This window comes from Kribbella orskensis, from assembly GCF_004342085.1.
In the GTDB taxonomy this organism is placed as follows: domain Bacteria; phylum Actinomycetota; class Actinomycetes; order Propionibacteriales; family Kribbellaceae; genus Kribbella; species Kribbella orskensis.
In genome coordinates this window covers 1-56,294 of record NZ_SLWM01000016.1, presented here as the reverse complement: position 1 = coordinate 56,294, position 56,294 = coordinate 1, and the positions used below count along the sequence as shown (strand labels likewise).

General features: G+C 67.2%; 55 protein-coding genes, 2 tRNA genes and 4 pseudogenes (1 of these 61 running past the window's edge). 33 read left to right on the top strand and 28 right to left on the bottom strand.

What is annotated here, in order from left to right:
* Positions 1 to 354, bottom strand: the beginning of a protein-coding gene (locus EV644_RS31490; RefSeq protein ID WP_132192819.1) for a DinB family protein. 405 nt of this gene lie to the left of the window's left edge; only the first 354 of its 759 coding nucleotides appear in the window; the start codon lies at positions 352 to 354; the stop codon falls past the left edge of the window.
* Positions 355 to 863: 509 nt separating this feature from the next.
* Here EV644_RS31490 and EV644_RS31485 point away from each other — a divergent pair.
* The 5 genes and pseudogenes from EV644_RS31485 (at position 864) to EV644_RS31470 (ending at position 4,051) form a co-directional block, all read left to right on the top strand.
* Positions 864 to 1,193 (top strand): nucleoside triphosphate pyrophosphohydrolase family protein, encoded by a 330-nt coding sequence (locus EV644_RS31485; RefSeq protein ID WP_132192817.1) that lies wholly within the window; start codon positions 864 to 866, stop codon positions 1,191 to 1,193.
* A gap of 137 nt (positions 1,194 to 1,330) precedes the next feature.
* Positions 1,331 to 1,522, top strand: a pseudogene (locus tag EV644_RS47920) (hypothetical protein); the annotation flags it as partial.
* 335 nt (positions 1,523 to 1,857) lie between these two features.
* Positions 1,858 to 2,022 (top strand): TPR end-of-group domain-containing protein, encoded by a 165-nt coding sequence (locus tag EV644_RS48200; protein WP_439649186.1) that lies wholly within the window; start codon positions 1,858 to 1,860, stop codon positions 2,020 to 2,022.
* A gap of 737 nt (positions 2,023 to 2,759) precedes the next feature.
* On the top strand, positions 2,760 to 3,290 hold the full coding sequence (locus tag EV644_RS31475; RefSeq protein ID WP_132192813.1) for a SigE family RNA polymerase sigma factor: 531 nt from the start codon (positions 2,760 to 2,762) through the stop codon (positions 3,288 to 3,290).
* Between the two features lie 17 nt (positions 3,291 to 3,307).
* A complete protein-coding gene (locus EV644_RS31470; RefSeq protein WP_132192811.1) occupies positions 3,308 to 4,051 on the top strand; it encodes a flagellar basal body-associated FliL family protein in 744 nt (247 codons plus the stop codon).
* A gap of 326 nt (positions 4,052 to 4,377) precedes the next feature.
* On the opposite strand, the gene EV644_RS31465 is transcribed toward EV644_RS31470, so the two are convergent.
* Entirely contained in the window at positions 4,378 to 5,208 is an 831-nt protein-coding gene (locus EV644_RS31465; protein WP_132192809.1) for a GAF and ANTAR domain-containing protein, read from the bottom strand.
* Between the two features lie 1,333 nt (positions 5,209 to 6,541).
* Between EV644_RS31465 and EV644_RS48195 the strand changes: the two genes are divergently transcribed.
* The 4 genes from EV644_RS48195 to EV644_RS31445 all read left to right on the top strand — a co-directional run bounded on the left by EV644_RS48195 (position 6,542) and on the right by EV644_RS31445 (position 9,442).
* Entirely contained in the window at positions 6,542 to 7,015 is a 474-nt protein-coding gene (locus EV644_RS48195) for a scabin-related ADP-ribosyltransferase (protein ID WP_439649185.1), read from the top strand.
* A complete protein-coding gene (locus EV644_RS31455; RefSeq protein ID WP_132192807.1) occupies positions 7,012 to 7,464 on the top strand; it encodes a hypothetical protein in 453 nt (150 codons plus the stop codon). The genes EV644_RS48195 and EV644_RS31455 overlap by 4 nt, the downstream gene beginning before the upstream one ends.
* 13 nt (positions 7,465 to 7,477) lie before the next feature.
* A complete protein-coding gene (locus EV644_RS31450; RefSeq protein WP_132192805.1) occupies positions 7,478 to 7,921 on the top strand; it encodes a hypothetical protein in 444 nt (147 codons plus the stop codon).
* A gap of 825 nt (positions 7,922 to 8,746) precedes the next feature.
* Positions 8,747 to 9,442, top strand: coding sequence for a hypothetical protein (locus EV644_RS31445; protein WP_132192803.1), 696 nt, complete (start codon positions 8,747 to 8,749; stop codon positions 9,440 to 9,442).
* 288 nt (positions 9,443 to 9,730) lie between these two features.
* Here EV644_RS31445 and EV644_RS31440 read toward each other — a convergent pair.
* From EV644_RS31440 to EV644_RS31405, 8 genes are all read right to left on the bottom strand, one after another.
* Positions 9,731 to 9,803, bottom strand: a tRNA-Ala gene (locus tag EV644_RS31440).
* 69 nt (positions 9,804 to 9,872) lie between these two features.
* On the bottom strand, positions 9,873 to 10,694 hold the full coding sequence (gene sepX / locus EV644_RS31435) for a divisome protein SepX/GlpR (protein ID WP_132192801.1): 822 nt from the start codon (positions 10,692 to 10,694) through the stop codon (positions 9,873 to 9,875).
* A 98-nt stretch (positions 10,695 to 10,792) separates the two neighbouring features.
* Positions 10,793 to 11,410 (bottom strand): GNAT family N-acetyltransferase, encoded by a 618-nt coding sequence (locus tag EV644_RS31430; protein ID WP_132192799.1) that lies wholly within the window; start codon positions 11,408 to 11,410, stop codon positions 10,793 to 10,795.
* Positions 11,410 to 11,898, bottom strand: a complete 489-nt coding sequence (locus tag EV644_RS31425; protein WP_132192797.1) for a MogA/MoaB family molybdenum cofactor biosynthesis protein — start codon at positions 11,896 to 11,898, stop codon at positions 11,410 to 11,412. The genes EV644_RS31430 and EV644_RS31425 overlap by 1 nt, the downstream gene beginning before the upstream one ends.
* Positions 11,895 to 12,377, bottom strand: coding sequence for a cyclic pyranopterin monophosphate synthase MoaC (gene moaC, locus EV644_RS31420; RefSeq protein ID WP_132192795.1), 483 nt, complete (start codon positions 12,375 to 12,377; stop codon positions 11,895 to 11,897). Before moaC ends, EV644_RS31425 begins: the two co-directional genes overlap by 4 nt.
* Positions 12,374 to 13,600, bottom strand: a complete 1,227-nt coding sequence (glp, locus tag EV644_RS31415) for a molybdotransferase-like divisome protein Glp (protein ID WP_132192793.1) — start codon at positions 13,598 to 13,600, stop codon at positions 12,374 to 12,376. Before glp ends, moaC begins: the two co-directional genes overlap by 4 nt.
* A complete protein-coding gene (locus tag EV644_RS31410; RefSeq protein ID WP_132192791.1) occupies positions 13,597 to 14,076 on the bottom strand; it encodes a GNAT family N-acetyltransferase in 480 nt (159 codons plus the stop codon). Before EV644_RS31410 ends, glp begins: the two co-directional genes overlap by 4 nt.
* Positions 14,069 to 15,457, bottom strand: coding sequence for a UTP--glucose-1-phosphate uridylyltransferase (locus tag EV644_RS31405; RefSeq protein WP_132192789.1), 1,389 nt, complete (start codon positions 15,455 to 15,457; stop codon positions 14,069 to 14,071). The genes EV644_RS31410 and EV644_RS31405 overlap by 8 nt, the downstream gene beginning before the upstream one ends.
* Before the next feature lie 70 nt (positions 15,458 to 15,527).
* Here EV644_RS31405 and EV644_RS31400 point away from each other — a divergent pair, with 70 nt between their 5' ends.
* A complete protein-coding gene (locus EV644_RS31400) occupies positions 15,528 to 16,088 on the top strand; it encodes a 5-formyltetrahydrofolate cyclo-ligase (RefSeq protein WP_132192787.1) in 561 nt (186 codons plus the stop codon).
* Here EV644_RS31400 and EV644_RS31395 read toward each other — a convergent pair.
* Positions 16,085 to 18,613, bottom strand: a complete 2,529-nt coding sequence (locus EV644_RS31395) for a penicillin acylase family protein (RefSeq protein WP_132192785.1) — start codon at positions 18,611 to 18,613, stop codon at positions 16,085 to 16,087. The two genes, EV644_RS31400 and EV644_RS31395, sit on opposite strands and share 4 nt — an antisense overlap.
* An 89-nt stretch (positions 18,614 to 18,702) precedes the next feature.
* Here EV644_RS31395 and EV644_RS31390 point away from each other — a divergent pair, with 89 nt between their 5' ends.
* From EV644_RS31390 to mscL, 4 genes and pseudogenes are all read left to right on the top strand, one after another.
* A complete protein-coding gene (locus tag EV644_RS31390; protein ID WP_158292975.1) occupies positions 18,703 to 19,167 on the top strand; it encodes a DUF1203 domain-containing protein in 465 nt (154 codons plus the stop codon).
* Between the two features lie 97 nt (positions 19,168 to 19,264).
* Positions 19,265 to 19,543: pseudogene (locus tag EV644_RS47915) on the top strand (FmdB family zinc ribbon protein); the annotation flags it as partial.
* A 171-nt stretch (positions 19,544 to 19,714) separates the two neighbouring features.
* Entirely contained in the window at positions 19,715 to 20,338 is a 624-nt protein-coding gene (locus tag EV644_RS31380) for an SAF domain-containing protein (RefSeq protein WP_241999043.1), read from the top strand.
* 161 nt (positions 20,339 to 20,499) lie between these two features.
* The gene (gene mscL / locus EV644_RS31375) at positions 20,500 to 20,886 is read left to right on the top strand and encodes a large conductance mechanosensitive channel protein MscL (protein ID WP_132192779.1); all 387 of its coding nucleotides are present in this window, start codon (positions 20,500 to 20,502) and stop codon (positions 20,884 to 20,886) included.
* A 63-nt stretch (positions 20,887 to 20,949) separates the two neighbouring features.
* Here the strand turns inward: mscL and EV644_RS31370 are convergent, their stop codons facing one another.
* From EV644_RS31370 to EV644_RS31360, 4 genes are read right to left on the bottom strand one after another with little or no spacing between them, the layout of a single operon-like run.
* Entirely contained in the window at positions 20,950 to 21,453 is a 504-nt protein-coding gene (locus tag EV644_RS31370; protein WP_241999041.1) for a GNAT family N-acetyltransferase, read from the bottom strand.
* Positions 21,454 to 21,484: 31 nt separating this feature from the next.
* On the bottom strand, positions 21,485 to 22,096 hold the full coding sequence (locus EV644_RS31365) for an alpha/beta fold hydrolase (protein WP_132192777.1): 612 nt from the start codon (positions 22,094 to 22,096) through the stop codon (positions 21,485 to 21,487).
* Complete coding sequence (locus tag EV644_RS45590) at positions 22,096 to 22,236, bottom strand: hypothetical protein (RefSeq protein ID WP_199234547.1); 141 nt, start codon at positions 22,234 to 22,236, stop codon at positions 22,096 to 22,098. Before EV644_RS45590 ends, EV644_RS31365 begins: the two co-directional genes overlap by 1 nt.
* A gap of 55 nt (positions 22,237 to 22,291) precedes the next feature.
* Positions 22,292 to 22,975 carry a hypothetical protein gene (locus EV644_RS31360; protein WP_132192775.1) on the bottom strand — a complete coding sequence of 228 codons (684 nt, stop codon included), beginning with the start codon at positions 22,973 to 22,975 and terminating at the stop codon, positions 22,292 to 22,294.
* Positions 22,976 to 23,173: 198 nt separating this feature from the next.
* Between EV644_RS31360 and EV644_RS31355 the strand changes: the two genes are divergently transcribed.
* From EV644_RS31355 to EV644_RS31320, 8 genes are all read left to right on the top strand, one after another.
* The gene (locus EV644_RS31355) at positions 23,174 to 23,782 is read left to right on the top strand and encodes a hypothetical protein (RefSeq protein WP_241999039.1); all 609 of its coding nucleotides are present in this window, start codon (positions 23,174 to 23,176) and stop codon (positions 23,780 to 23,782) included.
* 182 nt (positions 23,783 to 23,964) lie between these two features.
* Positions 23,965 to 25,323, top strand: a complete 1,359-nt coding sequence (locus EV644_RS31350) for an alpha/beta hydrolase (RefSeq protein ID WP_132192773.1) — start codon at positions 23,965 to 23,967, stop codon at positions 25,321 to 25,323.
* Between the two features lie 92 nt (positions 25,324 to 25,415).
* Positions 25,416 to 25,910, top strand: a complete 495-nt coding sequence (locus EV644_RS31345) for a SigE family RNA polymerase sigma factor (RefSeq protein WP_132192771.1) — start codon at positions 25,416 to 25,418, stop codon at positions 25,908 to 25,910.
* Positions 25,907 to 26,503 (top strand): META domain-containing protein, encoded by a 597-nt coding sequence (locus EV644_RS31340; RefSeq protein WP_132192769.1) that lies wholly within the window; start codon positions 25,907 to 25,909, stop codon positions 26,501 to 26,503. The genes EV644_RS31345 and EV644_RS31340 overlap by 4 nt, the downstream gene beginning before the upstream one ends.
* 133 nt (positions 26,504 to 26,636) lie before the next feature.
* Positions 26,637 to 27,902, top strand: a complete 1,266-nt coding sequence (locus tag EV644_RS31335; RefSeq protein WP_241999037.1) for a S1 family peptidase — start codon at positions 26,637 to 26,639, stop codon at positions 27,900 to 27,902.
* A 144-nt stretch (positions 27,903 to 28,046) separates the two neighbouring features.
* Positions 28,047 to 28,119: transfer RNA gene (locus tag EV644_RS31330), tRNA-Arg, on the top strand.
* A 106-nt stretch (positions 28,120 to 28,225) separates the two neighbouring features.
* Positions 28,226 to 29,674, top strand: coding sequence for a tyrosine-type recombinase/integrase (locus EV644_RS31325; protein WP_132192767.1), 1,449 nt, complete (start codon positions 28,226 to 28,228; stop codon positions 29,672 to 29,674).
* A gap of 385 nt (positions 29,675 to 30,059) precedes the next feature.
* Positions 30,060 to 30,413, top strand: coding sequence for a hypothetical protein (locus EV644_RS31320; protein WP_132192765.1), 354 nt, complete (start codon positions 30,060 to 30,062; stop codon positions 30,411 to 30,413).
* 332 nt (positions 30,414 to 30,745) lie between these two features.
* On the opposite strand, the gene EV644_RS46685 is transcribed toward EV644_RS31320, so the two are convergent.
* The 4 genes and pseudogenes from EV644_RS46685 to EV644_RS31305 all read right to left on the bottom strand — a co-directional run bounded on the left by EV644_RS46685 (position 30,746) and on the right by EV644_RS31305 (position 33,210).
* On the bottom strand, positions 30,746 to 31,111 hold the full coding sequence (locus EV644_RS46685; RefSeq protein ID WP_241999035.1) for a hypothetical protein: 366 nt from the start codon (positions 31,109 to 31,111) through the stop codon (positions 30,746 to 30,748).
* A gap of 79 nt (positions 31,112 to 31,190) precedes the next feature.
* A pseudogene (locus EV644_RS47910) lies at positions 31,191 to 31,610 on the bottom strand (ATP-dependent DNA ligase); the annotation flags it as partial.
* A 301-nt stretch (positions 31,611 to 31,911) separates the two neighbouring features.
* The gene (locus EV644_RS31310) at positions 31,912 to 32,322 is read right to left on the bottom strand and encodes a (R)-mandelonitrile lyase (protein ID WP_132192761.1); all 411 of its coding nucleotides are present in this window, start codon (positions 32,320 to 32,322) and stop codon (positions 31,912 to 31,914) included.
* Between the two features lie 12 nt (positions 32,323 to 32,334).
* Entirely contained in the window at positions 32,335 to 33,210 is an 876-nt protein-coding gene (locus EV644_RS31305) for a helix-turn-helix transcriptional regulator (protein WP_132192759.1), read from the bottom strand.
* Between the two features lie 160 nt (positions 33,211 to 33,370).
* On the opposite strand from EV644_RS31305, the gene EV644_RS31300 reads away from it, so the two are divergent.
* The 5 genes and pseudogenes from EV644_RS31300 (at position 33,371) to EV644_RS47575 (ending at position 37,384) form a co-directional block, all read left to right on the top strand.
* Positions 33,371 to 34,390, top strand: coding sequence for a zinc-dependent alcohol dehydrogenase family protein (locus EV644_RS31300; protein ID WP_132192757.1), 1,020 nt, complete (start codon positions 33,371 to 33,373; stop codon positions 34,388 to 34,390).
* A gap of 248 nt (positions 34,391 to 34,638) precedes the next feature.
* Positions 34,639 to 34,989 carry a cyclophilin-like fold protein gene (locus tag EV644_RS46680; RefSeq protein WP_241999033.1) on the top strand — a complete coding sequence of 117 codons (351 nt, stop codon included), beginning with the start codon at positions 34,639 to 34,641 and terminating at the stop codon, positions 34,987 to 34,989.
* A 26-nt stretch (positions 34,990 to 35,015) separates the two neighbouring features.
* Positions 35,016 to 36,332 carry a multidrug effflux MFS transporter gene (locus tag EV644_RS31290; RefSeq protein WP_132192753.1) on the top strand — a complete coding sequence of 439 codons (1,317 nt, stop codon included), beginning with the start codon at positions 35,016 to 35,018 and terminating at the stop codon, positions 36,330 to 36,332.
* Positions 36,333 to 36,423: 91 nt separating this feature from the next.
* Positions 36,424 to 37,053 (top strand): annotated as a pseudogene (locus tag EV644_RS47580) (aldo/keto reductase); the annotation flags it as partial.
* Between the two features lie 151 nt (positions 37,054 to 37,204).
* The gene (locus EV644_RS47575; RefSeq protein ID WP_305000090.1) at positions 37,205 to 37,384 is read left to right on the top strand and encodes an aldo/keto reductase; all 180 of its coding nucleotides are present in this window, start codon (positions 37,205 to 37,207) and stop codon (positions 37,382 to 37,384) included.
* A 120-nt stretch (positions 37,385 to 37,504) separates the two neighbouring features.
* Here EV644_RS47575 and EV644_RS47285 read toward each other — a convergent pair whose 3' ends face one another.
* Entirely contained in the window at positions 37,505 to 37,639 is a 135-nt protein-coding gene (locus EV644_RS47285) for a hypothetical protein (protein WP_255511372.1), read from the bottom strand.
* A 313-nt stretch (positions 37,640 to 37,952) separates the two neighbouring features.
* Between EV644_RS47285 and EV644_RS31275 the strand changes: the two genes are divergently transcribed.
* Positions 37,953 to 38,417, top strand: coding sequence for a GNAT family N-acetyltransferase (locus EV644_RS31275; protein ID WP_132192751.1), 465 nt, complete (start codon positions 37,953 to 37,955; stop codon positions 38,415 to 38,417).
* A 557-nt stretch (positions 38,418 to 38,974) separates the two neighbouring features.
* Here EV644_RS31275 and EV644_RS44780 read toward each other — a convergent pair.
* Entirely contained in the window at positions 38,975 to 39,124 is a 150-nt protein-coding gene (locus tag EV644_RS44780; protein ID WP_158292974.1) for a hypothetical protein, read from the bottom strand.
* A gap of 441 nt (positions 39,125 to 39,565) precedes the next feature.
* Here EV644_RS44780 and EV644_RS31270 point away from each other — a divergent pair, with 441 nt between their 5' ends.
* Complete coding sequence (locus tag EV644_RS31270; RefSeq protein WP_132192749.1) at positions 39,566 to 43,456, top strand: S8 family serine peptidase; 3,891 nt, start codon at positions 39,566 to 39,568, stop codon at positions 43,454 to 43,456.
* A gap of 392 nt (positions 43,457 to 43,848) precedes the next feature.
* Here the strand turns inward: EV644_RS31270 and EV644_RS31265 are convergent, their stop codons facing one another.
* The 3 genes from EV644_RS31265 to EV644_RS31255 all read right to left on the bottom strand — a co-directional run bounded on the left by EV644_RS31265 (position 43,849) and on the right by EV644_RS31255 (position 47,801).
* Positions 43,849 to 44,508 (bottom strand): GAP family protein, encoded by a 660-nt coding sequence (locus EV644_RS31265; RefSeq protein WP_132192747.1) that lies wholly within the window; start codon positions 44,506 to 44,508, stop codon positions 43,849 to 43,851.
* Positions 44,509 to 45,324: 816 nt separating this feature from the next.
* The gene (locus EV644_RS31260; RefSeq protein WP_132192745.1) at positions 45,325 to 46,884 is read right to left on the bottom strand and encodes an ABC transporter permease; all 1,560 of its coding nucleotides are present in this window, start codon (positions 46,882 to 46,884) and stop codon (positions 45,325 to 45,327) included.
* Positions 46,881 to 47,801 (bottom strand): ABC transporter ATP-binding protein, encoded by a 921-nt coding sequence (locus tag EV644_RS31255; RefSeq protein ID WP_132192743.1) that lies wholly within the window; start codon positions 47,799 to 47,801, stop codon positions 46,881 to 46,883. Before EV644_RS31255 ends, EV644_RS31260 begins: the two co-directional genes overlap by 4 nt.
* 90 nt (positions 47,802 to 47,891) lie before the next feature.
* On the opposite strand from EV644_RS31255, the gene EV644_RS31250 reads away from it, so the two are divergent.
* A complete protein-coding gene (locus EV644_RS31250) occupies positions 47,892 to 48,449 on the top strand; it encodes a TetR/AcrR family transcriptional regulator (RefSeq protein ID WP_158292973.1) in 558 nt (185 codons plus the stop codon).
* Here the strand turns inward: EV644_RS31250 and EV644_RS31245 are convergent.
* Both EV644_RS31245 and EV644_RS31240 read right to left on the bottom strand, forming a co-directional pair.
* Positions 48,401 to 48,682, bottom strand: a complete 282-nt coding sequence (locus EV644_RS31245; protein ID WP_132333416.1) for a hypothetical protein — start codon at positions 48,680 to 48,682, stop codon at positions 48,401 to 48,403. The two genes, EV644_RS31250 and EV644_RS31245, sit on opposite strands and share 49 nt — an antisense overlap.
* 225 nt (positions 48,683 to 48,907) lie before the next feature.
* Complete coding sequence (locus EV644_RS31240) at positions 48,908 to 49,345, bottom strand: pyridoxamine 5'-phosphate oxidase family protein (protein ID WP_132192737.1); 438 nt, start codon at positions 49,343 to 49,345, stop codon at positions 48,908 to 48,910.
* 351 nt (positions 49,346 to 49,696) lie between these two features.
* Here EV644_RS31240 and EV644_RS31235 point away from each other — a divergent pair, with 351 nt between their 5' ends.
* From EV644_RS31235 to EV644_RS31225, 3 genes are all read left to right on the top strand, one after another.
* Entirely contained in the window at positions 49,697 to 50,272 is a 576-nt protein-coding gene (locus tag EV644_RS31235; protein ID WP_158292972.1) for a CBS domain-containing protein, read from the top strand.
* Positions 50,273 to 50,791: 519 nt separating this feature from the next.
* Positions 50,792 to 51,823 (top strand): potassium channel family protein, encoded by a 1,032-nt coding sequence (locus EV644_RS47905; protein WP_132192733.1) that lies wholly within the window; start codon positions 50,792 to 50,794, stop codon positions 51,821 to 51,823.
* 1,259 nt (positions 51,824 to 53,082) lie between these two features.
* Entirely contained in the window at positions 53,083 to 53,913 is an 831-nt protein-coding gene (locus tag EV644_RS31225; protein ID WP_132192731.1) for a S1 family peptidase, read from the top strand.
* Positions 53,914 to 54,539: 626 nt separating this feature from the next.
* Here EV644_RS31225 and EV644_RS31215 read toward each other — a convergent pair.
* Both EV644_RS31215 and EV644_RS31210 read right to left on the bottom strand, forming a co-directional pair.
* The gene (locus EV644_RS31215) at positions 54,540 to 55,427 is read right to left on the bottom strand and encodes an aldo/keto reductase (protein ID WP_132192729.1); all 888 of its coding nucleotides are present in this window, start codon (positions 55,425 to 55,427) and stop codon (positions 54,540 to 54,542) included.
* 345 nt (positions 55,428 to 55,772) lie between these two features.
* The coding region (locus EV644_RS31210) for an MFS transporter (RefSeq protein ID WP_369410558.1) at positions 55,773 to 56,294 on the bottom strand (522 nt) is incomplete at its 5' end.

The following is a 56,294-nucleotide window of genomic DNA, read 5'->3' as shown; positions in this document are numbered from 1 at the left end:
CACGTCGACCGTGCCGGCCGGCATCGCCGCGACCCGCTCGAGCGTGGCCGCCCAGGTGCGCTCGAGCGCAGCCCAGGCCGCGCGCAGACCATCCGGATCTTCGGCGCGCCGGTCGGCGCGGCCGGGAAAGCGGCGGTTCAACTCGGCCTCGACGAAGGGGATCACGTCGACGCCGTTGACGCGCAAGAAGTTCTCGCCCTCGGAGAGCCACGGCGCGTCGATCTCCGTCCCCTGCATATCGACGCCGCGCATCACGACGCCGGACAGGTCGGCCCCGACGAACCGGGCGCGACGCAGGTCCGCGTCGACGAACTCCGCTCCCTGCAGGTCGTCGGACCGGGTGAAAGTTGCCATGACTTCTCCTTGTCGAGCGCCCAGTTGCCGCTGCCGAAAGTTAAACATGACGCTCCGACAACCAACCGCGCATCGCTCAACGACCACGGGTCACCGCAACCCCCAGCCGCCGACATGCAGAAGCCCTTCCCGATGACTCGGAAGGGGCCTCCGACCCGGGCGAGAGCGCCACAATCCGGTAGCTACCGCCCAGCAAACAGATCAACGGTGGTGGTCGGCCCCAACCCACTTACCTCATGATCTCCGGCAGGAAGCACCGCGCCCGGGCACCCATCGCAACGGAGGAGCGGCACAACACGGGTAGGTGGGAGCGCAGTACAAGCAAAAGGCCGGTCTCGTCTGAGACCCGGCCTCACCGGCCTCAGCCTGGCAGGCATCGTGAGGGTCGAAGGCATGTCGTACCCACCGCTCGTTGACACGCAGGCCAACGCGTTCGGGCAAGGACCTGGACGCGCCGGTGGAGATCTTCGCGTCGGCCACTCGCACCGCAAGAACAGTACAATTGACCTGTGAATTTAGACGATTATCAGAAGGCTGCGCTCCGTACGGCCGCGCCCCGCGATAGAAAGAACGAATTTGTGCATCTTGTACTTGGTCTCGTGGGGGAATCTGGTGAAATCGCCGAAAAAGCGAAAAAGATAATCCGCGACCATGACAGCGACCTCTCTATGGTGGACGTCGAGGATCTGAAAAAAGAACTTGGCGATGTCCTGTGGTATGTAGCTGTGCTCGCCGACTACTTTGACATTCCACTTGGTGAAGTAGGCGAGACGAACATTGAAAAACTCGCCAGCCGTCAGAAGCGCAATGTGCTGCACGGCAGCGGCGACAACCGCTGAACAGCTAACTTTTCGTGCAGCCAACCATCTGTAGAGCCTGCGCCCATGGCAAGTACAAGCTGCGCACTGGCAGTCCTCCCGCATTGCCCCGATAGCTGGCAACCTCAGGTTCGGACCGGTAAGGGTCAACCGAGGTCGCCGAACGGTACGGCGTCTCGCGCCAGGCCGTGCACCGCTGGATCAACCGCTACCGCGACCAGGGCTGGACGGGTTGGACAACCGGTCGCACCGTCCGCATGCCCACCCCGGCCCAGACCAGTCCCGAGGTCGGGGCGGCCATCTGCGAGCTGCACGCAGTAGTCGAGCTTCTACGACCTAACCAGACGTAGAACGTCCGCAACTGCTCCTACGATTGCGGGCGACGAAATTCGGTACTGACGAGAGGGACGGACGAGCCCATGGCTCGCCTTGTCCGAGAGTTTGACGTAATCGGGTCGACGCGCCGGCCGGAACTCTCGTATTCGCCCCTCCCCGCACCAAGCGAACGGCCTCCGCCAAGCATGCAGCGACGACTATCATCGCGCTGGAAGGCACGCCTGGACGGGCGTACGAGGCCTGCGGCTGGGAACTGTGGGCTCCGCTCGCCCCGCTCTATGAGGCGGAAAGGTACGCCGAGGTCGCTGACCGCCTCGGCGGCCTTGTCGCAGTCACTCCGCAGTACCCCATGTTGTTCTTCAACCTTGCTTGCTGCGAGAGCCGCTGCGGCCGGACAAGTGACGCGCTCGATCACCTCCGGCACGCCATGGATATGTCAGCGGAGTTCCGCGCTTCCGCAAAGACCGACTCCGACTGGATCCGATCCGCTCTGAACCCGCGTTCAAGCAACTGATCAACGGATAAGCCTCTGCACGATCGAAATCGTCAACCGCCTTGCGAATAGCCCGAACGAGGTCAGCGTCGTCGTACCGGATGGCAGTTCACCGGGCCGGTTTGCCGAGCCCCGCCGGCGGATGCTGAAACAAACCACTAGACCGGCCCTGCTCGGGAAGCCGCTGAGCGCCCCGACTGCTTTGGACCGCAACGGAAGACTGACCGAACATGATCGAGACCTGATGCTCACCCGCCACAACTGATACGCACAAGATCGTCTGGCCGGGCGTGTCGCGGATCATCTGATACGGATCCGTACTGCGTCATGTGAAGCCGGACAACTCTGTGGCTCGGTCTTTTGTCTCGGCTCATGTTTGACGCCGTGCCAAGGGCGCTGGTCAAGGTCCCGAGGCAGGCTTGCTGGGCCGTATTGCCCTTGTTTCAAGGGCTTCCGAGCACTCTCGTTGGTGCGCGTACCGGTCGGTTCCAGGGCATTGGTGCGGGTGCACGGCTCCCAAACTTCTCCCATCGGCGCAACTCAGGGTCGCCCATGCCTGCCACGGCCGCTGCGCAGACACAAGCGCCGGAGAGCGAAGCCTGGAACGCCCAAGACGAGCAAGATGCCGGCGATGGCGAGCCAACGCACGAGGACGCTGGATGTGTCCCAGTTGGCGGCACCGCTCGACAGGCGTGCGTAAGCTCTGGGCGGGTTCGCTTCGTCTATGTATTAGAGGAAGCGGATGAGAGGCGGCGCCAGTGAAAGCAGCAGACGAACCGGGGTTCCGGGAGTTCGTGAGCTCCCGGAGGCCGGCGTTGCTGCGCACGGCGTACTTGCTGTGCGGTGACTGGCACCGGGCGGAGGACGTCGTGTCGACCGCGATCGTGAAGCTGTACGTGGCGTGGCGGCGAGTTGCCTGCGCGGACAACCCGGACGCGTATGCCCGACAGGTCGTCGTACGGACTTGGCTGGATGAGGCCAGGAGGCCGTGGCGCCGGGAACTTCCGGTCGAGATGTTGCCGGACAGGCCGTTGGACCACGCAGACACCGCGGCGGACGCGACCGTCCGCCGTGCCGATCTCCGTCTTCTCCTCGCCAAGATGCCCGCCCGGCAGCGTGCGGTGCTCGTGTTGCGCTTCTACGACGATCTGTCGGTCGAGCGCACCGCGGAGATACTCGGCTGCACGCGCGGCGCGGTCATGACCCTCACGTCACGGGCGCTCGAAACCATCCGCGGGCTTCTGCCCGACGGTGCGATGACCGTGACCGACCTCGAGGAGACACTGTGAAGGCCACTGTACGAAGCATGCTCGACGATCTGACAGCGGATCAGCCCGAGCCCACCGACGACCTGGACCGTCTGATCGCCCGCGGTCGCCGCCGCAGCCGAATCCGCACTGCAGCCCTCGGCGCGCTAGGCCTCACGCTCGCGGTCGGCCTCACCGGCGGCGTACTCGCGTTGCGCCCCAGCGTGAGCGATCCGCCGGGTGCGGGTCAACCGTCGTCGTCTGCGTCGGCAACTACCAGGACGCCGTCGGCTTCAATCGGGCCAGTGCCGCAGGCGTTTACGAGCGAGACGACGGAAAAGTCCAAGGAGCTCGCGAGCCTACTGCAACGCCTCGCACCGGAGATCGGCCAGATTCCCGGAGCCCAAGAGTCCGACGGTGAACTTCTCCGCCCGGACGGGTCTGCGGCCGGGCGCCTCAGCGCCGAAAGCGTGTGGACATACCGCGTTGGTGACGTGTGGAACATGGTGAACCTCTCCGTGGAGGTCGGCACAGTGCATCAGGTGCCACCCGTCTGCGACGGCATGAAGCCAGGCGTGAACAAGTGCACCGAGGTCCGTCGCCTTCCCAACGGGTCGACCGCCTACATCCACAACTACACCGCGGCGGGCGGGCATCAATACGAGGTCCGGCTGGTCCGCCACGACAACACCTGGGTCTACGTCGGCAGCGGCGCGCAAATGCCACCGGGATCGACCCACGACGCGCCCCTGTCGGCCGCACGCGTCCTCGAAGTCGCTCAGCAGATCACCACTCAGCCCTGACTGAGATCAGTCTTGCGCATCGCCCCGATAGCCGCCGACTTCAGGTCGGTTCGGTGCGGGTCAGGGGTCGAGCTTGCTCGATCGCGGAGCGAGCCGGAGGCACCCTTGCGGCGTGCCGGGCCGAACCGCACCTTCCATGATTGCTAGCGGGACGATGCGGAAGCCTACGGCTAGACGGCGGACTGGGCGAGCCGCGGGTTCGGGTAGCGCCCGTCGGAGCGAGCAACGACCCTACTGCTGTACTTCGCTGCTGTACGCCATGCAAGAGCCCTTCCCGGTGACTCGGAAGGGCCTCTGACCTGGGCGAGACCGCCACAGTCCGGCAGCTACCGCCCGGCAAACGGTGGGTTGGCGGGAGGGTCTGGGAGTTTGCGGGTGTCGATGAGTTGCTGGGCGACATCGCGGAGCTTGATGTTGCTGTCCTGGGAGTAGCGTCGCAGGACCGTGAAGGCGCGGTCGGCATCCAGGTCGAACCGTTCCATCAGAATCCCCATCGCCTGTCCCACCAGTTTCCGCGCGTCGACCGCCTCGGCCATGTTCTTGTCTCGCCGCGCGCTGGCCACCGCGACCGAGGCGTGCCGAGCCAGGATGTGCGCGACCGCCTCGTCATCGTCGGAGAAGGCGTCCAGCCTGGTGCTGTACAACCCGAGCACCCCGACTGTAGCGCTACCGTTGCCGACCGCGAGCGGAACGTCGAGCACGCTGCGCACGCCGAGCTCATTGACTTTCGCCACCCAATCCGGCCATCGGGTTTCGTTGGTGGTGTCGCGGATCAAGACCGTAGATCGGTTATGCAAAGCGGTGACCAGCGGGCCCTGTCGGGTGCTGATTTGTGTCTGGTAGATGGCCTCGACCACCGGGGCGGTCACCGCGGCAATCTCCGGCCGGCCTCTGGTGAGCAGTGCAACACCGGCGTAGCTGCAGTTCAGCGCCTGTAGTGCGAAGTGCACCACTGCATCTACGGTTTCGTCTACGGTCGGCAAGTCGTGCAGCGCGATCGCCAGCTCAGCGAACACGTCAGCTGGGGCCGCAGTCCCCGGCACCTCCACGGAGGAGTCTTCCTTCACGCGAAGGACTTCGAATGTGAGCAGGTTCCGCAGGGGGCGAACGGTGCTGCGCGCGTCGGTCAACGCATCGTGATTAAAGTTGGTAGCCATCGGTCGCTTGTCTCGGTCCTGGGCAACTGCCCGGTAAGTCGTGACCGAGGACGACAGGGCCAAATGGCGGTGATTGAAAGCCGACGGCACATGAAGGGTATCAGGCCAAGAGGCCGCCGGACGCACGTAGCGAGGACGCCCCTGTGTCAACGCGGCGGGCAGTCCTCCCCCGGCGAGCCTGGACGGGCTGAGCGGATGATCCGGGCCTACTGCTGTACTTCGCTGCTGTACGACATGCAAAAGGCCCCTTCCGATGCCTCGGAAAGGGCCTCTGACCTGAGTGGAGCTGAGGGGATTCGAACCCCTGGCATCCTCGTTGCGAACTCGGGGCGGCATGGTCAGGAGCGGCCATCCTGGGCGTGGCTCAAGTCGTGGCTGGCACACCATCGCTGGTACTGGTCGCTCCGGTTGCTGCACTTTACTACTGCCCCTCGAACCTCCAACCCGCCGATAATGGGGCTGATCTACTCGACGTTGTCCTACGTTGCTCGAAACCCCTTCATTTCAAGGGCTCTCGTCGCGCTGTGGTCGTTCGTCGCTACTGCGGGAATCCGAACGTTGCCCGTTGAATCCCGAACGTCAGGCATGCCGAACCGTCGCGCTGGTCGGGGCCCGGCGAGTGAAGCACCTCGGTTGTGAAGCTGCATCCGGGAAGGATGCCGCCGTCGTCCTACGGACGATAGAGGTTGCCCAGGCGGCGGCACATCGGCCTCATCGGAGTCGACGGGCTGGTCTCCAGCGCGGTCTTGCCGCACAAGGACAATCACCAGGCCACCCAGCGAGGCGATACCGACACCGAGGCATGCTGCGGCCCATCCTCGGTACTTGTCGCGGTTGGCGACGAGTCGTTGCGCGTCGGCGTCGGCGATTGCCGTGTGGGAGTCATCTGGAAGGTAGAGGATCCTGAGTGGGGGCGCGTACCGGGTTCCTGGGTGGGGGTTCTGGCGCTCCTCGTTTTGCGGGACCGGCGTGTCCGCATCGATCCACGAAAGCGCGGTTTGGATGCTTTGCTGATCGGCGGACTTGAACTTGACCTGGACGTCCCTGAGGAACGGGGCGCCCTTCCCGAGGCCAACATCGAGGGTCACAGGGTCCGCGACGGCGGGAACACCGGCGCTCAGAAAGTTCTGGCCGGTTTGGGCTCGAAGAGTCAGCTCCGTCACGGCGATTGCCCGTAGAAAGTGAGCACTGTGCCGACGATTCCGAGCCACGTCGCCGGCTGCCTGAGGAACTGTCTCCGTTGCACGGGCAATCATTGCATGCCGAGTTGACGCTTACGTGTCAAGCGGATGGCATTCCTCCGCATCGCCCCGATCGACCCCTGACTCATTCCATGCCATGGGCGAGGGTCATTGTCCCGCTCGTCGCCGTGAGCCTCGTATGCCCTGTAGCGCAACGGATTGCCGCTTCCCTGGTTGGCGCTAGTTGGGCCTCGTTGAGGACCGTTGTTGCGCGTGTTCGGCTCCCAACTCTCTCCCACTTGGCTGGACGGTCCGGTGGCCTGCCGACACCTTGCCTCCCATGGCTCGCTATGGCTCGGGGCAGGGTCCGGGCCGGTGGCCCCGCCGGACCTGTGAATGAGTCTGCCAAACGAGGCGGCGAGCGGTGGATCTACGAGATCGCCGACCCGGGCAACGGCATCGACGTACGAACGGCCCTTCCGCTGCACAAGATCACCCTGCGATCGGAGAAGGAGATCAGCTTCGTAGGAGAGATCGCACCTGAGTTCATCAAGTGCGCTAGATTCACCGCTAAGTGGGGATGGCAAGGCCCCAGGATCCAGAATCCGGGGTTCGCAGGACGATGAACGGCCGAATCGACTATCACGAGGTGGAGCCGCTCACGGTCTGGCTCGACGGCAAGGAACAGCAGTGCTCCGTCGACGAGACCTCCACCACCGACTCCCACTGGACGCTGGTCCTGACAACGCCGGACGGCAGGACCTGGACCGGCTCCGGCCAGGGTCTGTGGACAGCGTTCGTCGACCTGCGCCGCCAAGTGGAACCACTCGGCTACCGGCTGTGCTGCGCGGGCGCGAGGGCCGACGCGTTCATGCGCCGCGGCCGATCGTACGGCGGCTACATCGTCGACCTCTGGACCCGCCGAACCTTCTTCGGCATCAGACACCAGGCCTCGTTGTTCGACTACGCCCCCGCGGGCAAGGTCACCACCGTCGATCAACAACTGGCCCGCTACGACCGCTGGATAGACACGCCTTGGTGGCGAGCCCTCCTCCCCGGCGACCCTGTCCGCTGAGCCTCGGTGGCCGATGAGCGTCTATCACGTTGTGGAGCCGGCCACCTGCTCGATCGACGGAATCGGGCAGGTGTGCTCCCTGGAGCAGACCTCGACGCCGGACTCGCACTGGACGCTGGTTCTGATAACGCCTGACGGTGCAACCTGGACCGGAGCAGGGCGGGGCTTGTGGACCGCGTTCCTCGAGCTGCGGCGGCAACTCGAGTCGGCCGGCTACAAGTTGTGTTGCGCGGGGGCAAGACTCGACGCCAACATGCGCGGTGGCCGATGGTCAGACGGCGACATAGTGGACATTCTGAGCCGGCGGACCCTGCTCGGGGTCCAGCACAAGGCTTCGATCTTCGACTACGCGCCGCCCGCCAAGACCGCCACCGTCGACGAGCAGTCGGCCCGCTACGACCGATGGCTCGCCACCCCCTGGTGGCGAGCCCTCCTCCCCGGCGACCCTGTCCGCTGAGCCAAAGAACTTGCGGCATCAGCGGATGAAGACAGCGCCGAGAAGGCCGAATGGACCGATCAGGCGGAATTCTGGAGGCGCCACGTGCAAGGTTTTCGAGATGAAGTCCTGACAGCCTGATGACGATTGACGGTTACGTGTCAAGCGCGCGGGCAGTCCTCCGCGTCGCCCCGATAGCTGCCGGCCTCAGGTCCGGAGTGGTGCGGGTCAAGGGTCGGAGATCCCGGAGGGGCGCCCTTGAGGCGTGCCGGGCCGGACCGTCCCTTCCATGATTGCTAGCGGGGCGATGCGGGAGCTCACGGTTCGACGGAGGCAGCGTCGACCACCCGGGGCGAGATGCCGGCCGTTCCGGGGAGCACTACGACGACCGGGTGTCGATCGTTGATGGCGCGTTCTGCTGTCTTTGACCCGCACCCTGTTGGCACGTGCGCGCCAAGCCAGGGGACGCGCCCAGAACGCAGCGAAGCGGAGTGGCGGGCAGGCGTCCCGCCCTGTGGTGGCGGCGCGCTTTCGGGCCCTGGAGGGGTCCGTCTTGAAGACGTAGAGAAACCTGTCAGGCAGGCGTCGCTGGCTCAGTGTCCTCCGTCGGGTGATGCGCGACACTCTTTCGCCGGGTGATGTGCGACAGCCGACCACGCGGAACGCGGCATGACAGGAAGACCGGCCCCGTGCCGCCGATCCACCCCATCGCTGAGGGGACACGGGTCTCTCCTGCGCTGAGTCATACCCCACGGGTGATGGCGACGGACTCCGGTTCTGGCAACGTCGAAGTCATGTCCAGCCCCAGGTTTGCCGTGACGGTCGCCGTCAGCGTTTCGGGCGATCATGGCTGAGGGTTTGACGCCGTCCGAGTCGGCCAAAGAGCTCGAGCACCATCGGCATGCCGAGCAGGGCACGCACGGCGAGCACCGACGTGAGGTCATTGCCATATTGGAGGCCGTGCTCCTGTCGGTCGTCACAATCGTGACTGCCTGGGCGGGTTACTCCGCGGCCAAATGGGGCACCGAATCCCGCCTGGACCTCGCGCATGGATCCGCGCTGCGCATCGAGGCGAACCGGGCATTTGCTGTTGCCGAGGAGAACCGCAACTTCGACTCGAGCACGTTCAATGCCTGGTTCATCGCCTACACGCTGGGCAACACCGACAAGATGGAGATCGCCGAGCGCCGGTTCCGGCCGGAGTTCCGGGTCGCGTTCGACGCTTGGCGGGCGACGGACCCTGACCACAATCCGTCAGCCCCGCCGGGTCCGACATACATGCCGCAGTACCGGCAGCCGGAGAAGGCCCAAGCCAACCAGCTCGATGGACGCGCCGACGCGGCCACCGCCAGCGGCTATCACTCGGCAAGTGTTGCTGACAACTACGTCCGGATCACGGTGCTGCTGGCCACGGTGCTGTTCTTGGTGGGAATCGGGAGCACGTTCGCGGTCAAGAAGATCCGCGTTGCTCTGGCCTCGGTCGGTGCTGTGATGCTCGTGACGGCGGTGGCCCTCATCGCGCAGCAGCCGCGACCCCGCTGACGGCAATCACGGGCATTGCGGAGTGAAGACCCAGCGGCCCGGAACGGGCAAGCGGTACGAGAGCACGTATCGCTCTGACGATACAACGATGTCGGCTGTCTCAACCGGACGATCACGCTTCCAGTACGTGCGCTCGATGACGAGAACGGTTACACCTGGGAGGCACTACGAGGGTTTCAGCCTGATAGGGGCGCCCAGCCCGGACGGGCTGGGCTCATAGGAGGGACCTACTGCTGCACCTCATGCAAAAGCCCTTCCCGATGACTCGGAAAGGGCCTCTGACCTGGGTGGAGCTGAGGGGATTCGAACCCCTGGCCTCCTCGTTGCGAACGAGGCGCGCTACCAACTGCGCCACAGCCCCAGGTTGTCGCGGTGGTGCCTTGCGACCGCGAAACTCTAACACGCAGATGGTCGCTGACCGAAACCGGGATCAGTCACCGACCGCCCGGCGGATTTCGGGCTGCTCGACGGGCGCAGCGGGCTCCGGTACGACGGGGGCCGCCTCCTGCTCGGGGTCCGCGGTACGGGCTGAGGAGAAGACTTCCGGGCCGGACAGGCTGATGGTGCGGACGGTCCGGTCGGGGGCCTTTTCCTTCATCACGTACGTCGGCAGCGTCACCGGGACCGGGTCCCAGAGGCCTTCCGCGGGCGGCTCCGGCTTCTCCACGACGACCGGCTCAGCAGCGACCGGGAGCTTGACCTCGATCGTCATCTCGTGGTCCGGGGACGACGCCGGGGCGGTTGCCGGGCCGCGGTCGTGGTGGGCCTCGGCGCGGGCACGGCGTTCGGCGGCCAGGGCGACGCGCTCGCGGGCCTGGCGGCGGAGCTGGACCCGGGTGAGTACGACGAAGGCGACGATCAGCGTGGCCGGGATCGCGACGGTCCACCAGAGCAGCATGCCCAGGCCGGCCAGCGCGGTCACCGACAACAGCGAAAGGGTCAGGATCGACAGCACCCGCCGGCGGCGCATAGCGGCCACCCGGCGGGCTCGGTTCGGGACGTATCGCGTCGGCGGCGATGGATCAGCCGTGACCGCGTCATCCGTTGCACCGGGCGCCGACGGAGGTCGTACGACGTAGCGCGCGCGGGCCTGGACGTCGGTCTGCCGCGACAGTACGCGGGCAGCCGACGACGAGTACATCTCCGCCGAGCGGCGCCTGCTCACCTCGTCGTTGCGCTTCAGCAGCATCGGGACGAGGTAGGCAGCCCACGCGGCGACGATCGCCACATAGATCAGCCCTGTCGTCCCCATGCGACGACGCTAAGACCAGGGGCGGGTCAGTTCCGGTACGTGCGCCGGTGTGTCGCAAGAAGACTCGTGTGACTGGTGTGAATAAGCACGCAGGGTGATCAGCGCAGTCGGGCTACCAGACCGGGCCCGACTTCCTCGACGTTGAGGGCGAAGATCCGGTGGTCGCGCCACTCCCCGTCGATGTGCAGGAAACGCGGCCGGTCGCCTTCATAGCGGAAGCCGAGCTTCTCCACGACCCGCAGACTCGCCTTGTTCTCGGGGCGGATCGCCACCTCGATGCGGTGCAGACCGAGGTTGAACCAGCAGTGGTCGGCCGCCATCGCGACAGCCGTCGGCACGATCCCGCGGCCCGCGTACTGCTCATCCACCCAGTAGCCGAGGTTCGCCCAACGCGCCGAGCCGTAGGTGATGCCCGACACCGTCAACTGCCCGACCAGGGGCCGTTTGGCGCGACTCCCCGCAGCGGCGGCACCGGCGTACGTGATGACGAAGGGGAGCATCCGGCCGTAGCGGGCCTGGCGGTTCCAGTCGCGGGCCATGGAACGGAAGGTGCGGGCGCCGTCCTCCGCGCCGGGTGGTTGGGTCGCGTCCCAGGGGCGGAGCCAGCTGATGTTGCGTTGCCGGGCGGCGCTCCACTCGGCGCCGTCCGAGGCCTTCAGCGGTCGAAGGCCGACCTGCCCGTGTTGGAGTTCCACGGGCCAGTGCACAACGGCCATCAGTCCTGATCCGTCCTCGGATGGTCTCCGCCGCGCACCTGTTCGACCGCATGGCGCAGGAGCGGCTCCAGTACGACGAGCCCGTCCTTCACGCCGCCCCGCGAACCAGGGAGGTTCACGATCACCGTCTTGCCGGCCACACCGGCCATACCGCGGGACAGCGACGCAGTAGGCACTCCCTGGGCTACTCCATACGCCCGGATGGCTTCGGCGATGCCCGGGATCTCCAGCTCGAGCACTGCCCTCGTGCGCTCGGGTGTCTCGTCCGTAGGCGAGATCCCGGTGCCGCCAGTGGTGACCACTACGTCGTACGACGCAGTGACCGCCGCGACCAGGGCCTCACCGACAGGAGCGCCATCAGGCACTATCTGGGGGCCGTCGACGGCAAAACCCCAGGAGGACAGGCGTTCCGCGATCAGTGGACCGGTGGTGTCCTCGTAGACGCCGGCGGCGGCGCGGTTCGAGATGCTGACGATAAGGGCTCTCACGGCCGCTCCCAGTGCCCGGTCTTGCCGCCTTCTTTCAGCTCCACCCGTACGTCGGACAGCACGGCCGCCGGGTCGAGCGCCTTCACCATGTCGATGACGGCGAGTCCGGCCACGGCCACGGCGGTCAGGGCCTCCATCTCCACCCCGGTCCGATCGGTGGTCTTCACGGCGGCCACGATCAGTACTGCGTCGTCGGCAACCTCGAGGTCGACCTTCGCGCCAGTGATCGCGATCGGGTGACACAGCGGGACCAGGTCGGGAGTCCGCTTCGCCCCCATGATCCCGGCGATCCGGGCGACCGCCAGCGCGTCGCCCTTAGGCACGCCCTCGCCGCGCAGCGCGGCGACCACCTCGGGCGAGACATAAACCTTGCCTGAGGCAACGGCCCGGCGGGCGCTGGTGTCCTTGGCCGAGACGTCGACCATCCGCGCCGCACCGGTGGCGTCCACATGGGTCAGCCCACCAGCTGATTCCGTCATCCGGTCTCCTCGTCCAGCAGCCAGAGCTCCGCCTGGTCGCCGGCCCGGACAGCGGTGACGTCCTCAGGCACCACGATCAGCGCGTTGGAGCGGCTCAACCCGCCGAGCAGGTGCGAGCCGTGGCCGCCGACTGTACTGGCCATCCACCCCTCGTCGCCGGAGGTGGCCGCGGCGCGGACGAACTGGCGCCGCCCGGGCGGTGACGTGAAGGCGTCCATCACCACTCCCTGGACGGCCTGGCGGCCGAACGGCATCGCCCCCATCAGCTTGCGCAGCGCGGGCCGGACGAACACCTCGAAGGACACGTACGCCGACACCGGGTTGCCCGGCAGCGTGAAGATCGGCACCTCGTCGTCGCCCATCACGCCGAACCCCTGCGGCTTGCCCGGCTGCATCGCGACCTCGGGGAAGTCGATCGTGCCGAGCTTGGTCAGCACTTCCTTCACCACGTCGTACACGCCCTTGCTGACGCCACCGGAGGTGATCACCAGGTCCGCCCGGACCAACTGGTCCGACAGGGTGTCCATGATCTTCTTCGGGTCGTCGTCGACGATGCCGACCCGGTAGACCACCGCGCCGGCCTGGCGAGCCGCCGCGGCCAGCGTGTAGCTGTTGGAGTCGTAGATCTGCCCTTCGCCCAGCCGGCTGCCCGGTTCGCGCAACTCGGCGCCAGTGGACACGATGACCACCCGGGGCCGCGGCCGGACCTTGACCCGGGCCCGGCCGACCGCCGCGAGTACCGCGATCTGCCGCGGGCCCAGCACGGTGTCGGCGTCCATCACCTTGTCACCCGCCCGCAGGTCCTCGCCGGCCCAGCGTACGGAGGCTCCCAGCGCGGGCGTCTGCGTGATCCGGACCGTAGCGGCTCCCCCGTCGGTCCACTCGACCGGTACGACGCTGTCGGCGCCGCGGGGCATCGGCGCGCCCGTCATGATCCGTACGCAGGTGCCGCCTGTCACCACGATCGGCTCGCTCCGCCCGGCGGCGATCTCGCCGACCACGGGCAGGGTGATGGGGTTCTCCTGGGAGGCACCGGCCAGATCGGCCGCCCGGACGGCGTACCCGTCCATGGCCGAGTTGTCGAAGCCCGGCAGGCTCACGGGCGAGATGACGTCCTCGCAGAGCACCAGCCCGAGCGCCTCCATCAGCGGCTGCTCGAACGGCGGCAGCGGCCTCACTCGGCCGAGTACGACTTCCAGATGCTCGTCAACGCTCCGTCTCACCCAGAAGACTCTAGTCGTTCCGGGTGGGCGCCCCAGACCATGCGCACGTCCGGCACCCGCTCCTCGTTGGCAGCCCCGTCGGTACGCCGTACCTCGGTGAACCCGTGGTGCCGGTAGAACGCCTGGGCCCGGGTGTTGCTCTGGAACGTCCACAGAGCTAGTCCGCCCGGCCGGAGGTCCTTCGCGAGGTCCACGAGCGTCGAGCCGACTCCCTGGCCAGCTACCTCCGGGGCGACGTACAGCTGGTCCAGGTCGTCACCGTCGAGCGTGAGGACGGCCACGATCCGCCCGTCATGCACCGCGACCCAGGTCTGTCCGTCGGGCAGCAGCACGTTCGCGAACCACCCTCGCACCTGCTCCTCGCTGTGGATCGCCGGCGGCACCTGCGAGCCCACCGCATGCCGCGAACGCCACCAGACGTCGGCCGCCTCGTCCGCGTCGTACGGCTCGAGCGGCCGGATCCAGACGTCATCCACGGAGCTCGGTCCCGTCGGCGATCACCTTCCGCTCGCCGGCCGGAGCCTCGACCTCGACGTCACCCACCACGACCACGTCCTTGCCGAAGGCAACATCACCGCGAACCTCGAGCCGGTCCGCCCGGACCAGCGACGGCGGCCCTGCCTCGAACCGCGCCTCGAAGTCGGCCAGGATCTTGAAGTACTCCGGGTCAAGGTCGACGTACGGCTCGTCGCCCTCGTGCGTGGTCGTCAGGTCGCCGGCCTCGTCGAGCTCGTAGACGTCGGAGCGCAGTACCAGCAGGTCGTTCGTGGTCTTCACCGGCTTGAACCGGCTTCGGTCCACGACCACCGCCTGCGACCCCTCGAACGTCTCGATCGCGGTGCCCATCCCGGTCTCCAGCTGGATCACCTTCGGCGAGTCCGGGTCGGCCGGGTCGAGCGTCTTGTGGTTCACGATGATCGGCAGGCCGAGGATGCCGTCATGGCCGTCCATCAGCTCGGCCAGCCGGTCCAGGTCGATCCACAGGTTGTTCGTGTTGAAGGTCTTGTGCCGGGTGACGTCCTGGAAGAACTTGGTGTCGTCGGGGTGCACCTGGGCGCTGTCGCGCAGGATCAGCCGGCCGTCGGACTTCCGGACCGCCACGTGGCCGCCCTTGCGGTCCGAGCGGGTCCGGCGGCAGACCTCCATCCCGAACGGCACGTCGTGCTCGGCCATCCAGGCGGCGATCCGGCCGTCCGGGGTGGCGCCGAGGTTGTCGGAGTTCGAGATGAACGCGTGCCGGAAGCCCTTCTCGCGCAACGCGTCGAGCGTGCCGGAGGCGACCAGCGCGGTAAAGAGGTCACCGTGACCCGGCGGGCACCAGGCGAGCTCGGGATCGGCGGGCCACTCGGCCGGGGTCCGGTCGTCCTCGAGGAGCTTGGGCTCCATGTTCTGCAGGAAGTCCAGCGGCAACCCGTCGACCGGGAGGTCGGAGTACTCGCTCAGCACCGCGAGGGACTCCTCCTTGGTACGGAAGGAGTTCATCAGCACCAGCGGAAGCTCGACGCCGTAGGTCTTACGGGTGCTGAGGATCTGCCGAGCGATGATGTCGAGGAAGCTCAGCCCGTCCTTGACCGGGAGCGCCGACTTCGGCCCGGTGACGCCCATCCCGGTACCGAGGCCACCGTTCAGCTTGATCACCACGGTCTCGGCGAGCGCGGCCCGCATCGAGTCGGTGTCGGTATCCAGGTTTTCGAGGTGCGGCAGCTCCCCCACCGGTTCGATGTCGTCCTCGCGGATCGTGCCCTGCTGACCCGACTCGAGCAACCGGTAGTAGTGCGAGAAGACCTTGATCGCGACATCCGCTGCCCTCGCGGCGCGCATCTTCTCCTGGGCCTGCCGAAGTCCTGCCTCACTCATGTCCCAACACTAGGGGACTGCGCGCAACCGCGACGTTAACTGCGTCACTCCTGGTCCGTAGGATCACTCTGTGTTCTCCCCAAAGGCCGCGCTGCGCCAGCAACTGCTGGACGCACGCCGGGCATCGGCCAGCGCCTCAGGCCAAGGGCTACTCGCTGTAGCGCGCGAGCAGGCCGAGGTCGTCGCGGCCCGCCGGATCGCGCTGTACGTCTCGATGAGCCCCGAACCGCAGACCGGGCCGCTGATCGACTGGCTGCTCGTCTCCGGCCGCGAGGTCCTGCTCCCGGTCCTGTATGCCGACAACGACCTCGGCTGGGGTCTGGCCCCAGGCGCGGCCGACCTGGTGCCCGGGCGGCACGGGCTGTCGGAGCCGCCGGTGGACCTGGGCGCCGACGCGATCACCAGTGCGGAGCTGGTGATCTGCCCCGCGCTGGCGGTGGACCTCAGCGGAGTACGGCTGGGTCGCGGAGGCGGTTCGTACGACCGGGCGCTGGCTCGCGTCTCCCCCGGTACGCCGGTCTGGGCCGTCGTACACGAGCGGGAGATCCTCGATTCACTCCCGGCCGATCCACACGACCGACCGGTCCACGCTGCTCTGACGCCAACACGACTCGTCCGGCTGGGCCTTTAGCCTTCCGGTCTCGTGAAGGTGAGGGTGTGCTCGCGGGTGGCCTCGACGGCGCCCTTGGTGAAGGCCCAGGGCAGGGTCTCGCCGCGCGCCCAGAGGTCCGTCTGGTCGACGTAGTTCTTGGTGAACGCGTGTCCGGAGACGCCGGTCAGGTTGATCCAGCGGGACTTGTCGAAGTCGGAGAGGTCGACCACCATCCGCATCGACGGGGTGGCGGTCACGGTGTAACCGTCAGCCGCGTCCCATGCGGTCGCGTCGACGGTGGATGAGCCGCCGCCCAGCTCCCACGGACCGCGGTTGAACAGCTTGTCCACCAGGCCGATGCCCGACTTGCCCAGCGTCTGGTTCGTCAGGGTCAGCTTGTGCAGCCGGCCCCACTGCCATTGCGAGGGCTCCCGCGCCATCTTCGTGGTGATCTCGGCGCGGCCGTCGATCAGCGCCTCGCGCAGGATGTCGTCGCGGTTCTCCCGCTGCGGCGTGGTCGTGTTGTCCCACCAGGAACTGTTCGGCTGCGACAGCAGCGTGCGGACGACCTCGAACCAGCGCGAGCCGCCGTCCGGCCAGACCGCCTCCGGCAACTGGTCGTGGAAGGTCAGCGCGAGCAGGTTGCGCCAGACGATGTTGAAGTACGCCGCCGGCGCCGAGTCCGCCGGCTGGGTGAAGTCCCAGCCGCGCAAGGTGTCCTGGCCCTGCTTGTCGAAGTCGTCGTCGATCCCGATCCGCAGCAGGTACGGCACCAGCGTTTGGGCGTTGCGGTTCTTGGTGTCCAGCTGGATCGACGCCATCGCGTTGGCGTCGAGCTTCCCCGCCGCGTGGATCCGGTCGAGGATCTGCTGCGACCGGTAGCCGTAGTCCCAGTCGTTGGTCAGGTAGTACGGGTACGACGTCGGCACGACGGCCTGGTTCGCCGTCACGATCACCCCGTCGGCCGGGTCGAACTCGGTGGGCATCGCCTGGAACGGGATGTAGCCCTTCCAGTGGTACCGCGAGTCCCAGCCGGGCGCCGGCCAGTCGCCGATGCCGCGGTTGCGGATCGGGATCCGGCCGGGCGCCTGGTAGCCGATGTGGCCCTCGCGGTCGGCGTACACGAGGTTCTGCGAGGGCACCTCGAACAGGGTCGCGGCCGCGCGGAACGCCTTCCAGCTCTGGGCCCGGTTGAGCGCGAAGATCGCGTCCGCCGTCCGGCCCGGGGTCAGCGCGGTCCACTGGATCGCGACCCCGTACGGCCGCGGGTTCTTGTCCTTCGCCGCGAGCTCGCCGGTCTCGCGCTCGTCCTCGCCGACGTCGGAGATGATCGGCCCGTGCCGGGACTCCCGGACGGTGATCGTCTCCTCCTTGTCCTCGCCGGCCACCTTGAAGGTCTCTTTCCGGGTCTTCAGCGGTTGGACCCGCTTGTTGTAGACGACACCGTCGCCACTGAACTTCTCCAGGTACAGGTCGGTCACGTCGGGGTCGAGGTTGGTGAAGCCCCACGAGATCGCCCCGTTGTGCCCGATCACCACCCCGGGCAGACCGGAGAAGCTGAACCCGGACACGTCGTACGGGCAGCGGGCGGTCACCTTGTTGCAGTGCAGGCCGACCTGCGTCCAGATGCCCGGCATGGTCGCGCCGAGGTGCGGGTCGTTGGCGAGCAGCGGCTTGCCGGTGGTGGTGTGCTCACCGGACACGACCCACGAGTTCGAGCCGATGCCGTCGCCGCGGCCGAGCAGCTGCGGCAACCCCTTGGCGACCTTCTCCACCGAGTCGAGCGACGTCAGCAGGTCCTTGGTGAGCATGCCGCGGCGGGCGACGGACTCCACCGGGCTGGTGGTGAACTGCCCGTCCTGGTCCACAGCCGCGGTCGACAGGATCGGCTCGTTCCGGTCGTACGGGTACGGCGGGTAGAGGCTCGCGATGTTGCGGGCGGGGAACGACGCGGCCAGCTTGGTCCGGGCGATCTCCTCGTCCATGTTGCCGCCGAGGTCCCACGCCATCGCCTTCAGCCAGGCGAGCGAGTCGGCCGCGGTCCACGGCTCCGGCCGATAGTCCGTGCCCTTCAGCGACAGTACGGCGTACTCGAGGCTGAGGCCGGAGCCGGAGTGGGTGTTCAGGTACGCGTTGACGCCGCGCGCGTAGTCGTCGAGGAACTGCCGGGTGGTCGGCGTGAGCAGGCCGAGCTCCTTCTCCGCGACCCGGCGCCAGCCGAGCGTGCGGATGAACTTGTCCGTCTCGAGCGCGTCCTTGCCGAACAGCTCGGCCAGCCGGCCGGAGGTGACGTGGCGGCGGAAGTCCATCTCGAAGAAGCGGTCCTGCGAGGCGACGTAGCCCTGCGCGGCGAACAGGTCGCCCGGTTTGTCCGCATAGATCTGCGGGATGCCGTTGGCGTCGCGGACCACCTCCACGTCCGCGTCGAGGCCCGGTAGCTCCACCGTTCCGTCGTACGTGGGGAAGGAGTGACGGACCACGAAGATCCCGGTGCCGGCCACCACCAGAAGCAGGGCGGTGAGCACAATTCCGGACAGGATGATGACCCTCAGCAGGCGACGCACGGACCAAACTTAGAGAATGCCGCCCCGCACCCCAAATGCTGCTCCCGGCCGACCCCTCACAGAACCGGCCGGATCAGCGTTCTACGGGCATGACTGAGCTCGAGTTTCTTCCCGTCCCGCCGGCCGACCTGGACCGGATCCGTTGCAACGGCCACGACGACTTCGGCAACCAGCTGGTGGTGAGATCGGTCGGCCCCGGCGCTCCGCTGCGCTGCTGCCTGACGCTCTCCCGCGACGGCGACCAGCTCGCCCTGATCGCCTACCGCCCGTCGTCCCTCGGCGGCCCGTACGCCGAGGTGGGCCCGGTGTTCGTGCATGCCGACGAGTGCCCTGGGTACTCCGGATCGTCGTTCCCGGCGGACTTCGCCGACCGGCGCGCGGTACTGCGCCCGTACGACGCGGCCGGGTTGATGCTGGACGGCGTGCTCGCCGAGCCGGGTGAGAGTGAAGGGGAGCTGAAGCGGCTCTTCGACGATCCTTCGGTCGCGGTGGTCCAGGTGCGGAACGTGATCGCGGGCTGCTGGAACTTCTCCGTCAGGCGTCAGGTGGCCTAGACCACAAACCGCGGGCCCGAAGTTGGAATACTTCGGGCCCGTGGCGCATTATTAGCAGTCGAGTAGTAGGAGTGCCAGAAGCCTGAAGGGGAATCACGTGCCGACGTACCAGTACCAGTGCACCGAGTGCGGCAACTCGCTCGAGGTTCGCCAGAGCTTCACCGACGATGCGCTGACGGTCTGCCCGTCCTGCGACGGGACGCTGCGCAAGGTCTTCAACGCGGTCGGCGTCGTCTTCAAGGGCTCGGGCTTCTACCGCACCGACAGCCGCTCCTCCGGGACCTCCACGGTGCCCGCCAAGAGCGAGTCGGCCGCTTCTTCGTCCTCGTCGGACTCCGGGTCCTCGTCCTCCGGCGGATCGTCATCGAACGGCTCTTCGGGCGGTTCGTCCTCGGGTGGATCTTCTTCCGGTGGCTCGTCCTCGAACGGGTCGTCCTCGAACGGGTCGTCGTCGAGCAGCAAGAGCAGCGCCGCCTGATCCTGCCGGCCTGAAATCTCCTTGTGGACAACGGGGATCAGGCCTTCGAAGGCTCGTACTTTCTCTGGCATGAGCCGAACGAATTCTCTACTGCGCGACGTCCTGAAGGCCGCCCGCTGGCACCGCCGGCTACTCGCCGGGTTGTCCGCCGCAGCTGCTGTCTACTTCGGACTGGTCGCCCTGTCCCCTGACCCTCCTCCTACCGTCGCTGTTCTCGGCGCCGCCCGCGATCTGCCAGGCGGAGCGAGACCGGCAGCGGCTGACCTGCGAACGCTGCAACTCCCTGCGCCAGTCGTGCCCTCCGGAGCCCTACGCCCCGGAGCCGAGGTCGCCAAACGCGTCCTCGCCGGCCCTGTGCGCTCAGGCGAACCGCTGACTGACGCGCGCTTCCTGTCCCCCAGCGCCCTCGCCGGCGACCTGCTCGCCTATCCCCTCCGCCTCGACGACGCCGAGATCGTCTCGCTCCTCCACGTGGGCGACCGAATAGACCTGTACGCCGCGACCAGTACCGCCGCGGACTCCGCCAACCAGTTGGCTCGAGCCGTCTCCGTGGTCACACTGCCCGCCAGGTCTGCTGCCAGCAGTTCGGGCGCGCTGGTGGTGATCGCGGCCCGCTCCGACGTGGTCAGCCGCGTCGCCCAGGCGACCGCGAACACCCGGATCACCGTCGCCCTGACTCCCGACACGAGTTAGCGGTGACTCTCCTGCCCCCGGGTGATCACTTGTCGGACACGCTCGACAGCGATCCGTAGCCGTGCGGCGCGGTAGCTCGCCTGGCGTATGCGATGGTCCTACCTTTTGCGGGTACTGACCGCCGCGGGTCCACCGGGCCCCGCATCGTGGAGGCAACAGAAATGCTCAAGGGTTTCAAAGAGTTCATCATGCGGGGCAACGTCATCGACCTTGCTGTCGCGGTCGTCATCGGCGCCGCGTTCGGCAGGATCGTCACCGCCCTGGTCGAGGGCCTGATCAACCCGCTCGTCGCCGCGATCTTCGGCAAGCCGGACCTCACCGAGGTCGGCAACTTCACCATCAACGGCGCCGAGTTCAACATCGGGCTGATCCTGCAGGAGTTCATCAACTTCCTGTTCGTCGCCGCCACGATCTACTTCATCATCGTGATGCCGCTGAACAAGCTCAACGAGCGCCGCAGGCGCGGCGAGGAGCCGGAGGCCGACACCCTCACCACCGACCAGGAACTGCTGACCGAGGTCCGCGACGCCCTTCGCGCCCGGCAATGAGCCGCCACCGCCTGGGCCGGGGAGCAGGTCCCGCGTCGCCGGTCCAGGCGGTGTTGCGGGTTTCTACGGCTCGGTGGGGTACTGGAGCCAGGTGTAGTTGATCGGCTGAGGTGCGTTCCACTCGGCGGCGAGAGCCTCGTCGACCGGAGTGAAACCGACGCGCAGATAGGTGCGGATCGCCGGCTCGTTGTCAGGACGCACGCGCAAGAAGAGATCGGAGTACCCCGTATCCAGGGCCGGAACGAGCAAGGCCCGAACGAACTCCGTCCCGATCCCCTTCCCTCGAACCTCCGGAGCCACGATGATCCGGGCCAGTTCGACCTCGTCCTCTTCGTCATCAAGCCACAGTTCGCCGTACGCGATCGGGTTCTCCCCGTCGTAGTACAAGTAGGCACGAATGTCGTCGGCGACCTTCCGCCAACTGGTCAGCAGCTCAGCCGGGAACGGATACTCGTTCCGCCCGGAGAGCAGCGACACCTCCTGCGCGGAACTCGCCCACCCCGCCACAAAGGCCGAGTAATCACCCTCGAACGGCCGCAACTCCATCACGAACTCCCCTCCCGACATCTGCCCACCCACTACGCCCGTCGAACCCCGATCAGTTCACGAAGGACGCCAGCGTCGCGACGAAGTCGTCCCGGTGCGGCGGGAAATCCGGAGTGGGCGGCTCTGGACAACCAGGCAACTCCCGGCTTCCCGGAATCAGAGTCAGCAACGCGTCGACGGTCTTCCGCTGGTGCGACGGATTCTCCGGCACAGAGGGCAAGACAGCCACTGGGAATCTGAGGCTGGCAAGCTCGGAATCCTTCACTCCACGCAAGGTCTCCGCACCGAGCAAACCCTTGACCACAGTCGCGGAGGCACCACGATCGAGCAGTCCCGTCTGGGTCCGGATGTCCACCAAGGTGTCGCCACCCGTCGCCGGCCAAGCCAGAACGAGGCGCTCGACCACTTCCGGATACGCCAGCGCCAACCGCGCGGCTACCGTGCAGCCGTTGGACGCGCCGACGACTGTGACCGGCTCTGAAGGAAGGAGCGCCCCGAGCTCGTCGACCTCTTGGTCCCACCCGTTGGGGAACCGTGGGCGATCAGGGGTCAGCACCGTGATGCCGTGCGATTCCAGGCCCGCCACGATTCCCGGAGTACGCCAGAAGTGTTCTGCGTCCATCGAGTCCCACAGACCGCCATGGACCAGAAAGAGCGAGGCCATCACTGGTGGTGGGGCGGGACCTCGCGGAGGATGCGTTCGTCGTCGTCGTTGTCCGAGCCGCGCTCGCCCCAACCGCGTGGGTCGTCGTCGCTGGTCTGGTCGGGCAGCAGCGGCTCGTCGTCTTCGTACGGGCTCGTCATACGTGCAAGATTACGCGAGCCGGCTGATCAGCCCGACTGCGCGATCAGGCTGGACTCAGTCCTGGCCGGGAATTCGCGGCAGGTCCTGCTGCTGGCCCTCCAACTGCCCTTGCGCCTGGCTCTCGGGCAGCTGCTGAGGCGCGGTCGCCCCCTGGACCAACGGCGCGATCCCGGGTTCTGTCTGCCAGCGGTCGCCGAGCACGGTCCAGGCAGTCAGGACGGACAGCGTCGGCACCGGAAGTCCACCAAGCCGCAGCGGCTCCGCGTTCTGGAAGCCGAAGGTGAGCGTCCAGTTCGCCGGATCGGGATAGAACTCCTGCACGGCGGTGTAGTAGAAGCTCAGCCAGCCACGCGCCGGCAGATGACACATCAGCCGGTAGTTCGTCGCGATCAGCGGCACTTCCTGCAGATCGCGCCAGAGTAGTTGCATGTCCCGGCGGGCCGCTGCCTTCTTGCTGGCGTTCACGGCGGCGGTCGCGGCCATCAGTCCGAGGACCATGCCGGGCCGGCCGAAGTAGACACCTCCGGTAGTCGAGTACCGGCCGCTCCCGCCGTACAGCCGCGCATAGTGCACGGACGTCTGCAGGTAAGCGGTCTCGCCGGGCTCCAGGACAATCCCGTACAGCGTGAGGGGTTGCGGAGTGTTGCCGCCCATCAGCCAGCGCGCCCAGTCCTGACCCAACTGCCACTCTTCGCGTTCTCTGCGAGCGAGTTCGGCGGCGTTCTTCCTCTTGCCCACGTCCGTCCTTTCTCCGGTTGCCCGGCAGATCATCCCATTCCAGGGGTCGGTACAGTCCGCACGCGTTACAGATCTGCCACTTTTTGCACTCGATTCGCCTCGTGACCAGATAGACGCCCCGCCGTGACAGTTCTGCCACGACCAGTGAGATCTCCCTCGATCATGATGGGGCCTTGCCCAACCCGGAAGGACCGAGTCGTGAGTGCATCAAGGACACGGGGCCTCATCGGAGCGTCGATCGTCGTGGCAGTTCTCGGGCTCACCGCCGCCTGCGGTAACGAGGACTCCAGCGGATCCGCCGCCCAGCCCAGCGAAACGCCGACCACCCCCGGCACCCCGCCAACTCTGCCCACCCCCTCCCCCAGCGGTACCCCGAGCATGGACTGCCCGGAGACCATCGCGGCCGTCCGCGCATCCGTCGAGAAGACCGTCTGGGGCAAGGGAGCGGCCAAGTCGCTGTTCCAGCCCGTCAGCGTGACGATCTGCCAGTACGACGCGCAGGCGACCGGCCAGGACTACGCCACCGTCACCACCAAGCGGAACGGCAAGCAGGCCACCGAGCTCTTCGCCCTGGTGAACAGCGCGAAACCGGTCACCAACAAGCCGAAGATGTGCACAAAGGAACTGGGCCCCACGTACGTCCTGCGGTTCACCGACAACGACCGCGGCGTGCTCTCGTACACAGCCGAGGCATTCGGCTGTCGACGGCTGGTGGCGACGTCCCTGGAGGGCCAGGGCAAGCCCGGCGAACTCGCCTCGCCGCGGCAGGTCTCGCCCGAACTGGTGAAGTCGCTCGGCCTGCGCTGACCCTGCCCCGGACGCGCCCCCGAAGCCGTCCGGGCCGGGGTCACCCACCCGCCTTGCGGGTCACCTCTGGGGTCGACCCGCAAGGTGGGTGGCAAGGTGCCTCAGGCATGTCGGTGACGGGCCCTTGCCACTGCCTGGCGTTGGCTGCACGCTGAGCGGCAGAACCCGCTACGGGAGGCCGAATGCGGCTGGCGCGACTGGCCGTCGCTCTGCTGGTGATCTGCGCGTCCGCTGCCTGCGCGGGCCCGGCAGTCAGCCCACCACGCGCCGCCTGCGCCGGCACCCCCGGCTTCACCTGTACGACGCTGCGCGTGCCGCTGGACCACCGCAAGCCTTCAGGCCCGACGCTGGAACTCGCAGTAGCTGCGGCAGACAACGTCGATGCGCCTCGCGGCGTGCTCCTGATGCTCACGGGAGGCCCGGGCCAACCTGGTGTCTCCCTGCTCGCGCGGGTTCGTAACTACCTCGACCCGGCGGTCCTGCGCGAGTACAGGCTCGTCATGTTCGACCAGCGCGGCACTGGCTCCACCGGTATCGACTGCCCGGAGCTCCAGACGGCTGTCGGCGGCTCGGACTTCCTGACTCCCCCGGCTGATGCCGTGGCTGCCTGCGCCAGGAAACTCGGCTCCACCAAGGATTTCTACGGAACACCCGACACGGTCGAGGACATCGAAGACCTGCGCCAGTTTCTCAAGCAGGACCACCTCACGCTCGACGGCACGTCGTACGGGAGCTTCACCGCAGCGCAGTACGGGCTCCGCTACCCCAGCCACGTGCGATCGCTCGTACTCGACTCCGTGGTGCCGCACGGCGGCATAGACCCGTTCGGCGTCGACTTGATGGCCGCCACCGGCAAGGTGCTCGCAGCCTCCTGCCGCCACGACCCCGCCTGTACTACGGACCCGGTGGCTGATCTGGCCTGGTTGGTGCGGAACGGCGAGATCGACGGCTCCCCGCTCAACGGGACCGCGCTGCTGGAGTCGCTGTCGATCCTGAGCCTGAACTCGGTCAACCCATCGTTCGAGGGCATCGCGAAGGTGCTCAACGACGCCCGCGCCGGCGACACCGCCGCACTCAAGGAACTCTTCCAGCAGGCGACCAGTCGAGGCGCGGCCTTCGACGAACTCTCGGCCGGCCTCCACCTCGCCACCCTCTGCTCGGACCTCCGCGTCCCCTGGGGCGACTCCGCCACCCCACTCGCGGCCCGCCCCGCCGCGCTGGACTCCGCAGTACGGCGTCTCGACCCGGCCCGGCTCTCTCCGTACGACGTGCGCACTGCGCGCAACCAGTTGATGATCGAGGGGTGCCTGCGGTGGATCTCACGCGCTTCGGAGTACCCGGCCGGGCAGGTGCTGACCCCGCGCACGCTGATCCTGCACGGCGGCACCGACCTGTTCTGCCCGCCGGAATGGTCCACCTGGACGAAGGATCACGCTCGCGACGCGCGGCTGGTCGTCGTACCGGGCAGTGGGCACGGAGTACAGGGCAGCCGTTCGGACTCGACCGGGCGGGACCAGGTCAAGGCGTTCCTGCTGGGGTGAGACGCAACTGTGCGTGAAACTTTGCAGCACCCTGGGTAGCTCACTGCGTCTAATAGGTGTGAGGTGTTGTACGCCCAGCCGGGGAGTTGCGAGTGGAGTTCGAGGAGTACGCGTCCGCACGCGGGCAGGAACTGGTGCGTCTCGGGTTCACCGTCTCCGGCGACTACCAGCGAGCCGAGGACCTGGCCCAGATCGCGCTGATGCAGGCGTTCCGGGCCTGGCGCAAGGTGCAGCGATCGGACGACCCGCACAACTACGTGCGGCGGATCCTGATCAACTCCTACCTGTCGATGACGCGCCGGCGATCCTTCACCGAGGCCCCGGCAGCCGAGATCGACACCGAGACCACGGTGCCCGACCCCGCCACCGACATCGTGAACTCCGACGACCTCTGGCAGGCCCTCGCCAGGTTGTCGGCCCGGGAAAGGGTCGTCCTGGTGCTCCGCTACTACCAGGACATGGACGACCGGACGATCGCCGATCTGCTCGGCATCAAACCGTCCTCCGTCCGCGCGACCGCGAGCAGAGCGCTCGCGGGGCTGCGGAAGTCGGGGCAGTCCCACCGTGTTGATGAGAGGTTGTCGTGAGCAAGACAGAGCTCGAGGAAGACCTGCGCGCCACTTTCGAACGCGCCGCTGCTTCCGTGCCCCTGGCCCCCGATCTAGCCAGCCGCGCGACCACCGGCGTCCGGCGCGCCCAGCGCCGTACGTGGCTCGCCGCCGGCGCTGCCGCCGCGGCGGTGGCCGTGATCGCGGGCGTCGCCTTCAGCCTTGACGGGTCGTCGCCCGCACCAGCCGGTAGCCCGAGCGCAGTTGCCACCACACCTGCTGCGACGACGCCCGTCACGACCATGCAGACCTTGGCCGGCAGTTGGCGGCCGGTGCGGCTGGACGGGTTCACCGCCCTCAAAGTGGCCCGCCCGGATGACCCGATCCTGACCTTCAACTCCGACGGCACCTGGACCGGCTCCGACGGCTGCAACGGTCTCCAGGGCACGTTCAGCATCGGCCAGCGCGGCGAGTTCACCGCCCGCGTCGGCGCTCAGCGCCTGGTCGGCTGCGACAACGTGCCGCACACAGCGATCCTGCAGGCGGCGAAGCGGATCGTGAGCAACCAGACGACGCTGCAGTTCTTCGCCGGCGACGGGCTTGAAGTTGCGAGATACGCTCGCGCACGGTAGTCAAATTTGCTTGCGTACGGTGATCGGCTATTGACTATGAGCGGTCATGACCGGACGATTCACGGAGGCCGTCCACCGATTGGGGAGCTCAGTGCGACTCTCAGCTACCGTCACCCTGCTCGCTCTTTGCTCAGTGTCACTGACCGCTTTGTCGGTCTCGGCGCTCCCGTCGACCGCCGCGGTGACCCCACCGGCCGCCGCGACGTCGCCCGTGGTCTGCAACCACGCGGACCCGACGACCACCTCGACTGACTCCGCGCGGCTGTCCCAGCCGACCAGCTCGACCGACTCCCGCCCGCTCGGCCAGGCCATCGGCGAAGGCGTCGCCGCCGCGATGCGCTCGATCGAGCCGCTCGACGCCGCCGGCCGCCCGACCTCCGGCCTGCCGTATGGCCTCAGCCAGGGGATCGTCGGCGTACTCGGAACCACCACAACGGGGTACAAGGTCGTCGTCGATGACTCGGTGGTCGACGAGAAGAAGTACCAGGCTGCCGTCGCGAAGAACGTGCCGGCCGCCGGGATGAAGATGCTGAAGGTCGAGCGGAGCTGCCGTTCCGCTCGCTCGATCGCCGCCGCGTGGAACGAGGTCGGCGCCCGCTCCTGGACGGACGCCGCGAAGACCACCTACACGGTCGACCTGGACCCGGCCTCCGAGGACATCCTCGTCGAGTACGACAAGGCGACCACCACGCCGGCGTCCCTCGCGGCCCTGCAGGCGATGGACGGAGTACAGGTCGTTGCCGGCGGCGCGGCCCGGTTGACCCGGCTCAACGACACACCGACCGGTGGCCACTGGGGTGGTGCCCGGATCACCTCAGCCCTCAAGAACTGCACGGCCGGCTTCTCGGTCATCCGCCGCTCCACCGGCCAGCGCGGCTCCGTCACCGCGGGCCACTGCGGCGGCGTCGGCACCACCTGGTATTCCGGCACCAACTACTACGGCACTACGACCATCCGGACGAACTACCCCGACTACGACCAGTCCCTGGTGACCGGTAGCTCGTACGGCGCGAAGATTTGGACGGACGGCCCCGGCGACTCCGTGGACATCCGCACTGTCAAGGGCGGCGGCGACCCGGCCATAGGCACCGTCGTCTGCCAGTCCGGCAGTTACAGCACGTCCCTCTGCGGCATCACCGTCCAGTCGCTCAGCGCGAGCTACTGCGATACGGAGGGCTGCACCACTTACGTCATCCGAGCCACCCGAGGCGGCTCCGTAGCCATCATCGGCGGCGACTCCGGCGGCCCGGTCTACACCCGCCCATCCTCCACCGGCGCCACCATCCGAGGCATAACCTTCGCCGGCTCCGGCTGCTCCGCCTCCCGCTGCACCACCCTGTACGCCGAACGCTACGCCTCAATCTCCGGCCACCTGGGCGTCTCCGCCATCATTGGATAGCCACCCTGCGGCCATCACAACCGGTCATGCCGTCCGGCGGCCAAGCCCCGACCAAACCGACCACGGCCGAGCGGGGTAACTCCGTCACGTCAGCCGGCCCGCTTCCGCTAGGCTGTCCACGGCCTGCAACCAGGGCCATCGTGCGCCCCCGTAGCTCAGGGGATAGAGCGTCGGTTTCCTAAACCGTGCGTCGCAGGTTCGAATCCTGCCGGGGGCACCCACGTCTGACCTGCAGGTTCTTCCGCGAAGACCTCGCGATTCAGCAGCAGTTCAGGCGTCGTGGGAACACAAATGGGAACAACGAGCCACTACGGTACGTCGTCATGGGGAAGCGCACCAGTACTCAGCGACGCCGCGGCCACATAGAGCCGCGGGCGAACGGCACATACCGCGCGATCGTCTCCGCCGGCTTCGACCCGTTCACGGGCAAGCGCATCGTCCTCAAGGCGACAGCCGAGACCGAGGCGCTGGCACAGATCGAGTTGACCAAACTGCTGCGCCAGGTCGACGAGCAGAAGCATCCGCGCGGCGACCTGACAGTCGTCGACGTAATCAACAAGTGGATCGCGGTGGCCGACCCCAAACAGGCGCGGCGCACGAAGGTTCGCCGGGATCAGCTCGTCCGCGACTACATCGCGCCGCGGTTCGGCAATCTAAAGGCGTCAAAGCTCACAGCGGAGCACCTGGAGAACTACTACGCGCTCCTCCAGACGTGCAAGAGCAACGTTGCGCTGCGCGTAAACCATCGGGCGGCCAGCCACCTGTGCGAAAAGCTCTCGAACAGCTCCGTTCGGCAGATCCACTTCATCCTCACCGCGGCGTTCAAGCGGGCCGTCAAGTGGGGATACCTGGACGCCAGTGCACCAGCACTCGCCGAGCCACCGGCTTTCGAGCAGGGCAAGCCGAGCCCACCTGAGCCCGAGCAACTCGCTAGCTGCATCAACGAAGCCTGGCGCGACTTCGGGTGGGGCATGTTCTTGTGGGTCACAATGATGACCGCGGGTAGACGTGGCGAATCGTGCGTTCTTCGTTGGAGCGACATCGACTTCCGACGGGGTGGCGCCTGGATCGAGCGGGCAGGCGACCAATACGACGGCAGAGTTGAAGAGACCACCACGAAAACCAAGCAGCAGAAGTGGGTGACGTTCGAGGAGATCACCCTGGAACTACTGCTGCTCTACAGAACTTACTGCGAGGATCAGTGCGCGCGGCTTGGAGTCGAGCTAGCGCCTGACGCGTTTCTCTTCTCGAACGAACCAAACTTTTCGGCGCCGCTGAAGCCGAACACCGCGACACAGCGATATGCACGTCTTGCGCGGCGGAACGGGCTCAGCAGCACCAAGCTCCAATCGATCCGCCAATACTCGGCAACAGAGCTGTTAGGGAGCGGCGTTAACCTCCGCGCCGTGCAGAACCTGCTTGGCCATACCAAAGGATCAACCACGCTCAACTTCTACTCCGCCTGGCTTGAGCGAAACGATCGAGCCGGCGCCGAGGTCCTCGCACGGTCGATTCCTCTGCCAAGCTACCTAAACCGCAAGCCGCGCCACGCGTGGGAGGTGCTCACTGCGCAACTCCAGGAGCAGATCGAGTCCGGCAAGTTCCCGATAGGCACCGAACTGCCCTATGCACGCGACCTGGCCACCGAGTACCAGGTGTCAGTAGGGACTGTGAGCCGCGCTACGGCCGAACTACGACGCCTCGGCTACCTCGAGGCGAAGCAGTATCGCCGAGCAACGGTTATCAGCCAAGAACCCCGCAGTGACGAGTGAAGGGTGCCAGCTGGGGCCTTCGTTCTGATGCGCGTTGTATCTCGACGCTTTGCGGACACAACCTCAACATCAGTGGCATGGGCCGCAGCTGGCGACAGACACCAGTTTTACCTCAGAACGTGTGTTGGCCGCGGACGTTATCCACAGCCAGTCGTTGCTGGCCATTCGGTTTCCGATCGTCGAGGCTCCGTTAACCTGCTCGTTGCCTGCAGTATTGAGACTCTGGACACCCCGCACCGGTCCGACAGCGTCGGTTCCAGCTCGAACCACGGAATCGGCGGGTTGTTGTAGCCCACCGTGACCACCTCCGCTCCCGTGCGGGCGGCCATGTCCAGCCACCCAGACGCAAGTAGAACATACTTTCGATTGATGGCATCCTGTGGCCATGTTCGGACGATTCAAGGTGCGCCCAGACACCGAAGCCGGCCAGCACGGCGTCTGGGACGCAGCCAGCAACGGCTGGCGCGGCCGCGGCCTCCCCGAAGCCGCCGCACACCAACTCGCAGCCGAACTGGAGCTGCAGTACGACGCCCACGGCCCGCGCGACGCCGCCACCGTACGACACCTCGAGGCACCCCAAGTGGTCGACCGGGCCACCTGGGAACCCGGCGGCCTGCTCGACGCCTGGGTCTTCAGCCGCCGCGACGGCGAATGGATCGGCCGCGTCCGCCGCCCCGACGGCACCATCACCTGGCTACGCAGTACCGAACTCCGCATCCACCAACCCCCGACCGGCTGACAGGTGGAGCAGCTGTGCGGTCTCTGTCGGTGGCGCCGGTGATCATCAAAGCATCACGCAGGTGATTGGCGGCGGAGCTGATGGCACCGAATCAGCAGATAGTCAGACTGTCCGGCGGACCCGGCAACGGCCAGGTGTTCTACGTCCACGACTGGGAAGAACGCGGCCGCGCCGCCGAACGCATGGGCAGAACACCAAACGACGTCCGCGGCTGGGCACTCGGCTACAGCCCAGAACGACCCGGCTCCGAGACCTGGATCTGGACCGGCGGCCGATGGTCAGGCTTGGGGAGCGCAGTCGAGCACCACGGGACCAGCCAGCCGTTGGCGAAGTCAGGTGTCGGTGGAGAGGGCGTCGACGTCGTGCGGGGTGAGGTCGGTGCGGTGGCGGATCAACCGCAGCGGGTGGCGATAGTGGCTGGCCTGCAGGGCAGGGTCGGCGGCGACCTCGACGATCCGCCGTGGCTGGACCTTGATGAGCGGCGTGTTGCTGCCCCTGCCCCAGTGGGTGCTGATCTCGTCCGGCCACGGGTGGCGTGGACCTGCCGGTTTCAAGAGCTTGCCGATCTCGGCGGCTTGGTCGTCCTTGAGTTTGACGGCGCGACCGACGACCTCGAGGTCCTTGCCGCGGTATCGACCGACGACCAGCACCTCGGGCGCTCGCAGGCTGCCGGTGACCGCGCCGACGATCGCGTCCACGGTCTCGCGGTGCTTGACCCTTCACCCAGTCGCGGCGGCCGGGTTGATACCTGGTCGATGCGCCCTTCACCACGAGACCCTCCACCCCACTGGACTTGAACGCGTCCAGCCACTCGCGGGCCTCGTCGGCGTCTGCGGTGACCGGGGACACCTGCAACGGAGGAACCCAGCGACCGGCCAGCGAGTCCAGGCGCCGACGGCGGACCGTCCAGCGCATCGGCCGCACATCGACGCTGCCAACGGCTAGCACATCGAACGCGCCGAACGACGCCGGCTGGGCCGGCGCGAGGCGCCGCCGCACGGTGGCCGCGGTGTTGACCATCCGCTGCTGCAACGCGTCGAAATCGAGCCGCTCCCCGGTCCACACCACCAACTCGCCGTCCAATACACAGTCGGCTGGGAGTTGGGTTTCAAGAGCTGCCTGGACATCGGGGAACTTCGCGGTGAAGTCCTTGCCGTTGCGAGACCACAACCGGACCTCACCCTCGCGGCAGACCACGCCGACACGGCTAGTTGACTGAACTCTTCAGTGCGCCGATTGGCTTCTTGGAGCGGTGGCTGGAGAGGGTGTGCCGGTGGTTGCTGACGTGGGCCGTGTGGCGGAGTTCGGGGTGGGGTCGCGATGGCGAGTGCTATTCCCGGAGCTCGAGCAGGCTGCGGCGAGTGGGTTTCTCCGCGACCTGGCGGCTTCGGACTGCTCGCCTGGAACGCTGCGCAGCTGGAGGCGCCGGGCCCGCAGGTTCGGTCGGCAGGCCGGCGGCTGTTTGAGCCGGACGCTCAGATCCCGGGTGGTCGGCTGATCAGGCGAGAGGCGGCGCAGCCTGGTATTCCTCGTCGGTGACGGGGTCGAGCCAGTGGACGACGTCGTGGTCGGCGTCGGCCTCGTTGATGGCCAGGTGGACCATGAGGCGGTTGGGAGCGGCTCCGTGCCAGTGCTCCTCGTCGGCCTCGAAAAGGACTCGGTCGCCGGGGCGGATGACCTCGACGGGACCGCCTCGACGCTGGCACAGCCCGATGCCTTCGGTGACGAAGACGGTCTGGCTCAGCGGGTGGCGGTGCCAGTGGGTACGGGCGCCGGGCATGAAGTGGACGAGGTTGGCTGCGACCCGGGACGGCGACGGGGCCGCGGCTACGGCGTCGATATAGACATCGCCGGTGAACCAGTCGGCGGGTCCTTTGGCGGTGTCGATGGAGCTGTGAGTGATCTGCACAGGTTCGTTCCTCTAGCTGATCTTCGTCGGGGTTTCCACCGATGCTGCCCACGAGGCGAGCAGTTGGAGTCGTTCGGCGGACGGCGAGCTGGGTTCGGCGGTGTAGACCAGGAGCACCAGTCCTGGCTCGGCGGTGACCGCGAGTTCTTCGTAGGCGAGGGTGAGCTCGCCGATGACGGGGTGGTTGAAACGCTTGGTGCCGGATCCGTGGGTGCGGACGTTGTGGTCCGCCCAGAGGTCGCGGAAAATCTCGCTCTGGGTGGAGAGTTCGCCGACGAGGTCCTGGAGGCCGCGGTCGTGAGGGTCGCGGCCAGCTTCGGCACGCATGATGCCGACACACATCTGGGCGAACAGGTCCCAGTCGGGGTAGAAGTCTCGCGAGGCGGGATCGAGGAACTGGAACCGGGCCAGGTTCGGCGTGCGCCCGCTGTCGCCGATGACCGGTGAGTAGAAGGCGCGGGCCAAGGCGTTCGTGGCGAGCACGTTCTGATGCGAGTCCCGGACGAACGCGACGCCGTCTTTGATCGCGTCCAGCGCCCACTGCAGGCTGAGCCGCGACGCCGCCTTGCCCGTCGTCCGGCGGCGGGGACGACCCGAGGTCGGGATCCCGTCTGCGGCCCGGGCGAGGTCGAAGAGGTGGGCTCGTTCGGTTTCGTCCAGTTGCAGCGCTCGCGCGAGCGCTTCGAGCACACCGGTGGAGGCGCCGGCGATCTGGCCTCGTTCGAGCCGGGCGTAGTACTCGACGCTGAGCCCGGCGATCGTCGCCACCTCGCTGCGCCGAAGACCGGGGACGCGCCGGGAACCGGTGGTCGGGAGCCCTGCCTGGTCCGGAGTGATGCGGGCGCGGCGAGTCGTGAGGAACTCGCGTACCTCCTGACGGTTGTCCACGACTACGACAGTAGTCCGCCGGGAGCGGCGGCAGAACGGTGAAGGGTGCCCTGTCAGTAGACCCATCAACAGTGACTTCTCCATCGATGGCCTGCCGAGTTCACTCGCTATATGGCCCCTTTTGCTGGGGTCTCAACGTCAACATGAGGAGGAGCGCTCGATGCGCCAGGTAGTCATGCACGGCCCCGGGAACGTCCGGGTCGAGGACCGCGAGGACCCGAACATCGTCGAGCCGACCGACGCGATCATCCGGCTGTCGGCGACCTGTATCTGCGGTAGCGACCTGTGGCCCTACCGGGGCGCCGAGCCCGTTGACCACCAGGTCATGGGCCACGAGTACGTCGGCGTCGTCGAGGAAGTGGGGTCGGATGTGCGCAACGTCAAGGTCGGCGACTTCGTCGTCGGCTCGTTCTGGGCCTCCGACAACACCTGCGAGATTTGCCAGGCCGGCTACCAGGCGTACTGCGTGCACCGGGTCCTGATGGGCACGATCGGTACCCAGTCCGAGCGGGCGCGCATCCCGCTGGCCGACGGCACTCTTGTCGCCACGCCAGGAATGCCCGACCCGGACCTGATTCCGTCGCTGATGGCGGCCTCCGACGTACTCGGAACCGGCTGGTTCGCCGCCGTCGCCGCCGAGGCCGGCCCGGGCAAGACGGTCGCTGTCGTCGGCGACGGCGCCGTCGGACTGCTGGGCATCCTCGCCGCGAGACAGCTCGGCGCCGAGCGGATCATCGCCTTCAGCCGCCACACCGATCGCCAAGCCCTAGCCAAGGAGTTCGGCGCCACCGACATCGTCGAAGAGCGCGGAGACGACGGCGTGGCCCGCGTCAAGGACCTCACCGACGGACTCGGAGCCCACTCGGTGATCGAGGCGGTCGGCACGCAGGAAGCCATGATGCAAGCCATTCGTTCGACCAGGCCCGGTGGCCACGTCGGGTTCGTCGGCGTCTCCCACGACGTCGCCATACCCGGTGACGAACTGTTCATGGCCGGCGTCCACATCCACGGCGGCCCCGCCCCGGTCCGGCAGTACCTGCCCGAACTCGTCCAGCTGATCTGGGACCGCAAGATCGACCCCGGCAAAGTCTTCGACCTCACCCTGCCCCTGGACCGCGCAGCCGAGGGCTACCGAGCCATGGACCAGCGGACCGCCACCAAGGTCCTTCTCACCGTCTGATCCAACCGAACTTGCCTGCCACGAGAGGACCGATGAAGGCCGTCCGCAGTACCGCCACCGTCTTACTGACCTCAACTGTCGTGTTGGTAGTGGCTGCCTGCGGAACCGACTCAACCACCGGCGACGTCGCTCGACCCGCGACACCGACCAGCAACGCTCCCGTCGACCCGCCGACCGGATCGCCAGCCGACGGTCAGCAAGCGACCCGGCCCAGCTCACAGCACACGCGCAGTACCGAAGAGGACCGGATGAGACTTCAAATCACGATCGGTGATCAGCACTTCCAAGCCACACTCGACGACAGCGCCGCCACTCGCGACCTAGCCGCCCAACTTCCGCTCACCCTCGAGATGAGCGACCACGGTGCCGTGGAGAAGACAGGTCCCCTGCCCACCCCACTGTCCCTGGACGGTCAGCCGGCCGGCGCGGACCCCGACGTCGGCGACGTCGGCTATTACGCCCCCGGCAACAATCTCGTCCTCTACTACGGCGACCAGTCCTACTACGACGGCATCGTCGTTCTGGGCCGGATGCATGATGACGCCGCTGAGCGCATCGCGAGCATGGACGGCGCTATCACAGTTCTGCTCCGGCCCTGACACCTCCCGCTACCTGAAGAGGCTTGATGCAACAGGTTCCGTTGCCCCCGGATGTCGCTTGGTCGACGCCACCGCTGCTGAAGGCACGCCGCCAGGCCCGGCTGACCGCCGGGCTGGTCGCGACCGTGGTGTTCTTGACCGCGATCGCGCCGCTGGCCACCGACATGTACGTCCCGGCGTTCCCGCAGGTCGCCGGGGAGCTGTTCACCACCGCGACGCAAGTCCAGCTGACGCTGACGACGTTCTTCGTCGGCATGGCACTCGGTCAGTTGATCGGCGGCCCCGTTTCGGATCAACGCGGCCGGCGGATCCCGCTGCTCACGGCGCTGCTAGCCATGACCGCGGCCTCGATCGTGTGCGCCCTCGCGCCGACCATCGCGGTGATGACAGTCGCCCGGCTCGTCCAGGGATTCGCCGGTGGGTGGGCGATGGTGATTGGGCGGGCGATCATCGTCGACCTGGCCACCGGCGCCCAACTCGTCCGGGTACTGAACGTCATCGCCGCCGTCGGCGGCATCGCTCCTATCGTCGGCCCGCTCCTCGGCGGGTTGATCCTGCAGCTGTCCCACTGGCGGGTCTCGTTCTGGCTCGTTGCTGCACTGGGACTCGCGATGGCCTTGGCCGTCGTGGTGGCAGTGCCCGAATCGCTGTCGCGCGAACACCGTCACGCCGGTGGCCTGCGGAACTTCCTCATTGTCGGGCGGATCGTTCTCGGCAACCGCGAGTACGTCGGCTACCTGCTGGTCGCCGGGGCCGCGATGGGCGCGCTGTTCGCCTACGTCGCTACCTCGGCGTTCGTGCTGCAGACCATGAACGGCCTTTCACCGGTCGCGTACTCCATCGACTTCGCGGCCAACGCCGCCGGGATGACAGTGGCAGCGCTCGTCGCCGCCCGACTCGCCGGACGGGTCTCCACCCGCAAGGTCATCCTGACTGGACAGCTCGCCGCTCTCTGTGCGGGCGCGGCCATGCTGACCGGAGCCCTGTGGTTCGAGACACCACTGGGCCTGGCAATCGTGTGCTTCTTCGTCCTGATGACAGCCCAGGGACTCATCATTCCCAACGGCGGCGCTCTCGCGTCGACCGCCGTATCTGATCATCCCGGCACCGGCTCTGCCCTGCAGGGCTTCGTCCAATGGGTCGCCGCCGGAACGATCGCGCCGATCGCCGGCCTCGGCGGCGCCACAACAGCCGTTCCGATGGCCGTCCTGATGACCGCCGGCATCACGGCATCCATTGTCGGCCTGCTCGTCGCGGCCCGCGCTACTCGAGACCCTCGCCCAACGCATCGGCGTCCACGGCAACCGCTACGACCCGACCCACCAGAGCTAGTCAACCGCTAACCCAGATGCCCGGCGGAGAGGGTGACGTGCGACCGTTCACGGGAGTCCGCGGCGAGCTGCGACACACCACAGACACTGACCGGAGGGCAGGATGGATCAGCGACGACTTGGACAGACTGGTTTGAAGACCAGTCGGATCGCGTTGGGGTGTATGAGTTTCGGCGACCCGGGCTTCCACCAGTGGACTCTGGACGAGGAGGAGGCGCAACCGTTCTTCCGGCAAGCCGTCGAGCTCGGGATCACCTTCTGGGATACCGCCAATGGGTACGGCGGCGGCAGCTCGGAGGTATACGTCGGGCGCGCGATCAAGAAGTACGCCCGCCGCGAGGACATCGTGCTGGCCACGAAGGTCTACGGCAAGATGCATGACGGCCCGGGCGGATCCGGCCTGTCCCGAAAAGCCATCCTCGAACAAGTAGACGCGTCCCTGACGCGCCTAGGCACCGACTACATCGACCTCTACCAGATACATCGCTTCGATCCTGAGGTGCCGGTCGAGGAGACGATGGAAGCGCTGCACGATGTGATCAAGACGGGCAGGGTCCGCTACATCGGGGCGTCCTCGATGTGGGCGTGGCAGTTCTCCAAGCTCCAGCACGCGGCCGACCTCGGAGGTTGGACACGGTTCGTGTCCATGCAGGACCAGTACAACCTGCTCAAGCGTGAGGAAGAGCGCGAGATGCTGCCGATGTGCTCAGACATGGGCGTTGGCTGCATACCGTACTCACCGCTGGGCAAAGGCCGGCTGGCCCGACCCTGGGGCCAGCACACCCAGCGCAGTGACAGCGACCACGTCGCCAAGACCTTCGACCTCGACGTCGATCGCCCCGTCGTGGACGCCGTCCAGCAAGTCCGAAGAACGCGGAGTGCCCATGGCTCAGATCGCCCTGGCCTGGCTCCTGTCCAAGCCCGTGGTCTCCGCCCCGATCGTCGGGGCAACCAAGCCCCACCACCTCGTCGACGCGCATGCAGCGATGGATATTGACCTCACCCGCGAGGAGATCCACCGTCTCGAAGAGCCCTACACCACACAGCCCGCCTACTGGTGGTGACCCGATCCCCACAGCCGCCACCAGAATGAGGCGCCCGTTGCCACTCCGCGCGGGCGATCGAACAGTTCCGAGCCAACCCGGGGCACGGCGACCGCGATCCGTCGACCGGCTGGACGAGGTTCAGTGAAGGAACCCATCCCACTTCAACTCGTAGCGGGATCCGCCGGGCATGGCGTGCTGGCCGGGCAGCTGTTCGACGGCCCGGGCGAGCTCCAGTCCAACCGGCCCGAGCAGGTCGGGTGCCAGCTTGCCCACCCTGCCAGTGTTGCCCTAGGCAAGCGCTTCGCGCCACCCCACGCTGTCTCGCCCCCCCGTGTTGAGTCCGGCCCGCAGTCGGGCGAGGTGGAGCCGGCGTGTCGGAATCGAACCGCCGACCTTCTCATTACGAGTCCGCTTCCATGAGCGCCTACACGCAGACGACCCCCGATCCTGAGCGCTAGTTGTGCCCAGTGGTCGAGGGTCGTTGACGGCTGCTAAAGGCCCTTCGGGGGCCTCTGGGGGGCCTCGCTGTCCGCGAGAATCAAAGGTGTCGGCGGTGTCGGCCACCCTGTGAGTCAGACTGGCAGTCATGATCCATGACGGCCCGCCACTTTGCGATGGGGCAATTTCTCTCAGTTCAGTGCGTCCAGAAGATGTGCACCGGTGCCTGACAGATGACAGCGTCAGGGACTCGATGGTGTGGGTTGACCGCGCCGCATCGGACTCATCGATGGTCTACTTCGGCATCTTCCGCGACCAGGCGCTGATCGGGCAGATCTTCTTGCACGACCGTGATGAGCAGCAGCGAGAAGCCCTGGTCGGATACCACGTGTTCTCTGCCGCTCATCGCGGCACCGGCACTGGCACAGCAGCATTGCGGCTCCTGCAGCGCTATGTCGTCGAGCAACTGCCCCTGAAGCGAATCATCGTGATCACCTCGACGGATAATCGTGCATCCCAACGCCTGGCTATGCGATGCGGGTTCGCGCTTGCTGGAGCGCCGAGCGAGGACCCGGATGGCCTGCTGTATGAGTGGATGGTCCCGCTTGGCTGAACCATCCACTCCTCCCCGCTGGTGTATGAGCTGGACGAAGTACGCCGACTTGCTTCGGCACGCACACGGCCTGCGCAGCTCGCCGTCAAGCGTCTTCCCGTCTGCCGTTCAGCCCACGCGTAGCGCGATCAGGAGACGCCAGAGGGGCCAAGGTGGAGCGCCCCACTGGACGAACGACCTTGGCCCCTCTGGCGGCTCCTGATAGGTCCTGACTGGGCTGGGCGGCAGACGGGAAGACGCACCCCGACCCCCTCCGACATAGGCGGGCCGATCCGACCCGTCATCCCGGAGTCATGAGGCCCCCGCCGGAGGCAATGCCTTGCTTCTGGTGAAGAACTCCGAGAGCGGGCGCGGGCGGTGAACGGCCGGAGGCCGCATGCGCACGTCCGCGCCGCGCGCCGAAGGCGCGCCTTGATCCATCAGAGAGGTCAACTCGGCAGGGGGTGTCCTCCGTACGCTGATGCGCAACAGCCGTCCGCCAACTGATCCGCGACACTGGAACGAACGGATCGCGGCTATGAGCGGATGGCCGCAGTGGACGATCGACGGACAGACCTTCACCGGGCCGCTCGGTTGTTGTCGGTGTGCTGTGCGACGGTGTAGGCGTGGACGTCACCGCCGAGTTGGTCGAGCGGATTCCGGCAGGGAATCTGCAGGTGCGGCGTGCCGACTTCGCTGCCGTCTGGTCCGAGGCGGAGCGGGCTCATGAACGGAACACGCGGACGCCTACGAGCGATTGGTACATCACCGGTGTGGTGGTGACATGCCGCTGGCTTGCTGGTGCCCTCGTGCCGGGCCTGCAGGGTCGGGTGCAGCCGGCCTTGGCACCCATCACGGGGGGACGGCCACCGCACATCCGGAGTTGATCGAGGCGGAGGCCCTTGCCGCCGAGCGGTGGGTGGCTCGCCATCCGCACGGGATGAACCGTCGGCCTGGCTGGCTTGAAGCGATCTTGGCGACCTTGACCTGGGCATGGCGTGGTGTCGGTGTGCCGCCGTCGGAGGTTCGCAGCGCTGACGCCGGCTGATGCGGGTAATCTCCCTCGAGCAAGCCTGACGGTCGCGAAGTATCAAGCCGTTCGGATCAATCGCGCTTGACCCTGGTGTCTGCCAGACTCCGGTGTCCAATTCCTTGATCATGGAGGACGCATGCGTCTACGTCGTACGGTGCTGGCTGCGTCTGCACTGGTGCTGTTGGGGTCAGCAATCCCGCTGGCCGACGCGGTGCAAGCGGCTCAGAAGACGCCGGGCACGCTGGCAGCTGAGCACCTGCCCAGGCCGGAACGTCCGCGCGGTGCCAAGGAGCGCGAGTTTGACGCGCACTCGGTGCTGGTCCGGTTCAAGAAGGCCGCATCTGCCGCCGCCAAGGATAAGGCGCTGAAGAGTCGCGGTGCCGCGCAGACGCGTGGCGTCCGGGGCACCGGGTACGTTGAAGCGCGGACCAAGGGTGCCGCCGCGGACCTGCTGCGCAGCCTCCGCCAGGATTCCGCGGTCGAGAGCGTGTCGTTCAACTACAAGCGTCGGATCGAGGCGGCGCCCACCGACCCGGCCTACACGTCCGGCGACCAGGCCTATCTCAGCACTGTGCGGGTGCCGCAGGCGTGGGACCGGACCAAGGGGTCCACCAGCCAGGTCATCGCCGTTGTCGACACCGGTGTCAACGGCCTGCACGAGGATCTGACGGGTCGCACCGTAACCGGCTACGACGCGATCAATAGGGTGATCCTTTCCGGCGCCTCGAACTCGGACCAGAACGGTCACGGCACGATGGTGGCCGGCATCGCCGCGGCTAACACCAACAACGGCCTCGGTGTCGCCGGCGTCGCCTGGACCGGCCGGATCATGCCAGTCAGAGTGCTCGGATCCGACGGCAGCGGCCTGGACTCCGACATCGCGGCCGGCATCACCTGGGCGGCCGACCACGGTGCCAAGGTCATCAACCTGTCGCTGGGCGGGCCCGGCGTCAGCGCTGTCCTGCACGACGCGGTCAAGTACGCCACCGGCAAGAACGTCGTCGTGGTTGTGGCCGCCGGCAATGACGGGGACGACACGCCGCAGTATCCGGCGGCGTACCCGGAGGTCGTGGCGGTCGGCGCGACCGATTCGGCCGGCGATCTGACCGACTTCAGTTCGTGGGGCGACTGGATCGACGTGGCCGCGCCCGGGTTCGGCGTCGTGTCCGCCTACCAGGACTCCTACGCCGTCGGCGACGGCACGTCATTCGCGGCGCCGATCGTGTCGGGTGTGGCGGCGCTGGTGCGTACGGCGTTTCCGTCGTGGACGCCGGCGCAGGTGTTGGCCAGGTTGAGGGTGACCGCACGAGACGCCGGGCCGCGGGGCGTTGACCCCTATTACGGGTACGGCGTGGTCGACGCGTACTACGCCGTGGGCGGCGCGTGGGCGGCGGAGTTCCCGACCCCGGTCCTCGGCGCCGGCGAGCCCAATGATGTGCCGGCCCGCGCGACGACGTTCTCTGACTCGGCTACCGGCACGCTGGCGGCCGAAGGGGACATCGACTGGTACCGCTTCGATTCCGCCAATGAGCGCTCCGTGGACGTACGGGTGACTCCGGCGGCGTTCGACGCCGACCTGGGTCAGAACGCCGACCCGATGCTGGCTGTGTACGACAAGGACCTGCGGCTGATCGGCGAGGTCGACGTCGCCTCTGCCGGTGGCGCCGAGACACTTCCGTTCACCACCGGCGTCGGCACGTACTACGTCGCGGTGCGTAACTACAACGGCTCCGCCGACACCCGGCCGTACACACTGTCGGTCACCACCGGGACGCCGGACATCTTCCAGCCGGCGGTCTCCCACGATGTGGGCTCTTGGCCGGAGACGGTGGCGGTCGGTGACGTCACCGGCGACGGTCGCGACGATGTCCTTCTCACGACGAGCTTCTACTTCGACGACGCCAACGACTACAAACTCTTCGTCTTCGCGCAGACGCCGAGCGGCGCCCTCTCCGAGCCCGTTCGGTACCCGACGGCTATGGGGTACAGCGGCTCCGGACCAGCGTTGCTCGATGCCAACGGCGACGGACGCCAGGATGTGGCCCTGCCCACCGCCTCCGGCGTCGAGATCTTCCATCAGACCGACGCGGGCCTGGCCAGCGCCGGCGTCCTCCCCGGCACCACAGGGGGAGGGTACGTCGTCGCGGGCGACATGGACGGCGACGGCGACGCCGACCTGGTCCTGCAGGGTACGCAGGGAATCACCCTTCTGATCCACGCACCGGATGGCACCTTCGCGGCGTCGTCGGTGACGGCCGATGGCAGCGGCGAGGTGGAAATCGGTGACGTGGACGGTGACGGCCTGCCCGACGTCGTGACCTTCACGGGCGGAATGGTGCGGGTCTACCACCACGCGACCGACGGCTGGAACCGCACCGATCACGACACGATCCGCGGCTACTGGCCCACCGTCGAGGGAATCGAGGTGGCCGACGTCAATGGGGACGATCGCGCCGACGTCATCGCCTCGATAGGAGGCAACGCCCCGGGTTCGCGGATCAACGTCTTCGTGCAGAACGCGAGCGGTGGGCTCGACACACCCGCCGTCTACTTGACCCGCGACATCCCAGAACCGGTCGAGGCCGCTGACATCACCGGCGACTCCCTCATCGACGTGGTGACCGCCCACGGCGGGTGGAACACGCTGAGCGTGCTGCCGCAGACCGCGGCGGGCACGCTCGGCACGCCGGTCACCTCGTCCATCCCGTACGCCTCGCACTACAACGACCAAGGTCTGGCGCTGGGCGACATCAACGGTGACCAGCGCACGGATGCCGTCATCGCCGACTACAACAGCGGCCTGGTGGTGCTGCGGAACAAGCTTGGTCCGACCCCGGGCGGGGAGCAGGCGTGGGTGCGGAGTGTGTCGCCGGCAGACTTCGCCGCCGGCTTGGCCATCGGAACGGTGCCGACGGTGACGTTCGCGCGTTCGGTGGATGCGGCGTCGGTGACCTCGTCGACGGTCCGGCTGGTCAACGGACGGAGCGGGGCGGCGGTGGCGGCATCAGTCTCATACGACGCCACGTCACAGACAGCGAGGCTCACGCCGTCGAGTCTGTTGCAGGACAACACGCCGTACCGGATCATCGTCAGCGGAGTGCGGGACACCTCCGGCGCGACGCAGGCGGAGCGGTTCACGTCCACCTTTCGGACGACCGATTACACGCCGGGCCCGGTGACGAACTTCAAGGCGGCTGGAGCCTTGCGGGGCGCGACCCTGTCGTGGACGATCCCGTCGATCACCGACCTGGATGGAGTGATCGTGCGGCGGGCTACCGGTACGACGCCGCCGGCGTCGCCGACGTCGGGCGACGCGGTATACGCCGGGACCCTTTCGAGCATCACCGTCAGCGGGCTGGTCGACGGCACCACGTACACGTTCCGGGTGTGGGTGCGGGACCGGTCGGGCAAGGTGAGCAGCCCGAGCACGGTGACGCTGCGAGGCACGTCAGTGTCCATCAGCAGCAACATCACTGCGTTGACGTACGGAGGTGCGGTGTCGGTGACCGGCCGGTTGACCCGGGTTGACACCGGCGCGGCGATCCCCGGAGCAGCGGTACAGTTGTACATCCGCCGCAAGGGGACGACGACGTGGTCCCTTCTGAGGACGGCGACCACCAGCAGCACCGGGTACGTCTCGTACAGCCACAAGCCGTCATGGAGCCTGGACTACGAGTGGATCTACCGGGGTTCGACGGCTTACATCGGCGATGTGACTCCCCTGCGTACGGTCAGCGTCCGTCCGGTCGTGGCGGCGAAACTGTCGAGGACGTCGTTCGCGTTGGGCGGCTCGGTCGTGTTGTCCGGGACGGTGACGCCGGTTCACGGCAATTACCGGGTCTATCTCCAGCGGCTCAGCAACGGGGTGTGGTCGACAGTAACCAGCCAGCTGCTGCCGTCGTCGAGCTCGTACGCGTTCACACTCAAGCCCACCTCGCGTGCGACGTACACCTACCGCGTGTACCTGCCGGCGCATAACGACCACCTGGCCGGCTACAGCGCAAACCTGTCCTTCCGGGTCTATTAGAGCGAGCCGTCGGGCCCCTGCCGCATCAGCGGCGGGGGCCCGGCTGCGATTCTACGTAGGTTGTGCGCGTGACCGGAGAGCTGGTGCGGTGAGGAGTTGGAGGGTTTGAGCCGCGGCCGTCGCATTCAGGGCTCAAGACATCGGCATAGCTCCGAACCCTCACTGGATTCGGAGATTGTTGCATTGGGGGACCTGGTGGGAGGGCACGGGGTTCGTAGTCTTTGGTGGGGTCGAGAACCAGTTCGCGGAGCAGTTCGCCGGTGGCGGCATCGGCGATGGTGGTCTGAAGGTCGTGGGTCAGGAGCAGGACGCGGGTGCGGGCGTGGGTTCGGCCGATGCCGATGTGGTGCAGGCGCCCGGCGGGCGCAGGGTGACCGAACCGGGCGGCGTGCTCAGCCGCTCACCCCGACGCCGATGACGAAGCCGCCGATCAGGATCATCATCGTGGCACCGACCGTGCTGGAGTGAGCAGCGATCCACCCCTTCGCCGATAGGAGGCGAGGTTCCATCCGCCGCGGAAACAGGATCGTCGCGACGATCGGAACGCCTACGGTGCAGGTGGCAATCGCGGTGTAGAAGACCACCAGGCCGAGGTTGTCGTGGAACACCAGGTCCGCGCCGACGATCGCCAGGCCCGCGGCCGCCGCCAGGAGCAGCGCCTTCGGACGAAGGCTCAGCGCCAGGCCGATGCCGAACACGGACAGGATGCCGAACGTGCCGATGCTGTCCAGCCAGCCCGGTCCACGTCCGCTCCGTGCGCGGGACCGCCGCGCGAGGGCCACCACGCCCAGCAGCACGAGGGCGATGCCGATCACTACCTCGAGCTTCCCGACGAGGGCGTCATGTTCGCGCGGTCGTCCGGGAAGCGCCTGGCTGGCCACAGTCGCCAACGCGACGGTGGCGAAGGTGCCGAGCACCGTGCCGGCCAGGAAGCCCAGGCCGGAGCGGCTGCGGCTCTCCGACAGCAGGATGAAGATGGTGGCGGTGATGGGGACACTGCTCAGCGCCGCCGCGAGGGCCAGCGGTATCAGCTGAAGCAGCGCCTGCCCCATCACGTCTCCGATCTCGACCCCACGACGAGGCTTCCGGACTGGCGTACACGGCCGTCCCCGTCACCGGAAGTATCGCGCACCCGGCACGCAATGCCTCAGTGGGGAAGGCCGCGGCAGCAAGTCGGTAGCTCGAGTCTCGCCGGACAACGCGGGACGGTCATCGCCCGATGGTCTAGTCGGTGACACGGGCGCCGCGATGAAGTCATCCAGGCTGGACGACGCGCCCGGCCAGGCGGTCACCGACACGGCGGCTGCGGCGGGTGAGGGCCGATCTCGCCCATGTACTGTGCACCCTGGCCGGCCTCGTCCTCGGACTGGTGCTGCCTCGAAACCCCACTAGTTCAGCCGCCACAAGGCACGTGAAACCGAAGCACGCTCAGCAGTTCAGCTTGGGAACGCCGTGGGAACAAAGAGGAGTCGAAGGATGGCGAATGGGGTCGAGAACTGACGAACTGGTGGTGGCTAGTTACGCCTGCAGAGGCGGATGACGGTCGGATGCGTCGGTTTCCTAAACTGTGCGTCGACCGAATCGCCCACAAGGGCTGGCCACCGTGCCCTGAACCCGACCGACCACTCGGCTCCGTGCCCGCTCGGCCAGGCCACCCGCCTACGGCCAAGATCGTCGTGGATCTGGCGGTCGCGCTCGCGTTGGGCGGGGATTGTCCGGATGATGTCGCGTTGTTGCGTTCGCGCTCGAGCGGGTGATGGAAGGTCGCAAGCACCTGCGGGACCAGCAGTGCAGCGGTCGCGCCCTGCACGATGGGGGCCGCGATCAGTACGCCGACGGTCGGCGCGGACGGCCGTGGCCCGTGACCCTCAGCCGGCCCGCAGATCCCTCCGCTGATAGACCAGAGTGGCCGCCAGTGCCAGGGCGACCGCCAGGAGCGTCATGCCCAGCGCGGCTGGCCGATGCCAGGCGTCGCGGGGCACGGCGCCCATCCACTGCATCGGAGAGAGCCGCCGTGCCCACTCGGGGAGGTCGAGCAGGTCCGCGCGCAGGCACACGATGATGCCCCAGCCGATGGCCAGCCACGCGACTGCGACGGCGCGCGGACTCACTGAGTGCAAAGCGAGAGCGGTCACCGCCAGCAGGACCACCGCCGGTCCGTACGCGAGCGTGTCGGTCACTCCATTGCCGAGGTAGCCGGGGTCGCCGAAGCCAGCCGCGAGGCCGAGACCGGTGCCGACGCTCGTGCACACCAGGAGGATCAGCGACCATGCGGTGATCACCGCGGTGGCGGAGGCCCACCACCGCCGCCGGCTCACCGGACCGGCAAGGGCGTACCCGACGCGCCCGGCGTTCTCCTCTGCGCCCAGCCATTGGGTGAGCTGAGTGGCGGCCGCGCCCGCCAAGAGGGCATTCATCTGGACGAAGATGGTCAGCGTCGCGTTGACTCCGGTGTCCCGTTCCGCACCCGCGGCCGCGCCGAGGTCGCTCATCTGCTGCGTCAGGTATCCGAAGGCGAACGCGAACAGGCTCGCTGCAACGACCCATCCGACGCCTACCCCGACGGTGAGCCGGGCCAGAAGGCGCAGGGGTGTGGTGATCCACGACGCGGCCACGGCCGGGCCGGGGCGGGGCGGGATGAGCCCGCCTCCCTGGTCCCGGCGGGCGGCGACCGTGGCGGCGCCGAGGAGCAACACCGCGGTCGTGGCGGCGAACGTCAGCCAGGGCCACAGCGGCGGCTCCGCCGCGAACGGGCGGACCTCGGCCAGCCAGGACTCGGGGTTCGCCCAGACCACATTCACCCCCCGGGCGTCGACCACGGCGCGGCCGAGGTAGCTGCCCATCCAGCAAGCGATGCCGAGGACGTACGCGGTCCGCGCGTCCCGGCAGCATTGCGCGACGAGTGCTCCGACGGCGGTGAAGGTCAGCATGAGGGCGCCGAGCCCGCCGGCGTACCGCAGTGAGCCGGCGACGGGATAGTCCAGAGCGATCAGCGCTACCGCGGTGAACAGGACGGTCAGCACGGCACTGGTCGCGGCGGCGGTCAGCCCTGCGGTGGCGGGTGCGAGCCGGTGCACCGGGCCGGCGGTCAGGATGTCCAGCCGGCCGGTGTCCTCGACGCTTCGGGTGAATCGGATCGCCAGGTGCAGCCCGATCAACGGGGCCATGAGGAGGGCCAGGTAACCCATCTCGTTGGACAGGATGCCGCCCAGGCTGCTCAGGTCGTAGCCGCGACCCTGCAGGGCGGCGCTGCTCTGCGTCCCGACGTAGGCGGCCGCGTAGGCGTCCCGGCCCGCCTGGTCGGGGTACATGCCGTTGAGGGTGGACGCGGTGCTGGCCACCAGGACGGTCACGGCCACGGACCAGCCGAGGATCTGCGCCGGGGCTGTGCGCAGGCTCACCGCGAGCAGGCGCCAGTATCCCGTCATAACCGCACGCCTCCTGCCACAGCGGTGTCGGCCCGATAGTTCGTCAGGAACAGCTCGTCGAGGCTGGGCGGTTCCACCGTGAGGGTCCTCGGGTCGGCCGAGGCGATGCACCCGACGGCGGCTGGTAGCGCGGCCCGGCCGACGCGGAAGCGGGTGTGCACACCGTCCGGCTGCTGGTCGACCGTCAGGTCCAGGACTCCGTCTATGCCGGCCAACCCGGGCACGGGAGCCTCCGTGATCGCGCCGACGGTCGTCAGCGTATGGCTGCGCAGGTCGCCCAACGTGCCCTCGCGAACCACCACGCCGCGCCGGACGATGCTGACCCGGTCGCACAGCGCCTCTACCTCGGAGAGAATGTGGCTGCTCAGCAGCACGGTCCGTCCGGCCTCCTTCAGTTCCCGGACACACTGCTGGAAGACGTCCTCCATCAGCGGGTCCAGCCCTGCGGTCGGCTCGTCGAAGAGGTAGAGGTCGGCCTCCACGCTCAGCGCGGCGACAAGAGCCACCTTCTGCCGGTTGCCCTTGGAGTAGGTTCGGGTCCGTTTGGTCGGGTCGAGTTCGAACCGTTCGATCAGCGAGTTGCGCCGAGCTGGGTTCATGCCGCCCTGCAGTCGGCCGAGGATGTCGATGCAGCTGCCGCCGGTGAGCCCTGGCCACAGCGCCACGTCGCCGGGCACGTACGTCAGGCGCCGGTGGGCCCGGACAGCCTGCGTCCAGCAATCCAAACCGAAAATCGTGGCCCGACCGGAGTCCAGCTTGAGCTGGCCCAAGAGCGCTCGGATCGTGGTGCTCTTGCCTGCCCCGTTGGGCCCGAGGAAGCCGTGCACCTCTCCTTGCCGCACGGTGAGGTCCAGCCCGTCCAGCGCCTGGGTGCGTCCGAATCGCTTGTGGAGACCGCCCGCTTCGATGGCATGCATACTGAAAGTATGACACAAGTTGACAGTACATGTCAGAACGGGAGCTCGAATCGTCTCGGGGCAGTGCTCCGAGTCCGTATGCTTGGCGGTATGCCGATGACCCTGCGCCAGCGCAACCGTATGGCCGCCATGCAGGCGATCCAGGACACCGCGATGGAGCTGTTCGACCAGCACGGTTACCAACAGGTCACGGTCGATGACATCGTGCGCGAGGCAGGCGTCTCCGCCTCGACCTTCTACCGGTATTTCGGCACCAAGGAGGGGCTCTTCACCGCCGACCCCTTCGCCGCGGTGGGCGCCGACAGTTTCCAGGAGATCGTCGATCTGGACGACCCGGCGACGACCATGGAGCGGCTCGCGGCCACCGCGGGGACGGGCGGCCCGTGGCGCGGCATGCGCTACGTGATAGAGGAGCCCGTGGTCCGGGCCGCCGTCTACGCGAGCATGGACGCGCTCGTGGACAGGCTCACTCCGCTGCTGACAGCGCGCGGACACACCCCGAACCAGGCCCGGGTGCTGGCCCGCACCTACCTCTTCGCCGTGTACTTCGGCGCGCTCGAGGAGTGGCACCGCGACGGGCGTACGCGTCCGATCGGCGACTACGCCCGCGAGGCGATGGCAGCCCTGCGGTCGGCCGCCGGCTGGTGAGCCGAGGCGGAACCTACGGCCACCTCATCGGCAACGGGGGCCGATGCCTCCAGGCTTCCGTGGGCAATCTCGTCGGCCTCGGATCCTTCGAATAGGAAGATGGCGTCGTCGGCGAGCTTCTGGTAGCGGGCCGCCACTTCGATTGCGGCCTCGACGAGTGGGGTCTTGTAGTTGTCGTCCATCACCCAGCCGATGACCGCCTTGGTGGGCAGTCGATCACGTAACTGGCTCATCGCAATCGAGGGTGTAGCCGGGGTCTGAATCCGCACGCGCGCACCGTCGAGCACACGCGCGTCGTCCGCGCCTGGGTCACCGACCTAGCCCGCCGCGAAGGCCGCCGCCCGGGTTCTCGTCGACACCGCGTGCCCACCCGACATACCGTAGGACCGACACCCTGTGCCGATTGACGAGCAGTCTGCACCACAGTTCGGTGGGAGCGGCTCTGCAGTGGTCGTGGGCTATTGCTGGAGGACGCGGCGGCCGGTCAGACGAATCGGTGTGATCCGCACGAACTGGGTGCGCAGGCCGACCGCCCATGGCTTGGGACCTTGCTCGCCCCACAGCTCCACGAGGGTGTCCGGGTCGTCGACGAGCTCTGCATCGCCGACGGCCACGACGCTCCACCCGCTCTGCAGGAACTCGTCGATGTCATCGATCTCGAAGGCGACCCGGCTGTGGCGCATCGCGTTGGCCAGTGCGCTGTCGGCGGCAGTTCGAAAGAAGATGCTGCGCCGGTGGACGACGTAGTTGACGGGCAGCACCTGTGCACCGTCCGGGCCGTTGAAGCCCACCCGTCCCACGGACTTGGCGGCTAGGAGCTCTCGGCACTCCTCGGGCGGCAGGTGCTGGAAGAGCGCCGGCTCGAACCATCGGTTGCTGCTGGCGTCGCTACTCATCTCTCAGATGTACCGCGGTCCCTCCTGTTGGCGGACCGGCCGTAAGTCCCGAAACTGTGGGCCAAACGCCAGTCCCTTGTATGCAGCGAACGGCCACGCAGAATGGAGCGCGCGCGTGCGTCCGCTACTGTCGCCCGGCGGCTTGCCATCCGACTTCGGCCGAGTGGCCCTGCCGATGCCAGTGTGCCGCAGACGGTCGCCCGCGGAGGCCGCCACCTTCGAGCAGAGCCGGGCCATCGCAACCTCGGCGGCCCCGTCGAGGCGGAGGAACAGGCCCCGCTTGAGCGCTGCCCCGAACGACAGAGTGGTACCGCCTACGATTGCGACGGGCACAACGAGGAGGCAGTCATCATGCTGGTACGCGAAGTCATGACGTCACCGGCCATCACGGTGACTCCGTACACCACGGCACGCGAAGCTCTGCGGCTGCTGAACGAGTGCCAGATCACCGCCCTGCCGGTCGTAGACGACGACGGCATCGTCGTCGGGGTGGTGAGCGAGGCGGACCTGCTCGCGCTGGTCCCGGCCGACCCGCAGTCAGATCCGATGCTGGCCGGGGTCCCGGCGACCCGCCGGGTCCGCGAGCTAATGACCCAGCCCGCGGTCACAGTGGGCGCCGGCAACGAGGTCACCGAGGCTGTCACGCTTATGAGATCGACCGTGATGAAGAGCCTGCCGGTGGTGCTAAGCGGCCGGATCGTCGGCGTGGTCAGCCGCAGCGACCTGATCCGCGTACTATCGCATACCGACGACCGCATCCTCTACGAGGTCACCACCCTAGTCCACGCTGAGGGCGTCAACTGGCTGGTCGACGTCACCAACGCCGTGGTCACCATCAACGGGCCCGTCACCGACCGGCAGCGGCAAGACGCCGAGGCCATCGCCCGATCGGTCACCGGCGTCGTCGACGTCCGGATCCCCTGGTAATTATCCACCTCGGTGGTGTCGTGAACGCTGTAGCCGCTGGCTATGAGAGCGCTGGCCATCGGACGAGTGCGCTCTTGGGGTTGGGGCCTCGCGGCGAGCCAGTTCCTCACGTTCGCAGTCCGTTTCTTGAACCGCGATCGCGCCACGGTATCTCGGTCTCCGCGCGGTCCTCGCGCTGTCCTTCGCCTGCATCCACTGGCGTGCCTGGCAGACTTCGGTTGCTCGCGCTGGAATTCGCTGACCCTCACGACTATCAGCGGAACCAGCAGGATGACGTGCTGGTGATCGAGGGTATTCGTGAGGCGATCAGCTCCGGCGCAACATCACGGTCCGCAACGCCACAAGCGACCTGGAGTGCGCCGGCCGACCCCGGCTGTCCGACCGGCAGATGATGACGATGCTGCTGGCAGGTGGCCGATTGCCTGGCTGCGCCAACAGGAATCATCGTGAGTTGGAGCTGAAGGTTGCTCTGTACGTCGCGACGGCTAGCAGTGTCGGTCACTTCTTGCAGCCGAAGAGATGGAGGCTCGACTCCGGCACGAAGGGATAATCCGACTCGTGGGGACACTTCGACGGATCCGCCTCGCGCTCCTCGCCCTTGGGGTCGTGGTCGGCGCTGGCACGCTCGGGTACGTCATGCTCGGGTTCGGCGTCCTCGATGCCTTGTACCAGACAGTCACGACCGTAACGACCGTTGGTTTCCGCGAGGTACATCCGCTGAACGCGGCTGGCCAGCTGTTCACGATCGTGCTCATCCTGGCGGGAGTCGGAACCGCGCTGTACACGTTCGGCGTCCTGCTCGAGGCCCTGATCGAAGGACACCTGCACCAACACCTGGAAAGGCGTCGAATGGACCGTGACATCAGCCGAATGACCAACCACTTCATAATCTGCGGGTGGGGCCGGGTCGGCCGCGCGAGCGCACACTACCTCGCCGCCACTGGACAGCAAATCGTCGTAATAGATCGCAACCCTGACCGACTGGAACGGCTTGAGCACGCGACTGTGCTCGGCGACGTCACGGATGACGATGTCCTCGCGGCCGCCGGTATCGCCCGCGCCCGCGCGCTCATCGCTGCAGTCGACACCGACGCCGACAATGTCTACGTCACGCTGTCCAGCCGCGCCATGCGGCCTGAGTTGGTCATCATCGCTCGTGCCCGCACCGAGGCCTCCAAGGCTAAGCTCGTCCGCGCGGGCGCCAATCGGGCCGTCAACCCGCAGCTGATCGGTGGTCGGCGAATGGCGGCCTTTGCACAGCAGCCGCACGTCGCAGAATTTCTCGACGTGGTCATGCACGATGAGACCCTCGATTTCCGGATCGAGGAGGTTGAGATTCCCTCCTCGTCGCGGCTAGCCGGCCGCTGCTTACGCGACGCGGCCCTCCTGGAGACCACTGGAGCCCTACTGCTCGCCGTCCGGCTCAGCGCCACCGGCCTGTTCCTGCCCAACCCGACTCCCGATACTCGACTCGAGCCCCAGACCATCCTCATCGCGTTCGGTACCCCCACCCAGCTCAACGCGCTGCGCCTCCACTGCGGTGCAGCGTGAATCCTTGGCCCAAGGCCAACAGTCACCCGTCCTGTCCACACGAGACTTAGCTTCGGTAGGTCCCGGACTCGACGCCAGACAGCGGGCCCCAGGCGGTCGCGGCCGACCTCGGTTCCGCTTCGAGATCGTCAGCAGATCAAACGGCCCCGTTCGAGTATCTGAAATCGGATTCAGTCGAACTCCGGCGGTCCGCTCTCAAGTCTGGGCATTTTGAAAGACCCAGCGAGCCACCCTGCTCTCCGACGGCACAGTTCTCGGCGTCCAGCTACCAGGCACTCCAGACGGCCTCGACGAGCGCCCGCCACACGACGCTACTGGGCGCTACTCCCGACCGGGAGTAACCCGGCGCGAAGCCAAGGCAGTTCAGGCCGCGTACCGAGTTCGCCCTGCGAGACCTCATGAGGCGACTGGGAAACGAGCGGCCGACAACGGGCTATGGCCCACAGCTAGACCGGTCCGGATGACCGCCGGGTCCAGGGCCGTGCTTGCCCCAGCCCGACAATGGGCTCAGTTCAGTCCGTGGCTGGCCCGGATGGGGACGCCACGCTCATCAGTTCAGCCTGGGAACGCTGTGGGAACAAAGAGGCGTCGATCCGAGTCAACTGGAGTCAAGACCGGCCGAACTGATGTGGGCTAGACACACCGGGAGGGGCGTATGTCGGTGGGGTGCGTCGGTTTCCTAAACCGTGCGTCGCAGGTTCGAATCCTGCCGGGGGCACCCATTTCGCCGTGGCTCGGCCTCAGTGTGCATGCCCTTGACCGAGCCACGGTTCCGCTCAACGCTCCCATTCCCGCGCGTGGCGGCAGATCCGGTTGCCGCAGCGCTCGCTGTCTGCTCGATGAGCGGACGTCACAACGTCGCGTGCCCATGCAATCTCGCGGACAGGCAGCCCTTCACGCGGCTTGGTCGCCATCCTGCGGGCCTCGCCGTTCGTCCATGGTTGCGAGAGCTGCTCGCGCGGTTATGCGGGCCGAGCCGCACGGACCTCGTGCAGGAGCGCAGCGATGAAGAAGCAGCCGAACGCGGCCGTTCCGGTTGGGAAGGGGTGCCCACCCAGCAGAAACACCGCTGCCAGTCCGATGAGGGTCCATTCGCGTCGTGGCGCTCCGTGGCCGCGACGAGCCAGAGACGATTGGGGGCTCGGGATCATCACTCGCCAGGGGACGATCCATTGCCTGCCTTTACCCGACGGGCATAGCGTCAGTGGCGATGAGCAGAGCCCGATGGGGAGCGGGCACCAGGGGAGAGGAAATCGGACATGCGCAGATCCAGGGTCGCGGCCGCAGTCGCGGGAGCAGCGATGCTCCTGTTGACCACGACGGTCCCAGCGGCGGCCGTCATCGACGGCACCACCGACACCACCAACAGCTTCCCGAATGTGGGAGGGCTGCAGCTGCAGGACGAAGGCGAATGGTTCGACTTCTGCACCGGCACGCTGGTCGCGCCGGACGTCGTACTCACCGCCGCGCACTGCACGGACTTCTTCACCGGCGACGTCGGCGACCCGGACGCGCTCGGGCCGGACGACTGGCGAGTCTCGTTCGACGCCGACCCGGACGAGAACTCGACGTATTACGGGGCCGACCACTTCGTCGTCCACCCGGACTGGCTTGCCAATCAGGTCGGACCGGGCGGCGGCAACTCGAAGATGTCCTTCCTCAAGGACGGGCTGGAGGACATCGCGCTGGTCTTCCTGACCGAGGATGTCGCCAACGTGACACCGGCACCAGTGGCCGATGCTGGCTACCTGGACGGTCTCGACCTGACCTCCGAGACCTTCACGGTGGTCGGTTATGGCACCGACGAGTACGTCACCGGCAGCGCCGCGTCGCCGATGGCGATCACGGTCTACGACGGGGCGCGCAGCTACAAGGACGTCACGGTGATCACGAAGCAGGACCTTTTCCCCGACCGGTTCGTGAAGATCACGAAGAGCGTCTGCTTCGGCGACTCGGGCGGACCGTTGTTCCATGAAGGCACGCTCGTCGCGCTCAACACGTGGACATTCAGCTACCGCTGCGACGGACCGAACCTGGAGTACCGCGTCGACTCCGCGCCGGCACAATCGTTCCTGGACGCCAACCTGTAGGGCTTGCCGGACTCAGCGACCCGTCATCGCCGTCAGGTCTGACGGTCTGCCAGCCGGCAGTCAACGGCATGCGTACGTGCGCGTCGCCCCCCATGGAAGGCTCCCCGGTGGGCAGCGGCCACGGGGGGCCTGGCATCAGGCACCGGCTGGACTGCTGGTTGCAGCCTCTGCAACGGGCTCAGTTCAGTCGACGGCGGGCACGCGTGGGCTTACCGCGCTGACCAATTCAGCGTGGGAACAGCGTGGGAACAAAGAGGGGTCGATGCGAGTCAACTGGAGTCAAGACCGACCGAACTGGTGATGGCTGGTTACGCCTAGAGATGCACTTGTCGGTGGGGTGCGTCGGTTTCCTAAACCGTGCGTCGCAGGTTCGAATCCTGCCGGGGGCACCCATCGTTCGGCCGGACACCTTGTGGTACGGCGATGGTCGGCGCTTGATCCATCTAAGAGAGGTCAACCAGGGGGGAGGGTGTCCCCGTCCGCCGATGGGCAACAGCGGTCCCCGCCAACCGATCCGCGGCACTGGAACGCACGGATCGCGGCTGCTTGTTGATTGCCTGTAGGACCAATCCTGGCGAGGCTTGGTCCACGCGCCGCAGCACCGCGGTTTTGTGGCCGTGCGCAGCTCAGGATTCCTCGGAGGCCAGTGCGGTGATCGCGGCGACCTCCTCGTCGGCAAGCTGGATGCGCGCGGCGGCCAGGTTCTCCTTCAAGTGCTGCAGGCTCGTCGTGCCAGGAATCGGCAGCGCATTTGGTGTGCGGTGAAGTTGCCAGGCAAGGGCGATCTGCTGGGGGGTGGCGTCGTACTTCGCGGCGATCGGGTCGATGACGGCGTGGAATGGCGCGCCGTCATCGCCGCCGGGGACCGCGCCAGGGTGCCAGGGCGAGAACACAATGCCCTTGTCCTCTGCGACCGCGCGAACCGCCGCGCCGAGGCGGACGGCGACGTTGTAGTGCACGGTGACCGCGGCGATGTCCGTGATCGCCACAGCGGAAAGGAGCTGGTCGGCGCTGATGTTGGACAGGCCGATATGGCGGATCAGTCCGCCTTGCTTCATCCCGGCCAACGTCTCGACTGCCTGCTCGAAAGGGGTGTCGGTGAACGCCGGCGTGTGCAGGTAGTACAGGTCGATCCGGTCGACGCCAAGGCGCCGCATGCTCATGTATGCGGCCTGACGCAGATACAACTTGTTACCCGTCGCGCCCATGTCGCTGTATTCAGGGCCGCCGCGGAGGAACCCGCCCTTCGATGCGATGACGAGGTTGCCCGGGTAGGGGTGCAGCGCCTCCTTGATGAGCTCTTCATTGGAGTGCGGCCCGTACACGTCGGCGGTGTCGATGAAGGTCACGCCCGCAGCGACGACCTCACGGAGCAGTGCGATGCCCTTGTCGTGGTCGGGGTACTCGCCCCAGACCTTCGGGCCGGTGAGCTGCATCGCGCCGTAGCCGATGTTCGCGACCGTGAGGTCGCCGCCGATGGTGACAGTGCCGGGGATGTTCTTGTCTGTGCTCATGATTCCTTCTTGGAGGTTCGAGTGGTTCAGCCCGGATCCACCGGTCAAGTGAGGCTTGGTCCCCTTACCCAGTCCCCCGCCGACGTCGACGTCATTGTCAGTACTTGACTCCTTGACCCCGACTCCGTTGATTTGGAAGGAAGTTGGTAGTTCCAACGGGCAACAGGGCGGGGTTCGACCTTCCCACTGTCCAAGAGTTCCTCCTTGACTAAAGCTCGTGGTTATCGGGGCCAGTCGAACTACGCGGATTTTGCGTCGGAATTCTCGCTCGCGCTGTCCGATTGACGTCGAATCAAGCCGGACGCGGCCCAAGGACTGCGAGCATCGCCGTGACGGATTCGGCGCTCAGCTTGCGGTGTTCGGTCCCAGCCGCAGCGTCATTGCACAGACGATGGCGGCGATGGCCAGCAGTACGCCGTTGACAATGAGCGCGGTGTGCAGGGCGGAGGTCATGCTGGCGCCGTCCGCGATCCGGCTGGCAAGGATGACGCCGAGGACGGCGGGACCGAGGACGGCGCCGTACTGGCGCAGCGCGGTGTTGGTGGCTGCCGCCATGCCGGCGAGGTGTTGCGGGACGGCGTTGATCGCGGTGACCGCGACGGCGGTGAGCATGAATGCGTCGGCGACGCCGAGGATGGCGAGCCTCCACGCGGCAGCCCCGATCGAGGTGTCGGTTTGCATCCCGGTCAGCAGGAACATCGCCACTGAGCCGAGCGCGAGCCCGGCGGCGAGGAGCGCGAGCGGTGGCCAGCGGGTCAGCAGCCGTCCGACTAGCGGGTTCGCCACGGCAGTGACGCCGTTGATGAACAGCAGCCGCACGCCGATCGCAAGCGGTGAGAGGTGTTGCCCGGCACCGAAGAACAGGCT

Coding starts and splice junctions, on each gene's coding strand:
- EV644_RS48200 (WP_439649186.1), top strand. CDS start 1,858: ATGTTGTTCTTCAACCTTGCTTGCTGCGAGAGCCGCTGCGGCCGGACA.
- EV644_RS31470 (WP_132192811.1), top strand. CDS start 3,308: ATGCTCGACGATCTGACAGCGGATCAGCCCGAGCCCACCGACGACCTG.
- EV644_RS31465 (WP_132192809.1), bottom strand. CDS start 5,208: ATGGCTACCAACTTTAATCACGATGCGTTGACCGACGCGCGCAGCACC.
- EV644_RS48195 (WP_439649185.1), top strand. CDS start 6,542: ATGCCATGGGCGAGGGTCATTGTCCCGCTCGTCGCCGTGAGCCTCGTA.
- EV644_RS31455 (WP_132192807.1), top strand. CDS start 7,012: ATGAACGGCCGAATCGACTATCACGAGGTGGAGCCGCTCACGGTCTGG.
- EV644_RS31450 (WP_132192805.1), top strand. CDS start 7,478: ATGAGCGTCTATCACGTTGTGGAGCCGGCCACCTGCTCGATCGACGGA.
- EV644_RS31445 (WP_132192803.1), top strand. CDS start 8,747: ATGGCTGAGGGTTTGACGCCGTCCGAGTCGGCCAAAGAGCTCGAGCAC.
- sepX (WP_132192801.1), bottom strand. CDS start 10,694: ATGGGGACGACAGGGCTGATCTATGTGGCGATCGTCGCCGCGTGGGCT.
- EV644_RS31430 (WP_132192799.1), bottom strand. CDS start 11,410: ATGGCCGTTGTGCACTGGCCCGTGGAACTCCAACACGGGCAGGTCGGC.
- moaC (WP_132192795.1), bottom strand. CDS start 12,377: ATGACGGAATCAGCTGGTGGGCTGACCCATGTGGACGCCACCGGTGCG.
- EV644_RS31405 (WP_132192789.1), bottom strand. CDS start 15,457: ATGAGTGAGGCAGGACTTCGGCAGGCCCAGGAGAAGATGCGCGCCGCG.
- EV644_RS31390 (WP_158292975.1), top strand. CDS start 18,703: ATGACTGAGCTCGAGTTTCTTCCCGTCCCGCCGGCCGACCTGGACCGG.
- EV644_RS31380 (WP_241999043.1), top strand. CDS start 19,715: ATGAGCCGAACGAATTCTCTACTGCGCGACGTCCTGAAGGCCGCCCGC.
- mscL (WP_132192779.1), top strand. CDS start 20,500: ATGCTCAAGGGTTTCAAAGAGTTCATCATGCGGGGCAACGTCATCGAC.
- EV644_RS31370 (WP_241999041.1), bottom strand. CDS start 21,453: ATGTCGGGAGGGGAGTTCGTGATGGAGTTGCGGCCGTTCGAGGGTGAT.
- EV644_RS31365 (WP_132192777.1), bottom strand. CDS start 22,096: ATGGCCTCGCTCTTTCTGGTCCATGGCGGTCTGTGGGACTCGATGGAC.
- EV644_RS45590 (WP_199234547.1), bottom strand. CDS start 22,236: ATGACGAGCCCGTACGAAGACGACGAGCCGCTGCTGCCCGACCAGACC.
- EV644_RS31350 (WP_132192773.1), top strand. CDS start 23,965: ATGCGGCTGGCGCGACTGGCCGTCGCTCTGCTGGTGATCTGCGCGTCC.
- EV644_RS31325 (WP_132192767.1), top strand. CDS start 28,226: ATGGGGAAGCGCACCAGTACTCAGCGACGCCGCGGCCACATAGAGCCG.
- EV644_RS31320 (WP_132192765.1), top strand. CDS start 30,060: ATGTTCGGACGATTCAAGGTGCGCCCAGACACCGAAGCCGGCCAGCAC.
- EV644_RS31300 (WP_132192757.1), top strand. CDS start 33,371: ATGCGCCAGGTAGTCATGCACGGCCCCGGGAACGTCCGGGTCGAGGAC.
- EV644_RS46680 (WP_241999033.1), top strand. CDS start 34,639: ATGAGACTTCAAATCACGATCGGTGATCAGCACTTCCAAGCCACACTC.
- EV644_RS31290 (WP_132192753.1), top strand. CDS start 35,016: ATGCAACAGGTTCCGTTGCCCCCGGATGTCGCTTGGTCGACGCCACCG.
- EV644_RS47575 (WP_305000090.1), top strand. CDS start 37,205: ATGGCTCAGATCGCCCTGGCCTGGCTCCTGTCCAAGCCCGTGGTCTCC.
- EV644_RS31275 (WP_132192751.1), top strand. CDS start 37,953: ATGATCCATGACGGCCCGCCACTTTGCGATGGGGCAATTTCTCTCAGT.
- EV644_RS44780 (WP_158292974.1), bottom strand. CDS start 39,124: ATGAGCCCGCTCCGCCTCGGACCAGACGGCAGCGAAGTCGGCACGCCG.
- EV644_RS31270 (WP_132192749.1), top strand. CDS start 39,566: ATGCGTCTACGTCGTACGGTGCTGGCTGCGTCTGCACTGGTGCTGTTG.
- EV644_RS31265 (WP_132192747.1), bottom strand. CDS start 44,508: ATGGGGCAGGCGCTGCTTCAGCTGATACCGCTGGCCCTCGCGGCGGCG.
- EV644_RS31260 (WP_132192745.1), bottom strand. CDS start 46,884: ATGACGGGATACTGGCGCCTGCTCGCGGTGAGCCTGCGCACAGCCCCG.
- EV644_RS31255 (WP_132192743.1), bottom strand. CDS start 47,801: ATGCATGCCATCGAAGCGGGCGGTCTCCACAAGCGATTCGGACGCACC.
- EV644_RS31250 (WP_158292973.1), top strand. CDS start 47,892: ATGCCGATGACCCTGCGCCAGCGCAACCGTATGGCCGCCATGCAGGCG.
- EV644_RS31245 (WP_132333416.1), bottom strand. CDS start 48,682: ATGAGCCAGTTACGTGATCGACTGCCCACCAAGGCGGTCATCGGCTGG.
- EV644_RS31240 (WP_132192737.1), bottom strand. CDS start 49,345: ATGAGTAGCGACGCCAGCAGCAACCGATGGTTCGAGCCGGCGCTCTTC.
- EV644_RS31235 (WP_158292972.1), top strand. CDS start 49,697: ATGCTGGTACGCGAAGTCATGACGTCACCGGCCATCACGGTGACTCCG.
- EV644_RS47905 (WP_132192733.1), top strand. CDS start 50,792: ATGGAGGCTCGACTCCGGCACGAAGGGATAATCCGACTCGTGGGGACA.
- EV644_RS31225 (WP_132192731.1), top strand. CDS start 53,083: ATGCGCAGATCCAGGGTCGCGGCCGCAGTCGCGGGAGCAGCGATGCTC.
- EV644_RS31215 (WP_132192729.1), bottom strand. CDS start 55,427: ATGAGCACAGACAAGAACATCCCCGGCACTGTCACCATCGGCGGCGAC.